Origin of the sequence: Dokdonella koreensis DS-123 (genome assembly GCF_001632775.1) — a bacterium.
Taxonomy (GTDB): Bacteria; Pseudomonadota; Gammaproteobacteria; order Xanthomonadales; family Rhodanobacteraceae; genus Dokdonella; species Dokdonella koreensis.
This window is the reverse complement of the sequence record NZ_CP015249.1, coordinates 2467627-2525297: the sequence shown is the minus strand read 5'-3', so window position 1 is coordinate 2525297 and position 57671 is coordinate 2467627. Positions and strand designations below refer to the sequence as shown.

The following is a 57671-nucleotide window of genomic DNA, read 5'->3' as shown; positions in this document are numbered from 1 at the left end:
GGGGCGGCGTCCTGCCGGGTTTCGCTCCGCCAGCAGACTTTCCGCGCAGTCGACGATGGTCTGCACGGCCGGTCGTGGCGGGGAGTCGAGCATCCGTTGCGCCTGGTCCGACCGGTAGACGTGCCTGCGCCCCAGCATCGGTGCCAGTTGCTTCATTTCGGGGAGTACATTCACCGCCGGCCTCACCCGCCGGCTGGACAGCGTGCGGGCCGGAACCTTCGCGGTGCGATCGCCCAGGCGCGTGCGCAGCGTTTGGGCCACCTCGCGCATCCCCATGAACTCGCCCGCGGCGATGAAGCGCTCCCCGGCAGTCCGGGGTGAGGTCATGGCGTTCACCCAGGTTGGCATGGGCAGGAAACGGATCGGTAACGGCGAGTGCGGGACGCCTGGCCAGGCCCCGAAGTGTGATCTGATCCGTAGCCGGGCGACCTGCCGCGGCTCGGCCTGTTCATCGGGGCGGCAGCCAGCACGCCTGGGCCTTGCCGGTGACCACGGCCCGTCGAACGCGGCTGCGGGAATGTGATCGAACGCTCCTCAACAGAACCCACCGGGATCGACATGCCATCCGACACACCTGCGATCGCGCTCAAGAAGCCCGGGTTGATCGCCGCGGCCCTCATGCTGGGCATCGCCGTCCCTGCGCAGGCCAACCAGTGGCTGGTCTACACCGGCGGCGAGCGGCCGAATCGTACGTTCACCGTGGTCGATGAGGACTACATCAGCCCCGAATTCAATAGCGACACCCGCTTCAAGGTGGAGGCCGCGACGGTCTACGAGGCGCCGTCGCAACCCGACTGGACGACCGCCAACTACCATGTCGATTGTCAGCGCAAGACGCTGCGTATCGATCTGGTGCAGATCAGCCCGCGGAACGGTGCCTTGCGTCGCGGGCCGGACGTCTCCGACCACCCGCCCGCCGATGTCACCGAGCAGCAGATCATGACCTTCGCCTGCGACAAGGGCCAGAAGAGTCAGGCGCGGCGCGCAGAGGAGCGCGAGGCCAACAACGATCCGCGCAACTTCATCTACATGGGGCCGATCAGCCTGCCCAAGGTGGTCGATGCGGCGTGGGAGAAGTTGTGGACCGACGGCAAGCGGCCTGCCTACAGCAGCGACGTGCCGATCGCCGAGCAGAATGACCGTGTCGAGCAGATCATGAAGGAGAAGGAGAAGCTGGTCGCACAGGCGGGCGGGATCGCCGCGCAGAGCCAGCGCGATGCCGATGCGCTGGCCGCGTTGCAGAAACGCCGCAAGGACCGGCTGAAGCGCGAGAAGGAGGTCGCGCCCGCGCTCGAAGACTGGATCGGGCGCACCGAAGCCGAACTGACCGACGCCTGGGGCCAGCCCGCGACCAGCAGCGACCGCGGGCCGGTCAGGACCCTCGTCTATCGCCGCACCCACAGCGAGTTCTATGACGCCCAGGTCGGCCAGGCCGGCAACGTCGCGCATTTCGAGAAGCGCGAGAATCAGTTCCACTGCGACCTGACACTGGCGTTCCGCAGCGGTGTGCTCGAGGACTACTTCACCGCCGGCGATCGCTGCCAGATTCTCTGGGGGCCGAAGTGACGGTCATCTGCCCGAGCGGCGTTGCATTGGGCGTTAGCTCCGGAACCTGCCTCGGCAACCGTCGACAGCAGGCGAGTCACCGTCCGGCATCAGCTTCGTTCTCGGCGGTTCTGGACCGATCGGGTTGTGCTTCGTCGGGCGCAAAAGGAATAGGCCGAACATGCTCGGTCTTCGGCTGCTCGGCCTGTTCTGGATTGCATGCAGTCCCCGGGCGTCGTGGTCTTTCCTGGGCGGCGACGGGCCACGACGACAGCGCGACTTGCGCGGCGGTAGCCCGGTGGCAAGGCGGCATCCGGGGCGAGTCGGTGGGGTCGCCCCGTTGCGCGCGCGTTGGAAACCGGACAATGGCGAAGTGCCGGCGCTGCATTGCGGCGCCGGCACTTCCTCAGGGGCCGCTGCCCGGCTACGGCGTCTCGAAGCCGTCGGCGAAGATGTGATCCGCAGCGGTGACGGTGAACGTCACCGGGATCGTGACCTGGCTCTTGAACGGCGTGTTGTTGCCGACGCAGATGTTCGCGCGATAGGTGCCTGTGGCGAGGCCACTGGCATCGAGCGTGACCCGTACCGTGTCCGATTCCAGCGCGCCGATCGAGCCGGCGGCGCGGTCCAGCGCCAGCCACGGCACCCCGGCAGCATCGACGCAGGGGCCGCCAGGCTTGGCGATCGACATGGCCCGTAGACCGCTGCTGCCATCACCGATGGTGCCGACGAGGGTGGCCGCGCCGGTCGTCGTGTCGAGCGTGAACATCTGTGCGCCAACCGGCGAATTCTGTACCCAGGTCGCGTAGTACAGGATTCCGGTGGAGTGATCGAAGTCCACCGACTGTACGTCCCAGTACCCGACGTTCAGGCCGGTGAGTCCGACCGGCCGCGCGCGCCCGGTCACCTTGTCGACCGCGACGAGGGTGTCCGTGCCCATGTCGATCCCGTACATCTGGCCGTCGTTGTCGATCGCGATATCGGCCAGCGCGATGCCGGACGCGCCGACGTCTTCGAGGCGGGCGATGCGTGTCACCCAGCCGGTGACGGGATTGATGCTGTACACGTCCGTGTGGAACGGCGGCCGCGAGTTGATATCCACCCAGTTGCTCGCTACTCCGAACAGCGTCGCCGTGCTTGGATCCCAGCGCATTCCACGCCAGCGGTCACCGTCCATGGCAACCGTGCCGAATCCGCTCAAGACCGTGCGGTTGCCGGTGCTGGTCGATGGATCGAACCATTCCAGGGCCCCCTGCCAGGTGGCGTCGAAAGTCCGGCCGTAGTTCGTGATGAGGTAGAAGCGGCTGAAATCGTTGTTGACGAAGCTGCCGGCGTGCACTGGCCAGATGTTCACGCTGCCGCCGGCGGTTCGACCGAGCGACAGCGGGGCGGCGGCATCGAGCGACACCGATCGCGAATTGTCCCTGCCTCCCCAGGCATGCGCGATCGCCGGAACGGCGGCCGAGCCGGTGGGAGATGCGAACGCTGCCTGTGCTTCGCCGGGACGATCGCCGGGGGCCTGGGCTGCGTCCCATTGCAGCGCTACGTTGCCCAGGTTGCCGAGCGTCAGTGTCGCCGTCGCCGTTCCGTCGACGGCCGTGCTGGCGTGCACCGCCGTCGGCTCCACGTCGATCTCCGGCTTCAGGACGGTGATGTGCACGCTGCCGCTTGCCAGTGCCGTAAAGGGCTGTGGTGACGGCTGCCAGCGAATCGCCTTGCCATTCGTCAGCGTGGCGCCCTGCGGGTAGAGGTAGCGCAGTCGATCGTATTCCAGTGCGAGGCCGGCACGGGCGCCGCTGCCGTTCCCGGCGTTGGGATCTGCGCTGGCCATCGACAGGTACTGGTACGTGATGGCGCTGGTGGCTTCGTCGATCAGCGCCTGGAAGGTGACGCCGGCACTACCGTTGCTGCCGACGATGCGCTTGCTGTGCCATTGGACGACGAAGCGGCGGTTCGGCGCCGTGCCGACGACGTCGGTATAGACCGTGCCGCCTTCATAGCCTTGCGCATAGTCCTCTGTCGGCCGCATGGCTACGGCGATCTCCATGTACCAGCTCCCGTTCGGGAACAGGTTGCACGTATCGTTTGCGGGAACCAGCGCGCCATCGTTGCTGATGCAAAGGACGTCGGTCGGGATGCCGTAGAAATTGAACGGGAACGGCATGCGCACGCTCTCGCTCGAGCCAGGGCGCGTCAGATGCAGGTCTCTCGCCGTCGGCGATACGGACAGGTCCAGTGCCGTGAACGGCGCGAGATCGTCATACGTGTACGTTGGGACGAGGACATTGTCCGACCCGCCTTGCACCGGCCCGGCGGAGGCACTCCACGACACCTGCAGGTCGCCGGACTCGCGCGGCGTGATCAGGCCGAAATCGGTGATGTCGTAGGACGCGCCCGACGCGATTCCATTGATCTGAATCAGCGAAGGACGGACGGCATTGGAATCGCCCGGCAGGGCGCTGCGTCGAACCGTCATCGGTCGCAGGAACTGCCCGGTGCCGTTGGTGAGCGTCGCGCAAAGGGCGATGTCCTGGCCGGCCGGCACCTCGATGGCCGAGGTGCCGCTCACGCAGGGGTTCTCGTTCGCGAGGGATGCCTTGACCGTCACCGAGGTTCCCGCCTCCGAGTAGGTCGAGAAGCCGGCCGTGACCGCGCAGTTCGCCGTCAACGGTGCGGTTGTATAGGTGCGGCCGGTCAACGTGCCGCCACAGCCGCTGACGACGGCGTTGTAGCCCGGATCGGGCGTGACCTCGAACGTCGCCGCTTCGCCATGGTTGCGCGTCTGCGACGCCGGGGAGATGCTGCCGTGGCCGCCGGTGGCGCTGGCGGTGACCGTGACGGTGGTGATTTGGAAGCGTGCCTCGACCGTGCAGTTCGCGGTGGCCGGCGAGGTCGTGAAGGTGGTGCCTGCGAGTGCGCCGCCGCAGGTGCCATCGATACTGGTGATCGCATGGCCCGGATCCGGAGTGACGGTGAATTGAACCGTCGTTCCTCCTGCCACGCTCTGTGCTATTCCGGGGCTGATGGAGCCGCCCGGCCCGGCACTGGGCGTGATCACGAAGCGTGTCGAGTCGGTAAAGCGTGCCTGCACGGTGCAGTCGGCCGTGATCGCGTTCGTGTTGAAGGTGGTTCCGTTCAGGTGACCGCCGCAACTGCCCTCGACCGCGAGGATCTGCTGCCCGGAATCGGGCGTGATCGTGAAGCTCGCGGTGGAACCGGTATCGATGTACTGCGGCGTGGCCGGCGAGATGGCGCCACCGGGTCCGGCGCCGGGCGTGACCCTCGCGATGAGCTGTCGCGTCGATTCGAGTACGGAGCCGCTGTAGCTCCCCGTGACGCCGCCTGCTCCTCCACTCATCCCGCCGGTGATGGAGAAGGCGCGCGCTCTCAGCCAGAACGTGCCAGCAGGAAGATTCAGATTGTCCAGTTCCCAGGCACCTTCGTTCCACTGCGCTCGGCCGAGCGGAGCCCAGTTCTGGCCGTTCGCCGAGGATTCGAATCTCACTTGGCTCAGCTCGGGTCCGCCGCCTCCACGTTGCCAGCGGACACTCTGGCGCGCGGCACCGAACGCGAATTGCTCGGTTGCGGGATCGGGAACCAGCAGTCGTGCCAGCAGGTGTCGCGGCACCTGATCGACCGCAGTGAACGCGCCGCTGATGATGATGCGCCCGTCGGCTTGAATCGCCAGGGACGTGACCTGTCCCGCGTCGATCCCGAGGCCGGCCGGATCGAAGCTGGCGTCGACAGTGCCATCGGCGTCGACGCGGCCGATGTGGCGGTGTCTTTGTCCGTTGATCGTCTCGAACCGGCCGGCAATCACGATCTTGCCATTCGGCTGGGCGAACACGTTGTAGATGGAGCCCACGTCACCCGAAGCGTCTTTGACGATCACGTCGAAGTCGGCATCGCGTGTGTCATCGGCATTCAAGCGAATGAGGCGTCGGTTCTGCGTAGTGTCGAACCCGGCAGCCAGCAGCTCGCCATTGGGCAGCGGATACAGGGTCGTTACCGCTTCGCTGAGCCCGGTGTTCGGCGTCAGGTCGGCGTCGAGCGAGCCGTCAGGATTCAGGCGTACCAATGTCGACCACGGATCGGGAAGCGGAAACTGCCCCGCGGCCAGGATCTTTCCGTCCGCACGCAACGCCAGCGCCTGCGGGCAGGTCTGTGGATCGATGAGGGAAAACGGACTGGTGAACGAAGGATCGATCGATCCGTCGGTGTTCAATCGCGCAATGCAATTGGCGATGGGCGCGCCTTGCCCGTCCGTGAAGTTCACACCGGTTATGAGCAACTTCCCGTCGGGCTGCAAGGCGAGGCCCCTGACGAGCCCGGAAACCTGCACCTGGGGAAAGGAGAAGCCGGCATCCAGCGAGCCGTCCGGGTTCAGGCGCGCAAGTCGTCGCACCGGCTGGTCGTTGAGGGTTACTGCGTTGCCGAGCAGAATCTTGCCGTCGGGTTGAAGGAGCATCCGCTCGATGCCGTAGTCGGCCCGCACCTTGATGAACGAGGCGTCTTCGGAGCCGTCTGCGTTGAGGCGGATGACTCGCGTGCCCTCGAGGTCGAAGATGCCTCCCAGGACGACTTTGCCGTCTGGCTGGAGAACCTGCGTGGCGACGCTCGCGTAGTTGACCCAGTTCATGTCGCTCGGCGGCACGAACGACGGATCGAGTATGCCCTGCGCCTGCAGCGGCGCCGCACCGGCACAGAGCGTGATTGCGATCGGCAGCAGGCGCGCGAGGGCGAGCCCTCGCCGGGGAGCGGGCGGGGTCGCCGGGCCGGGGCCGCTGCGGCCCGCTGAGCGATGACAGGCAGTTTCCTGCGGCAAACGTTTCACGGTGCAACTCTCCCCTCGATTCGAATGGATTCTCTCGGTCTTGTGCGGTGCCGGCCGGTCGCCGAGAGCAGGGTGCGGCAATGGGCGAGCGCTTGAGGGCCACCCCATGGCTTTTCGCTCCCGGTTGACGGGGCGCCCGCTCGGTGCGCTGGTCTCTCACCGCCCGCCGAACCGTAACGCGCGCCCATCGCCAAGCCCGTCGCCACACCGTCGCCGGCGCGTCGCAGAACGATCGTGCCTGCGAAGAATGTCGCGTCGCAACATCGAAAGAAATGCTAGACGTATGACGATTACGCAATCGATCGGGCATTCATGCTGCGATGCAGCGGGCGCGGCTGCGCGTGGGGCAGGGGGGCCGCCGTTGGCAGGCGATGCCGCGGCCGGGGCAGGGGTGGCCTCGGGTTGTGAATCGTTACGGTACCGGTGGCTGTGTCAGTTGGGCCGGCAAGGTCCGTTCTCCCGCCGTCGCGCCGGCTCGGTTCAGCGCCTCGCGCCAGGCGTCGGCCTGGCCGGCGGCATGGAAGATGGCGACCTGCAGTGCCGCGCTGTCGAAATCCCGCTCGGCCCAGGGCGTGATCCGGCCGGCCGTGGCACGCGCGTCGTCGGCGCGGCCGCGCGTGAGCAGCCAGCGCGCGTACGCATCCGCGGCGAGCACCGTCATCGCCGGCACGTCGCGCGTCTCGGCTGCCTTCATGGCCTCGCGGAAGCTGGCTTCCGCCTCGTCGAGGCGTTGCAGGTGGCTCTCACGCTCGGCGCGGGCGAGGAGCAGCGGTATCGGTATCGTCTCTCCCGCAGTCCCCGGCTGCCGTCCGGCGCCGGCGTCGTCGGGCGCCTGGCCGAGCGAGAGCGACGCACGCTGACGCAGCAGGATGGTGAGCAGGTCTTCGTCGTCGCTCATCTTCTCGGGCGGCAGGATCTTCCAGGCCTCGTCGATCGCGGCGATGGTCCGTCGCGCATCGCCGTGCGCCCAGGCCAGTTCCGCCCGTGCCTCGTGGAAGGCCACGGCGTAGGGCGACGCGCGCTCCGTGGGATGCGCGGCCTCGACGCGGTCCAGCAGGGCTTCCGCCTCGCGATGCCTGCCGGTCCGTACCAGAATGCGTGCGCGCAGCCCCGCTGCCGAGTACAGCGCGCCCGCGTCGTCGCCTCGCTCATGCAGCGCCCACAGCGCTTCACCGGCGTCCAGTGCTTCGGGCCAGCGCAGGAGTTCGCTGAGAGCGATGCACAGCAGGCTCAGGTCGCGCCGCGTGCCATCGACTGAGCCGAATGACTGATGCGTGGCACGCGCCGATTGCAGATAGGTCACCGCTTGCGCAGGGCGCCCACGGTAGAGTTCGATCGTGCCGAAATGGTTGTCGAGGTTGGCGCGGCCGAGCCGGTCTCCGGCGGCATCGAGCAGCGGGCCGGCGGCACTGAGATCCCGCACGGCCTCCTCGGGACGGCCGAGGCAGGCGCGCACCGAGCCGCGGACCGAAAGCACACTGCCGTAGCGACTGCCACGGCGATCTTCCAGCGCGAGCAGCGCCGCGTCGAAACGCCGTTCGGCCGCGGCGCAGTCGTTGCGGTTCAGTTCGAGGTAGCCGAGCGCGGTCAATGCGTCCGCGCGGGTTTCGGGAACGGCGCTCGCAGCCGGATCGTCGAGCAGCGCAAGCAGGGTCGCTTCCGCCTCGGCGCGCCGTCCGGCGCGTTGGTCGATCTGCGCCGCGAGCACACGCAGGCGGGGATCGCTGCGCTGCTCTTCCGGCGCGCCGGCGAGAATGGTGCGCGCTGCGTCGAGCTGATTGGCCAGCAGTGCTGCGCGCGCGCGCTGTATCAGCCGATCCAGGCCGTCGCGCTCGTGTTCGTCGCGCGGGGCCACTTCGCCGAGCGCGGCGAGCAGCAGGTCCGTCGCGTCACGTGCCGCCTCGATGGCATCCGCTCGCTCAGCCTGCGCCGTGTTGCGCTGGCCGCCGGCGGATACTGCTTGCAGGCTGAGCGTCCATCCGCCGGCCGATTTGACCGCGGTGCCCTGCACCAGGGTGGCGGCGCCGAGCGTATCGCGCAGCATCGCGAGGCCCTCGGGCGTATCCGGATCACCCGTCGCGTGAACGGCCGAGACGATGCTGTCGCTCGGCGGCACCGGCATGCCGATACTGCGCAGTCGCTGCGCGATCAGATCCATCGCGCCGAGCCGGATCCAGGCGGCATCGCTCGGCCCGGTCACCTTCAGCGGCAGCACGACGACCGCGCGTGCCATGCCGGGGCCGGCCGAGGTCTGCGCGGGCGCGGCCTGCTTCGTGCGGAGCGCGCCGTAGAAGGCCGCCGCGGCCAGAAGCAGCAGGCCGCCGAGGATGGCGAGCGCGCGAAGGCGTGCATGCGCACGGATCGACCTCACCGGCATGTCGCTGGCCGCCTGCGCGGTTACGGCTGGCGACGGCGCAGCGGCCTCGGCTACGCCAGGCGCATCCGGGTGATGTGATGGCGGTGGTGCGGAAACGTCGCGCGTGCCCTCCACCGGCGGCGGTGGACCGTCCGGCGACTCGGCGATCTCCACCGGCATGACCCACCGGTAGCCGCCACCGGGCACGGTGCGGATCGTCTGCTGGCTTTTCGCATCGTCGCCCACGGCTTGCCGCGCGCGCTGAATGAGCTGGCGGACCTGTTGATCGGCGACGTCGACCCTGCCCCAGACCGCTGACACGAGTTCGTCCCGGCCGACCACGCGCTGCCGTTGGTTCAGCAGGTAGACGAGGCAGTCGAAGACCAGCGGCGAGGCGGGATGGAGCGATCCTTCCATCCACAACTCCCGCGTGGCCGGATTCAGGCGGAATCGACCGAACCGGTACTCGAAGGTGGGCGCGGCAGTGCTGGGCGTGACGGGCATTGCGATGAAGGCGCTCACAGGCGACAAGCACTGGAGGCCGGATTGTAGGTCAAGGCGGCCGGCGCGCGTCGAGGCGCCCGTGCTCCCGGCGGTGAGGCCTTCCTCGAGCTTGCTGCCCCGTAGCCGGCCTCGGCGGACGCGCCGCTTGCTGGTGTGGGGTCAGGAAAGGGCTATTGGACACCCATATCCTGGTCTGTTCATCGATCGTGTTCCTCAGCAATACTTCTCACCAGTTGCGGTGTACTACTGAGGCTGAATGAAGACGTTGGTGCTGGGGGGCTACGGCAACTTCGGCGCGCGCATCTGCCGTTCCCTGGCAGCTGATCCGCATGTCGAGCTGCTGATAGCAGGGCGAGACATCGTGCAGGCGCAGCGACTCGCCGACGCTCTGGACGGGCCGGCCGCCGCTGTGGCGGTCGATTGCAGCGCTCCGGATCTGGGCCAGACGCTGCGCGCCTTGGGCGTCGGCTTGGTGATTCACGCAGCCGGTCCTTTTCAGAGGCAGTCGTACGGCGTGGCGGTCGCGGCGGCACGGGCCGGCGTGCACTATGTCGACCTGGCCGATGGTCGCCGCTTCGTCTGTGACTTTCCACGGGCACTGCACGAGGCGTTCCAACAGGCCGGGCGAGTAGGCATCAGTGGCGCGAGCACGGTACCGGCGCTGTCCTCGGCGGTCGTTGATCGCCTCTGTGCAGGCTGGCAGGCCGTGGATGCCGTGGACCTCTGCATCGCGCCCGCTCAGACGGCGCCGCGGGGCCGGGCCACGATGGAAGGCGTGCTGAGCTACTGCGGCGAGCGGATCGACGTCTGGTGTGGCGGGCGGTGGGTGCAGGCAATCGGCTGGGCTGCACCCGAGCGGGTCGAGTTCAAGCGGCTGCGGCCTCGCATTGGCGCGCTGTGCGACATCCCGGACCTGGAACTGTTTCCCGCACGCTACGATGTGCGCGATCGTGTGATGTTCCGCGCCGCGCTCGAGGTGGCTGCGACGCAGCGCGCCTTGGCGGCCATGGCGGCACTGCGCGGCAGAGGACTGCTGAAGCGCCCGGCGCGTTGGGCTGGTGTTCTGAACCGGGCTGCCGGTGTGTTCGACCGGTTGGGTACGTCGCTGGGCGGCATGGTAGTCCGCGTCGAAGGGCTCGATGCCGCCGGGCAGCCGGTGCGGCGTTCCTGGCACGTCGCGGCGGACCACGACCACGGCCCTGAGATTCCGTGCATGGCCGCGATCGTCTTGGCGCGAAGGCTGGCAGCCGGTGAGGCGATGCTGTCCGGCGCGTTCACGGCGGCAGGTCGGGTGTCGTTGGGCGAGTTCGAGCCGGAGTTTGCGAGGTGGGATATGGCCACCGATGTGGTCGAAGAATCGCTCCCGTTGGCGCAGACTTGATCGTTACGTCACTTGCCTGCAATACCGCGATGAATGCCGGGAACGCCACTGTTCTGCGTATCAGTCTGGTCATCGTCTGGCTGGCAAAGGCGGCAGTCAGCCTGTGGGAGATCAACGGCCAGAGTACCGACCTTTTGGTGGGGGCCGGCATCGGTGACCGCCACGTCCGCATCGTACTGATCGCAGCGGGTGCGGGCACCGATCTGCTGATCGGCCTCGCAATGGCGCTGTGGCCATCGCGACGCATCTACCTGCTGGCGTTGGCGCTGATGCTGTGCATGACGGTGATCGCCACCGTGCTCGATCCCTCGTTGTGGCTGCATCCGTTGGGACCATTGACGAAGAACGTCCCGATTGCTGCGATCCTGTGGTTCCTGATCCGGGCAGGGAAATGACGGCCTATCTGCTGCTGAAGTGGATACATGTGCTGTCCAGCGTCGTGCTGGTGGGCACCGGCTTCGGCACGGCGTTCTATCTGTTCTTCGCCAACCGCAGCGGAAAGCTGGAGGCGCAGGCGGTCGTGTCGCGGCTGGTGGTCCGCGCGGACTGGTGGTTCACCACGCCAGCAGTCGTGATCCAGCCCGCCAGCGGCCTGCTCATGGCGCACCTGGCGGGCTGGCCGCTCACGACACCGTGGCTGGCGCTGTCGATCGGGCTGTTCCTGGTGACAGGCATGCTGTGGTTGCCCGTGGTATGGCTGCAGATGCGCATGGCCGCGATGGCGTCCGCGGCAGCCGAGGGCTCCGGCGTGCTTCCGGACGCGTACTGGCGCTACGCCCGCTGGTGGGAAACGCTGGGTTGCCCCGCCTTCATCGCGATGCTGGCGGTGTTCTACCTGATGGTGGCCAAGCCGGGATCCTGGGCGGAAATGCTGCCGTTCTGAGTCCATGCGCGGCACATGCACGACGGGCGGGTTTTCACCCTCGGGGAACCCGTCCGGCCCCGGCGCGTGCGCTGCGTGGGCGATGGCCGCCTTCCGATCGGCCACGCAGGGCGAGAAGCCTTTCGCCGGCCCGTGCGGTCAATCTGCGGGTGCGCGCAAGCCGCGTCGAGCGCTCGCACGGCACACGGTCGATCAGTCGCGTTGTGTTGCGCGCAGCGCATGGGCCATCGCGCTCAGCCGTACGGGCGGATGGCGCAGTGCCGCGATCGCATCGAGTGCCTGTGCGGTCAAGCCGGGTGCCGCTTCGTGCTCGCCACCCAGCTGCGCGGCGCGCGCGCGAAGCAACTGGATCTCGATGTCGAGTTCGACGTCCTTGTCGGCCGATGCGCGGAGTGTGGCGGCGGCGTGCTCGAGCAGTCCGAACGCTGCCGGACTCTTGCCCTGCAGGATCAGGGCATGGGCGCGCAAGGCGGCTGTGCGTCCGTCCCAGTAGGGCTTCGGCTTCGCCATGCCGGCGAGCAGGCGGTCGATTTCCGCGATGGCGGGCAATGCCGTCGCCGGCTCGCCGCGGTCGAGCCTGAGCCGTGCCAGGCATTCCCAGATCAGGGCCTGCTCGTGTGGGTCCGGCTTCGGGCCCGCTTCGAGGGTAGCCAGCGCGCGATGCATCTCGGACTCGGCGGATTCGGCGTCGCCGACGCCGGCGAGGGCTTCGCCGTAGGTGCCCCGCGCGATCCCGACCTGGATGTGATTGGGATCCTTCGCGGCTTCGAGCACGTCGAGCGATTCGCGCAGCGGCGCCATCGCACCCTGGAAGTCGCCGAGGCGCAGGCGCAGCGTGCCGATATTGAGGAGATCGTTGGCGACGTAGGGGTGTTCATCGCCCAGGGCCAGCCGATTGATGCGCAGGCCCTCGGCGAGGGCATCCAGCGCGAGCGCGAACTCGCGCTGCTGGCGCAGGATCATGACCTTGGCATTCAAATGAAGCGCCCTGCGCCAGTCGTCCGGTGGCAGCACGGCGTCGTCGATGTCGAGCGCGGCCTGGATGTGCCGCTCGGCGGCAGGAAGGTTGCCCGCACGCCGGTATATCCGCGACAGATTGACGTGTGCGGTGGACACGCTGACGTGGCGCGTGCCGACGCGCGCCTGCGTCAACGCCAGCGATTCCTCGCTCGCCGTCGCCGCAGCCTGGGCGTCGCCGTCCAGGAACAGTGCCTGGCCGTAGGCGTTCAAGGCGTTCGAAAGCAGCTGGGAATCACCCAGGCTGCGGGCGAGTGCCACGGCCTCCTGGCCCTCACGGGCCGCGCGCTCGAACTGGCGCTCACGCGCCGCGATCGCCGATGACATGACCAGCGTCTCGCTGCGGAGACCGGTCTCGCCCGGCGGAAGCCGCGCCAGCAGATCATCGGCGAAACCGCGCACGCGGTCGTCGTAGTCGTTGGTCAGCGCCAGCGCGCGCAACAGTTCGAGGCCTGCAGCCAGCGTCAAACGATCGTTGGCGCCCAGGTCGCGCTGGCTCTGTTCGTAGTTCCACTGCAGGATGTCCCGTGCGGCGTCGAGACGGCCTTGGGCGCGCAGCACGGCACCGAGCTCGCCGAGCAGTTCGGTGCGTACCCCGGGATGCATCGTCGTCTCGGCGCGCGCGCGGGCGGCGGCGGCCTCGACCACTTCGGTAATGCGCGGCGGACCTGCGCGCGGGGAGCCCGGTTCCGCCTCACGGAAGGACGACACCATGAAGTCGCGCATCGCACCGGCCCGCCTCGCCTCGGCTCTGGCCACATGCGCCTGCCAGACGGCGACGCCGAGCGCCGCGAGAATCGCCGCCACGAACGCCGCGGTGGTGAGCACGCCGCCCTGATGGCGCGCGACGAACTTGCGCGCGCGGTACCAGCGCGAAGGCGGGTGGGCCGCGACCGGCGCGTGGGCCAGGTGGCGCTCGATGTCGTCGGCAAGCGCGCCCGCGCTCGCGTATCGCCGCTCCGGTTCCTCGGCCGTGGCCTGCAGCACGATGTTGTCGAGATCGCCGCGCAGCAGCCGGCGCATCCTGGCGGGCGGCGCCGGCAGCAGGCCCGGCGCGGTGGTGTCGCCGATCTGTGACGACGGCGTGTGCGTATCGCCCACCGACCGGCGTTGGCCGGTGACCAGTTCGCAGAGCAGGATGCCAAGGGCGTACACGTCGGTGGCGGTCGTGATCTGGCCACCCCGGAGCTGCTCGGGAGCGGCGTAGGCCGGCGTCATCGCACGCTGGTGCGTGTGCGTCGCCTCGTCGCCGTTCTCGCGGTGGAGCAGCTTGGCGATGCCGAAGTCGAGCAGCTTGACCTCGCCGTCGGCACCGACGAGCACGTTCGATGGCTTGAGGTCGCGATGCACGATCAGGGCACGGTGCGCCGCTTCGACCGCCCGGCACACGTCGACGAAGAGGCGCAGGCGCCCGCCGATGTCGAGGCAGTGCCGGTGCGCATGAGCCATCAGGGTCTCGCCCTGGACCAGCTCCAGCGCGATGTACGGCGTTCCAGCGTCGGTGATGCCGCCCTCGATCAGGCGTGCGATGCCGGCATGACGCAGCTGGCCGAGCGCACGGCGTTCGTCGCGGAAGCGGCGTCGCTCGTCGTGCGTGTACAGGTGGTGGCGCAGCACCTTGAGCGCGACCTGCTGGACGACGTCGTCCTGGGTGCGTTGCGCACGAAACACGATCGAGGAGCCGCCCTCGCCGAGTCTTTCCAGCAGCACGAACGGACCGATCCGCGTGCCGATCGGCGGATCGTCCCCGCTGTCGTCGCCGATGCGGTCGAGCAGTATCTCGAATGACCGGTCGATCGTCTGCCCGGCATGGCGCGCGTCGGCCTCGAGCATGCGCTCGATCGTGCGACGTCGGCCGGCATTCGTGCAGTGGGCGTCGAGCCAGGCCGCGCGCGCATCGGGATCGCAACGCAGGACGGCCTCGAAACACTCCCGGAGGTCCGACGGACTCCCCATTTCGGGGCCGGCGGCGGAGGCGTTTCCGCCCGCCGGTGCCGGCGGCACGTTCACTGGATCGCCGCCAGCAGGAAGGCGCGTGCATAACGCCAGTCACGATCGATGGTTCGTCGCGTGACGCCCACCAGTTCGGCGATCTCGTCGGCACCGAGGCCAGCGAAGTAGCGCAGTTCGAATACGCGGGCCGCGCGCGGCTCCGACGCTTCCATCTGTGCCAGCGCCTCTTCGATCGCGAATGCCTTGTCGGCGCCTTCCACCGCGAGGGCGGCTTCGGCGGCATCGCCGAGCGTGACGCGCACCCAGTCGCCGCCGGCCTTCAGGCGTTTGCGATCGCGCGCCCGGTTGATCAGCAGGTGACGCATGGCGCGCGCCGCGTAGAAATAGAACTGCGCGGAACGCTCGAAGCGCCTGTCCGCGTCGCCCATGCGCAGGTAGAGCTCGTGGACGAGCGCCGTCGTGTCGAGCGTCCCGCGTGCGCCGCGCCCGAGCTGGCGGTGCGCCAGCTTCTTGAGCCGGTCGTAGACGGCCTCGAATGACAGCGGCGGTGCGTCGTCGGATGTCGGATCGGACATGGCTCCCTCGCGGCCCCGCCAGTGTAGCGGGATCGCGAGGGCGTGCCAGTTCGCCGGTGTACCTGACGCGGGGGGCGGTACGAAAGGCCGGGGGACGGCGCTCATTTCAGAGCGCTTCGAAACCATTCTTGAAGATCGTGTCGGTGCCGTCGTCGAGGTCGAGCGTTATGCCGTCGAACCAGCCGGTAGGCGGCGTTTGATTACCGGCCGTGTCGAGCTTGATCGTCAGCGAGGTGTTGCGTGCCCATACCGCTTCGGGCACCTCGATGACCGCGCCATTGGCCGGGCGGCTCCAGGTGTTCGAGCCGGCGAGAATGTGCGTGCCGGTGGCGTCGTAGGGGCCGTTCTCGCAGCTGGCCGGGCCGCCGTTGTGGCGCAGCTCCCAGCGCAGCATCACGCTGTTGATCTCGAACATGGTGCCGCTGACCTTGCCCCAGCCGTTGAGGCGATAGCGTCCCGGGCCGGGCAGATGCACGCATTGCGAGCGGCCGATGACGCTCGGTGATCCGGCGTTCTCGGGATCTCCGACCGGGGGAATGCGAACCGAGCCGGAGCCGGTCGATCCCGAGGCGTTCGTCGTGCCGTCCCAGAACGACTCGGACAGTCCGGTCCAGAAACCGAGGTCCGTATTGAAGTCGCTGTTGAGCACCAACGGTTGCAGGGCGGGGCGCTCGTAGGCGCCGGCGTCCGCGGTGCGGCCCGTGATTCCGCCAATGGGCATGTCGGTCGTGTGCGGCCGGCCCTCCAGGTCGCTGCCGCCCTCCAGCGGCGCGAAGTCCACGGCGGTCGACCCTGCGCGCAGGTGGTAGTCGCCGGTGGTGGGGTCGACGAAACGCGGGTCGGCCAGGAAGAACGCGCCCGCCATGTTGCTCGGATCGTTGGTCAGCACGTACTGGATGTCGCGCTCTCCGGAGCTGGCGGGCAGCGTCACCTTGCCCGGTTGCGCGACGAGGCTGCGATCGAAGGAGAAGCCATGGTCGACGAAAAGGACGTGCGGCGCGCCGATGGCATTGCCGGTGATCGTGACGTGGCTCAACGTGAGTGAGATTCCGTCCTCGTCGGCGGATCGGATCAGTTCCTGCGCAACGTTGTTGCCGGCGATCAGGCTGTTTCTGATCCAGGAGTACGGCCTATCGGTGGCGTAGAGCAGGCGTCCGCCTTCGTTGCCGCGTATTTCCACGCGATCCAGTTCTACATGGCCATTGGCGGTGCGCAGGACCGCGCCGGTGGAGTTGCCGGTGAAGTTGCCGATGATCTGGTTCTGCGGGGTGCCGAGCGGGGCGGAGGGGGCGCCGGAGAACGTCGTGACGATGACCGAACCGGTCCCTTCGGCATGGATCGCCGCGCCATCGGGTGCCGTGTTGTCGTTGACGGCTGTGCGCCAGAGGCGGGCGATGGGGCTGTTGAACCCGACGTCTATTTCCCGCACGTACACGCCGCCGCCGGCGACGCTGGCCCGATTGGCGTGGATGCGCACGGGCTGCTGCGGATCGGTGCTATGGATTCGGGCCTCCGCGTCGCTGTCGGAACCGCCACCGACCAGCACCGCGATGCCGCCGCCGTACTTCGCTTCGTTCGCGTAGAGCACGCCGAGACCGCCGACACCGTTCGAGGTCACATAGGCGTAGGACGGCAGCTGGTCGCTGACGACGACGAGGCCGCCGCCGTAGCCGCCGCCGTCCTGGCCGAGCGCCTCGTTGAAGATCAGTGTCGTGCCGGGGCCGACGATGCTGGTCTCCAGGCTGCGGGAGACCATGCCGCCGCCGCTGTTGCGCGCGATATTGCTGCTGATCGTGACGTTGGCGCCCAGGACCACTTCGGCGGTGGTGGTGGTGCCGGTTGCATGGATGCCGCCCCCGTCATTCGCCGTATTGGCGGTGACCAGCGTCTCCGCGATGTCGAGAATGCCGCCGCCCTCGTAGAAGATCCCGCCGCCGTTGTCGTCGCCGGCCTGGTCGCCGTCGCGGATCGTCAGGTTGCGCAGGTAGACGAAGCCGTTGCCGCGGACCGTCAGCACGGGTCGTGCGTCGCCGCCGGCACCGCTGAGCACGGTCTTGGTGCCGTCCGGCGTGGCCGACGTGCAGGTGGCGTAGCCGCCGGTGAGGTGGAGCTCCTGGTCCGTGTTGATCGTGATCTGCTGGGCCGTCCAGGTGGCGCTGCGGGCAATGCGGACCTCGTCGGCCCCCGGGGAGCCGTTGGCGGCATTGACCGCCGCTTGTACGAGGGTGTGGTTGCAGCCGCTGCCGGGTGCGCCAACGGTCAGGATGGCGGCATCGGCGCGCTGGGAGAAGCCCGTCAGCGTCGTGACCGCGAGGGACAGGTGGACGGCAACGCGCGCCATCCGCCGTGGCGCGCGGGCGAGGCAGTGCCCATGAGGTGAAGGAGCTCGCATGCGGGTTCTCCGATCGACGGCCATGCGCCGCCCGACCGAGATGAACACCGTTGCGAGGACGATGTGGACATGGGCTTCGGTGCATCCACGTCGATCGCGTCCCGGATGCCTGCCGGGGCTCGGCGAACCGGCCCCTGCCGGCGCACCTCCCGAGCGGATCGAGGTGCGCATGGGACCGCGTTGAAGGGAGCGCCGGTGCGGCGCGTCCGGGCTTCGGTCCAGGAAAAGCGATCGACGGAGTGGCCGTCCCGCGGGATGAACGGGAACGGCCACCACCCTGGTCGTCGTTCAAGCGCTGGTAATAAAAGGAATCGTTTCGGGAGTCCCGGAGCGGGCGATCACGCTGAGCGATACCGGGGCGTGCGCCTGGCCGTTCCCGCCATTCCGACTACTTCTTCAGTTCGACCACGGGCTCGAAGCCGCCGAAGATCATGCGCTTGCCGTCGAACGGCATCGGGTCGTTGCCGGGATTGGCCGGGTCCATGCGCGGATCTTCCATCATCTTCTTCATGCCCGCATCGCGGGTGGCCTTGTCGGGCCATTCCACCCACGAGAACGCCACCGTCTCCTCGGCGGTCGCCTTCACCGCCTTGCGGAAATCGGTCACCTTGCCGTCGGGGACATCGTCGCCCCAGCCCTCGATGACACGGGTGGCGCCGTACTCCAGGAACACGGTATCGAACGTGCGGGCGTGGGCGATGAACTTCTGCTTGTTGGCGGTCGGAACCGCGATCACGAAGCCGTCGATGTAGGACATGCGAATCTCCTTGATGGGATGGGGAGAAGGCCGGCTCCGTCCAAGCGCCGATGGGCCGGGGTGAAGGCGGCCTTCATCCAGGCGACGATCCTGCGGGGCGGAAATCGACAAGCGCGCAGCGGATCGGTTCAGCGGCCTGCCAGGTGGCCGCCGGCCCGAATGGGCAGATCCGGCCCTGCCTGCTGCTCGAGTGCACGCAGCGGAGCTCCTGACGAGGTTCCTAGGGTGATCGGCGATCCGATCTGCAAGAGCGACGAGCGGCCAGGTCCGGAATCGGCATCGTCCATGGAACCCGGGCCGTAGCCCGGCTGGCGCGAGGCGGCTGGCAACGGCAAAGCCCGTCGATGCGGGGACAGCTGCCTATCGCCGCAGGCACCGCTGATAACGCTCGTTCACGCGTGTGGCGAACCAGGCGGTGGTCAGTTCGCGGGTGATCTTGGGGCTTTCCAGCTTGATGCCCGGAATCATCGCGCGAGGCAGCGGCTTGCGTTCGCGGGCTTCGGCCAGGGCGAAGACCTTCGCGTAGAGAGCGGTGTCGTCGAAGTCCAGCCGGTCGCCGCGTTCCAGCGCCTTGCGGATCGCCCGTTCGTCCAGGCCGAGGGGACCGCTCAGTGTGCGCACCGCCAGCTCGGTCTTGCCCGGGTTGTCCAGCCGTGCTCCGGGCTGCAGCAGGTCGCCGTCGAGCGCAAGCGCAATGCCCGAGGCCAGGCTGACCGCGTTCTGGAACGCCGCATTGCGGCTCGCGTACCAGCCCGCGTTGTAGTCGGCGAAACGATGCAGCTTGCGCGTGTAGGGCGTCTGGTACCCCAGCAGATGGGCGATGCCGAAGTACAGGCCGCCGCGCCGGCTGAAGGCTTCATCGCGGATCGAGCCGTCGATGGGGTAGGGATAGCCGCTGGCATGGGATTCGGCGAAGGCAATGCTCACTTGCATCGGCCCGGCTGTCTGCACCGGATTCATGCCGGCAAACAGGCGCTTGCCCAGCGGCACGCGGCCGATCATGTCCTCGTAGATGTCGCTCAACTGGCGTTCGGTGCGGGCGCCTTGCAGGCGCTGCGCATAGGACCTGCCGTCCGACGACTTGATGGCCAGTGCAGCGTCGACGAGCAGCTTCGGGATGTGCTTGGATGCCGCGCGGCGATCGATTTCCGCGCGCGCGATCCTCGACAGGCCCGCCACGGCCGGGTCGGCCTGATAGCCCGATTCCTGTTCGACCACCGCCAGCACCGCGCAGATGTTCTCGCTGTTGGATTCGATGCGCTGTGCGAAGAGCGCGGTCTGGATATCCGCCGCCCAGCCGGTGCGGTCGATGTTCGCCGGTATCCTTCGCGCAATCTCGGCGCGTACGTCGGCGGGATTTCGCTCGGGCAACGGCGGCCCTTGGGTGGCACAGGCGGTGAGCAGCAGAGGCAGCAGCACGCGTACGCAGCCTGGTGCAAGCGACCACCTCGCGTACCGAGGAAGGGCATCCGCAGGCGCGGCGGGTGGGCGGTGTCGCGTCGTCAGGCGGTGCTCGTTCATGCGGCCAGCATACGGGCGGCATCGCATCGGCTCCAGTCGCCGTCCGATCGTGCGTGCGGCCTCAGTCCAACCCGGAATCCCGGTTTGCACCCGTCTGCGGCGGCGCCCGTGATTCCGTCGGCCCCCAATGGCAGCGTTGCGCCCTTCCGCGGACTGTTTCCACGGGCGGGTCGGCGTTGGGTGGAGACTCCGCCGTCCAGGGAACGACGCTGGCGGGGGGCGGGACCAACGCTCGATAGCAGGTGAAGCCACAGCGATGTCGTCGCCGCGGTTCCGGCCGAGTGCCTGCGTCCTGGGGCGTGCGTGGGAGCGCCGACCTCCATTTACTCATCGACGGCCGGAAAGCCGGCCCTGGCCCAATCCCGGGTGCGATCGGCGCGGCAGGTCGCGCAGTGCGGTCGGATCGGTGAAGAACGCGAAGGGGGCGGAGTATCTCCGACCCCATCCTGACCCTTCTTCCCGCCCGTTGGAGAGAAGAAGGGGTGGGTCATCGACGGTCCGCGGTCAGCGCTGCGGCACGTCGAACCCGTCGGTGAACAGGGCGTCGGGCCGTGACAGGACCGTGATGGTCGCCGTGCTGGCGTTGTTGCCGGGCACCGGGTCGGTCAGGGCCGAGCTCGACGGCAGCGACACGCTCGCGGTGTTGTCGAACGGCGTGAAGTCGTTCGCCGGATCGGTCGCCGGAATCACCACGCCGAACAGCTCGAACTGCAGGCTGGCGTCTCGCGGCAGTGTCGGAATCACCACATCGAGATTGCCGGTACCCGAGCCGGGCGGGGGGCAACTGGTTCCGACGGCTTCCATGCACTGCCACACCACGGTGGCCGGATCCAGGCGGGTCGGGACCAGGTCGACTACGCGCACGTTGGCGGCATGGGCCGGCCCCAGATTGCCGAGGTTGATCGAGTAGCCCACCGTGTCGCCGATGACTGCCGTGGCCTTCCATGCGGATGTCTCGATCCACAGATCAGCCTCGGTCGGCGTCACCAGCGTGACCTGCACCGTCACCTGGGCGGCGGCGCTGTAGTTGCCGTTGCCGGCCTGGTCGGCGGCGATCGTGCAGGTGCCTTCGGCCACCATCGTCACGTTCGTGCCGCTCACGGTGCAGACGCCTGCGCTGAGCGAGGAGTAGACGATCGATGCGCCCGAATGGGGTTCGGCGCTGCTGGCCAGGGGCGCGATCGCGAAAGTGCTGCCCGCCTTGAACCAACGCGTCGTGACGGCCTGCGCGGGGAAGGTCAGCGTCTGGCCGGCCGGGGCGATGACCAGGGATTGCGTCACTTGCTGCGCCGGATTCCAGGCAGTGTCGCCGGCCTGGTCGGCGGTGAGCGTACAGGTACCGGCAGACACGATCGAAACGGTGGTTCCGTTGACCGTGCAGATACCGGCGGTCGTCGACCCATAGGTCACCGCCAAGCCCGAACTGGCGACCGCCAGCGGATCGATCGGGAACGTCCCGTCCAGGCCGTAGGTCTGTCCCGACTGCGCGCCGAACGTGATGGTCTGCTCGCCCATCGGGATGACGCTGGTGCTGGCGGCGGAAGCGGCGCCGGTGCCGGCGACGTTGGTCGCCGCCACCGAGCAGGTGTAGGCCGTGCCGTTGGCGAGGCCGGTCACGATGGCGGGCGGCGCGTTCACCGTCTCGCTGTGGTTGCTCGTGCCGTCGGTGCAGGTTGCGGTGTAGTTCTCGATGACGGCGCCGCCATCGGTCGCGGGCGGCGCCCAGCTCACGCTGGCCTGCGCATCGCCCGCGGTGGCACTGACGTCCATGGGGGCGCCGGGGAAGGCGGGGACGATCGTGATCGCGAAGCTCCGCGAACCGCTGCAACCGCTCGCGTCGTTCGCCGTCACGGTGAAATCGAACGTCCCGGTGAGGGTGGGCGTGCCGGAGAGGATGCCGCCAGCCGACAGTGTCAGGCCTTGCGGCAGGTTGCCGGCAGTCACCGCATAGCTGGGGGCACCCAGCGCGCCGGTCTGCGACAGCGTGGCGCTGTAGGCCTGGCCCCAGGTGCCGTTGCCCGGCGTGCCCGACACGGTGACCGCCGGACAGACATAGGGCGTATACACCGCGTTGTCGATACCGATGTAGTCGGAGCTGCTACCGGTCGGCCCGCCGTTGGTCACGAAGTAGCGGAACGCGAGGCGGCCCGATGTCGGCGCGGGAAGCCCGGATATCGTGATGGTGTACTGCGTCCAGTTGAACGGGTAGCCGCCGGCCACCAGGGAGGGATTGATCGATAGCAGCAGGGCCGTGAAATCGCCCATGCCCGCGCCGCCGGTGCCCACGTTCGTGCTTGCGCCGTTCGTGCTCAGGCGCACCTCGAGGCGGTCGGGATAGTCGATACCACCCGCCGGCGTCACCGGCTTGCGGGTGTAGAACGTGAAGACGTCGCCGTTGCGGAGCGTCCGGTTCGGCGTTACCAGCCAGTTGCTGATCGTGCCGGTTCCGCCGGTCGTGTTGTTGAAGTTGGCGCCGATGTAGGCATTGGCCGCGCCGTTGTAGGCATCGAACGGGCCGCCATTCGCGACGTTGTTCCCTTGGAACCAGCTGGTCGCGCCCAGTGGGGTGCTGTTGTTCTGAAGGAACCAGCCGTTGCCCGCGAGCAAGCCGATGTCGTCGAAGTTTTCCGTGAATGCTTGCGCACCGGCCGAGCCGGACAGTGACGCAAGCAGAATCGTCGCCGCGAGGCGAATCCGTGTCTTGTTCATTCCTTGCCTCTTGATTGTCAGCAGTCGTGACGCGGCGCGGGTCTACCCAGCGCGCGAGCGCGGCACGGCCGTTCCCCCTGTGGTCGCGGCCGCGTCAGTATGCGTCAATCGCCCGGTGCGATGAAATAACTTTTGATGCAAAGTGCACTTGTGTGCATGACGGCGGCGAGTCACGCGTTTGGATAGCGGGGCAGGGATATCGGAGGAAGAATCGTCTTTCCCTTGCACTGTGATCGCTCATGCCCCCCTCTGCTTAGGCGCCTGCCACGGGCGCGCCGAGCTGGCGCACGCGCGTCTGCCACTGCAGGACGCGAGGATGATCGGGGCCCAGTGCTGCCTGCATCCGCGCCACGGCGCGGTCGAGGTTGGCGCGTGCCAGCGGGCGGTCCTTGCCACCCTGCCAGTCGATGAAGGCAGCGACGGCGTCGCAGACACCCAGTTGCCAGCTCTCGGGATCGACGGAGCTCCCGAAGATCTCCCGCGCCTCTGCGACTTTCTTTCCGGCCAGGTCGGCTTGGCCGAGATCCAGTGCGGTCTCCGCGGTACCCAGCATGATCCGGGCCAATGCCAGCTTCGATCCGCTGCCCATGGCGAGCAGTTCCTCCTCCGCGTGTTCGAATCGAGAGAAGGCCTCCTGTGGACTGGCCGCTTTGGCGATGGTTGCGCCGGCTATTTCCGCTTCCCGTAGCGCGACCCGCAGCCGCGATCCCGGCGGCACCTTGAGGTCGTCGAGCGCCGTGTGCATCTCGGTGATCTTCGCTGCCCGCAAGGGCTCGTCGCCGGAAAGCGCCGCGATACGGGCACCGAGAGCGGCCCATTGGATGCGGAAGCGCGACATCTGATCGGGTGCGAAGTCGCGGACCATGGCCTGCGACCGCTCCAGCACGGCCGCCGCTTCTTGAGGGCGCGCCAGGTCCACCGCGATCTGCGCCTGGCCATACAACATCATGGCGATATCACCGGTGGGGCCGGTGGCCTTCAGGTTGAGCTCGATGCTGCGCTGCATTTCGCCCAGCGCCTGGACCACCAAGCCGACGCGGGCGGTGAGGTACGCCATCTGGCCGAGCGTGGCCAGTGCATCGGCACTGTTCTCGCGTCCGAGGCGGGTATACATGTCGATCGCCTTGCGGAACTGGGCGCGCGCTTCAACCAGGTCGTCGTCCATGCTGAGCTTCACCGCGTAGGTGCCGAGGAACAGCGCATTCTTGCGCGTGTCGGGCGGTGGGCTTCCCAATGCAACCACCGCCTCGCGATAGAACTTCAACGTCTGGTCGAGCTTGCCCGACAACAACTCGGACTCGGCCAGTATGCGCCGGCAGCTTGCCTGGATATCGCGAGCCTGCTCCGGCGCAAGGGCGGCGGCCTGTCGCAGGCCCGTCTCCGCCCAATGGCGTGCTTCGTCCCACTTGTGAATGCTCCATTGCAGATCGGCAAGTGTGCAGGAAAGCTCGGCGGTGACGGAAAGCGGCAGGTTCTTCTTCGGATCGGTCAGCAGCGACAGCAGGAGCGGTTCGAGCGCGCGCCCGCCGCCGCGTTGCCCGTAGGCTTGCATGAGCGTGTCGAAAAGCTGGGGATAGAGTTCGGGGCGGTTCTCTGCAGCCTGTGTGACACGCTGCGCCGCCAGCGCCAGCAGGTCGTCGATCTTGACCGCCGCGTTGTCGGGTGCGGCCGATCCGAGCACCGAGAGCAGGAAGTCGACGGTCAGGTCCGAACGCACGGCTTGTGCCTGCGCATTGGCCCGCTCGGTTTCCGCGCTCGCGCGTGCCGCTTGCGCGGCGTCGCGCTGTTCGGAAGCCAGGTGCGCCTGCCAAAGAGCCAGCACCATTCCCACCGCCAGGCTCAGCCCGATGGCCGCGGAGACGGCGAGGGCCACTCCGTTACGGCGGACGAAGCGCCGGGCGCGATACAGGCGGCCGTCGAGCTTGCGCGCTTCGATGGGGAGGTGGGCGAAAGCGTTGCCGAGATCCTGCAGAAAGCCGTCGACATTGGCGTACCGGTCCTCCGGTGACTTCGCCAGTGCTTTCAGCGCGATCGCATCGAGATCGTCGGCCAACTCGCGCGGCAGGCCCGGGACCGCGTCCGCCGCGCTCGGTCGTGACGGCGTTTCTTCACCGATCCGCTTCAGGCACGCGGCGATCGACAGGTTGTGGAAGTCGAATGGGGGTTTCCTCGCGATGAGGAAGTAGAGCAACGCGCCGAGACCGTAGATGTCCGTGCGCACGCCGGCCTTGCCGCTGCGGACCTGCTCGGGAGCGGCGTACTCGAGCGTCAACGGCAGCAAGGTGTCGGCCCTGCGTTCCTCGTCGAGCAATCGCGCGACGCCGAAATCGAGCAGGTAGGCGTGGCCGTCGCGGTCGACCAGGACGTTGTTCGGCTTGATGTCGCGATGCACGACCGAGTTGTCGTGCGCATGCGCCACGGCGGCGGCGATCTGGCGAAAGATTCGGATACGCGTGTCGAAGTCCGCCGCCGGATGAATGAGGCACCATTTGTCCAGCGGCATGCCCTCGACGAAGTCCGTGACGAGATACGGCTGCCCGCCCGTCGTCACGCCGCCGTCGATGAGCCGAGGAATATTGGGGTGTTGCAACTGTGCGAGCAGATGACGCTCCATCTCCAGCCGCACGCGCAATTGCGGCGTGTCGCCGTACAGGAACTTGATCGCGACGCGCTTTTCATAGGTGCCGTCGTTGCGCTCGGCCATCCAGACGTCGCCCATGCCGCCGCGACCCAGCCGGTGCAGGGCCCGCCAGGGGCCGACGCGCTCGCCATCGTGGGTCTGCGCCAGCGGATCCCGCTCCGCCTGCTCGATATCCGCCAGCCATTGGCGCAGCGCGTGGGCATGGGCGGGATTGTGCCGGTCGAGTTCGCCCAGGCGTACCACGCGCTGGCCCGGCGGCAGATCCAGGAGCACATCGAGTTGCTTTTCAATCGATTGCCAGTCGGCGGTTGAATTGGGGGTCGACATGATCGGAACCGGCGGCCTGTTCGGGACGGATGAAGGAGAATCGGAATTCGATGCGAAAGACGGGCATCGGCCATCGGTGAAAAGATGGCCGGTCCGCGGGCCTGCTCGTCCGTGACGGCGCTTGTCCTTCCCGGTTCCGGCCGGGATGCCTTGCGTAACAATGCTCTGGTGCTTCCGCCACGCGTGCGTGGCGTGGCCCGTTCCGCCGATGCGGTCGGTGGCCTCCAAGGCCCCGGCGCATGCCGCACTGCGTTCCGGCACGCCGATCCGACGGCTCGTGCAAGCCGACTTTTCCTGCTCCTCGACGAGGCCTTGGTGCCGGTCTCACGATCGGCAGATCCCCCTGGACTTGCCGCTCGCACCCGATGCCGGCATTCATGACACCCGGTACGGCGATCTGGCGTCAGTCGGCTTCCCGCAAGCGGCCGATCATCCAGCCCCTGGCCTTGATCCAGTCCCGGCGCACGGTCCGTTCGTCGATACCCAGGGCGGCGCCGATTTCCGCATCGCCCAGTCCCACGTAGAACCTCAACGAGACGATCTGGGCCATGCGCGGAAAGATCTGTCCGAGCTGATCGATGACTTCGTTGATTTCAAGCACCTGCTCGGCGTGGCGCCCATCGGTGTCCAGGCCGGCATGCTCGTCCAGGGTTTCCGTGGGTACGGCATTGCCACGCTTCCGCGCCAGCTTCCTGCGCGCATGATCGGTCAGCACGAAGCGCATCGCGCGCGTAGCCAGATAGTAGAAGTGGTTGATATCCGAGACCGCCAGGTCCGGTGATTCCTGCAACTTGAGGTAGACCTCGTGCACCAGCGCCGTCGTCGATAGCGTCGGGCTCGCGCCGAAGGTATTGCGCTGCACATGCGCCACGCGCAACAGATTCCGATATGCCTCCGTCATCATCGACGCCAAAGTGTGAGTTGGATCACACATTGCACTGCCCAATGTTTCCTGTAACCGATCGATGACGACGTCATCGGCTGAATTAGCGGCTCGGGGCATGCAGCGTTCCAAAGTTTCACTTCTGAGCATTGTAGTGATTCGCCGCAGCCACGGACCAACCAGGGTCCCGCCGACAAAATTTTTTTCTCGTCGCCGCCGGTAGCCGTGTCCGGATCCGGTGCGCTTTTGCGAAATATGCACAACTGTTCAGCGGGGAAGGGGCAAGCGAACCACGGAGTTGGCGCACCGCTCAAAGCGGCAAGGCCTACGGGTGGAACTTGGCTGCCCGGAACGAGAGGCCATGGAAGCACATGCCTTCCGCACGACTCGACCGTCCCGGAGCACGTTGGCTTCTCTACAAGAGATCGAAATGATTTTCCATGCGCCATTGAAGTCAGATGACGCTCACAGGGCGAAGGAGGGGTTGTGCGCTTGAAACTTTCAGGAAACGCGTCCTACCGGCAACGGGTTCGATTCCACGGGGGCCTTTCGCTTGCGATCGTCTGCCTGGCGGCCCTCGTTGCAGGTCCGGCGCGTGCCACGACGCCCGGCACGCCCGGCACGCCTCAATCGGCCACTCCGATCTTCGTCGAGAATTTCCAGAACGCCGACCCGTCGACCTGGGTACGGTTGACGACGTACGCGCCGGACATTCCCGGTACCGGCAGCACGCCGAACCTTCCGCCCAAGCCCGCCGGCGAAAGCTACCTTGCCGACCCGCCGTGGCTGACGGCGTGCAACGGCATGGTCCTGTCGTTCAACTCCGGCGGCGCCACGCCCGCCGAGTGCGGGACCAGCGGCTGGGCCTATGTGCGCCAGCTGGCGCAGGCACTCGGCCAGGTCGATGGAATGACGCAGGCGCAGGCGCGGCAGAACCTCGCCGTGGCCGCGTTCACGCAAGCCAACCCGGGTGCGAATCTGACGCAGTTTCGAACCGCGGTGGACATACCCTTCTCGGCACCGTCGACGCGTTTCGTCACCTTCAGCGTCGACGCCGCCGCGGTCAGCTGCTTCGCTTCCCATCCGGCGTTCCAGTTCGCCATCTTCAGCGGCGCCGGCGCGCCGATTCCGGTCGGTAGCACCCTGAATCCGTGCGCGGCGGGCACGCCGAGTCACCCGGTCGAGGCGATCGGCGGAAACGGCGCGGACACCATCAACGCGGCGCGCTTCACCACCGACCAGTCCTACCCGTTCACGGGCACTTCGCTCGGCGTCCTGATGCGCAATGCGCAGGGAAGCGGCGGCGGCAACGATGCCGCGTTCGACAACATCCGCATCTACGACGCGACACCGCAGCTGGACAAGACGTTCACGCCGTCGGTCATCGCCGTCGGCGACACGACGATGTTGACCCTGACGGTCACCAATACCGACGAGCTCGCCGCCAAGAGCGGGTTCTCCTTCACCGACGCACTGCCGGCGGGCCTGACGGTTGCCGCCACGCCGGCGCCGAGCAACAGCTGTGGTGGCACGCTGACGGCCGCGGCCGGCAGCACCAGTGTCACCCTGGCCGGCGGATCGCTGGCCGCGGGTGCGGCCTCCTGCGTCGTCACCGTTCCGGTGACCGCCGGCGCGCTCGGTCTGTACACCAACGGCCCGGCCAACATCACCTCGTCGACCGGCCTCAACCCGCCGGCGAACGCGACCCTCGTCGTGATGTCGACGGTGGGAGCCGGTTGCCGGAAAGTGCCGATCTACACGAACACCGGCGAAGCCCCGTTGATGCTGCAGGTCTGGGATCCGACCGACGGCAACGAGCTGGGCTCGGTGCCCCTCAGCGAGTCGTACGGCGACATCGCCATCACCGGCGACGGCAGCATCGTCTACGGTGCACATTTCACCCAGGCCCTGCCGGAGGGTCGGACGATCGACCGCGTCGACCCGAGCACCGGTGCGGTGACCGGCAGCTTCGTGGTCACCGGTGACATGGCCACCGACGACGTCACCGCCATCAACGGATTGACCGTGCGCGGCGACGGCATGCTGCTGGCTGGTTCGTTCGAGTCCAGCAACATCTACATCATCGACCCGGCGACGGGAGCGAGCATCCGGCTCGGCGTCGGCTTCCCGCCGGACGTCGTGTCCGCCGGCGATTTCGTGACGCTGCCGGACGGAGACATCCTGGCCCTCGGCACCCAGCTCGACGGTTCGGTCGCGGTGTACCGGATACCGCCCGATCTCTCGATCTTCCAGGTCGGCACGGTCGGCTCCACGTTCGGTGCCGCCCTGTCCGGCGGCGATCTCTATCTGATCGGCGCGGCGGGCGAGCTGTACCGGGTGGAATCCATTCCCACCACGGCCTCGACCGACCTGCTGCCGGCCACGCTCGTCGTCAACACGGGACTGCCGTTCTACGGCGCGACCTCCATCCAGGACGCGGGCGACAGCGTGTGCCACCCGGTCGTGCTGACGCTGCAGAAGACCTGGGTGGGTGCCCGGATCGGCGACGCCGTCTCGGTGCAGGCCAGCATCGGCGGCAACCTCATCGACAGCCTGGACTCGGTCGTCGCGACCTCGAACCAGACGACGACCGACGCCACGCCGATCACCGTCTACGGCGGCGACGTGATCGATTTCTCCGAGACGTTCACCGCAGGCACCGCCGCCGACTACAGCAGCGCGCTGGCCTGTACAGGAAACGCCAACCCGCTCGTCGGCGATACGCTGACCATCGGTGCTGCCGACGCCTCGATCGTGTGCACCTACACGAACGCCGGCCTCAGCACGGATCTGACGATCACCAAGACCGACGGCAGCACGACCTACATTGCCGGCAGCCCGATCACGTACACGATCGTGGCGAGCAATGCCGGTCCGGCCGACGCGATCGGCGCGACCGTCGTCGACACGATTCCGCCGAGCATCGTGAATCCGACCTGGACCTGCACCGGAGCCGGCGGCGCGAGCTGCCCGGCCTCCGGCGTCGGTGACATCAACGCGAGCGTGAACCTTCCCGTCGGCGGCACGGCGACGTTCGTCGTCACCGGCACGGTCAGCGCCACCGCGAGCGGCGATCTCGTCAATACCGCGACGGTCGCGGTACCGGGCGGCATGAGCGACCCGGTGCCCGGCAACAATTCGGCGACGGACACCGATACCCCTGCGGGTTCACCCTTCGTCTGCGACGTTTCGACGATCTTCGTCGGTCAGGGCAGCCCCACCCAGCTGAATGCGGCAGTCTACGGCCCCGGCGGCACCGCCACGTTCAATCCGATCGGGCCCGCATCCGACTGGATCTACAACGCCGTGGCCTACCGCGACGCCGATCGCTTCATCTATGCGATCACCCAGGCCCAGAACGCCGCGAACCCGGCCGGGCATCTGCTGCGCATCGACCCGACCACCGGCCTGGCCGTGGATCTGGGCACGATCACCGGTCCCCTGGCGACCAGCGGCGCCAACATCGGAACGTTCGATGCGTCCGACAATTACTGGATCGCCACCAGCGCCGGCACCGCCGTTCACCGCCTCGATCTCACGACCCGTGTGACGACACCGGTCAATCTGGTGCCGTCGCAAGCGATCAACGTCAGCGACTTCACCTACGCCGACGGCTTCCTGTGGGGCGTGACCAACAGCGCACAGTCGCTGGTGCGCATCGATCCGGCCACCGGCGATATCGCACGATTCCCCGTGCCGTTCATTCCGGCGGGTACGTATGGCGCCATCTGGGCCTTCGGCAACGGCAACCTGGGCATCAGCAACAACGTCAGCGGTGTGATCTACCAGATCGCCGTGACCAATCCATCGGGCACGCCGACCCTGACGCTGGTGTCCGCCTCGCCGGGTCCCTCGTCGAGCAACAACGACGGAACCGCCTGCGTCGCAGCGCCCGTGGACCTCGGCATCGTCAAGACCGGACCTGCCACGGCGGCGCCTGGAGGCGCGCTGTCGTGGAGTCTGGTCGTCACCAACCACGGTCCCGGTGCGAGTTCCGGCTTCACGGTGAGCGACGTCGTGCCGGCGGGTGTCACGGGTGTCGCCTCGCCGACCCCCGGGTGCACCGTCGCGGGCAGTACGGTCACCTGCGTCGGCGGCGCCCTCGCCAGCGGCGGCACGTTCACGATCACGATCACCGGCAACGCACCCGCCCCGTTCACCGTCGCCGTCACCAATACCGCGACGGTCACGGGCAACGAACAGGATCCCAATCCTGCGAACGACACGGCCGACGCCACCGTCGTTCCCCAGCCGCCGCAGTTGGTCGTTTCCAAGACCGCGACGCCCAATCCGTTCGTCGTCGGGCAACCGGGCAGCTATGCGATTACCGTGCAGAACGCGGGTACGGGCCCGACCACGGCGCCGATCGTGGTTGCCGACACGCTGCCGTCGGGCGTCACCTTCGCCAGTGCATCGGGTGCCGGCTGGAGCTGCACCGGTGCGCCGGCACTGAGCTGCACCTTTGCGGGGACGCTCGCCGCCGGGGCCAGTACGACACTGACGATCGACGTCGCGGTCAATGCCGGTGCGACCAGTGCGGACAACAGTGCGACCGCGAGCGGCGGCGGCGATCCGGGCTGTCCGGCGGCCGTGCGCTGCACCGGCACGGTGGTCGTGCCCATTTCGTCGATCGCCGACCTCGGCATCACCAAGACCGACGGCAGCGCGATCTACACGCCCGGCAGCCCGATCACCTACACGATCGTGGTCAGCAACGCAGGACCGAGCATCGCGGTCGGCGCGACCGTGGTCGATGCGGTCCCGGCGGCGATCAGCGGCGCGACATGGACCGCGGTCTACTCGGCCGGCGCATCGGGTCCGCCGAGCGGCAGCGGCACCATCAATGCGACGGTGACGATCCCCGCGGGCGGCACGGCGACGTTCACGCTGACCGGCACGGTCGACGCGGACGCGACCGGTCCCTTGACCAACACGGCGACGGTGACGCCGCCGAGCGGCACGACCGATCCGGTACCCGGCAACAACAGCGCCACGGACACCGATACGCAGGGGCCGCAGCTGACCGTAGCCAAGAGCGCGACGCCCAATCCGTTCATGGTCGGTCAGCCGGCGAGCTACGCGATCACCGTGACCAACGCCGGCGGTACGCCGACCAGTGCACCCATCATCATTGCCGACACGCTGCCGGCCGGCATCACGCGGGTGGCGTCCAGCGGTGCGAACTGGACGTGCACCGGAACGACGGCGCTGAGCTGCACCTTCAGCGGCACGCTGGCGGCGGGCGCGAGCACGACCTTGACCTTGAGCGTCGACGTCGCCGCCAGCGCTGCGAACGGCGACAACACGGCGACCGCGAGCGGCGGCGGCGATCCGGGCTGCCCCGCGGCGGCGCGCTGTGTCGGCACCGTCGTGGTGCCCGTGACGCCGGTGGCCGACATCGCGGTCCTGAAGACGGTGGACAACGCGACGCCGAACGTCGGCGAGCAGGTCACCTTCACGATCACGGCCACCAACCTCGGACCCAGCGACGCGACGGGCGTGGCCATCACGGACAGCCTGCCGTTCGGGATGAGCCTGGTGTCGGCCACGCCGTCGGCCGGCACGTTCGATGCGGCCAGCGGGCTCTGGACCATCGGCAATCTGCCGAACGGCACCAGCCAGACACTGACCTTGACGGTGTCCATCGATATCGCCGGCCCGCTGACCAACCACGCGGTGGTCAGCGCCTCCGACCAGTTCGATCCCGACACCAGCAACAACAGCGCCGCGGCGGCCGTGAACGCGGAGCCCAGCGCGGACATCGGCATCCTGAAGACAGTCGACAACGCGGTGCCGAACGTCGGCAGCAACGTGACCTACACGCTGACGGTGACCAACCACGGCCCGAGCGATGCGACCGGCGTCGAGGTCACGGACAACCTGCCGGCGGGCGTGAGCTTCGTGAGCGCCGCACCGTCCCAGGGTTCGTACGACAGCGCCAGTGGCGTGTGGGTGGTCGGTGCACTCGCCAACGGCGCCAGCGTCACGCTGGCGATCACGGTCCAGGTCGATCAGCCGGGCCCGATCACCAACACCGCCACGGTCACGGCCCAGGACCAGTTCGATCCGAACCCGACCAACAACAGCTCCGGCACGACGATCAACGGCCAGTCGGCCGATCTGGGCGTGACCAAGACCGTCGACAACAGCGCACCGACCGTCGGCGACGACGTCGTGTTCACGATCACGATCCACAACAACGGTCCGTCGGATGCGACCGGTGTCGCGCTGACCGACCCGCTGCCGGCGAGCCTGTCGTTCGTGTCGGCTGCGCCGTCGCAGGGCAGCTACGACCCGGTCAGTGGCATATGGAGCGTCGGCACGCTGACCGCCGGCGGCCCGACCTCGACCGCCACGCTGACGATCACCGCGACCGTCGTCAGCGCCGGTGCGACCACCAACACGGCCACGGTGACCGGGGCCGACCAGCCCGATCCCAACCCTGGCAACAACAGCGACAGCGCATCGTTGAACGGCAACCCGCTGGCCGACCTCGTCGTGACCAAGAGCGGTCCGGCCACGGTGACGCCGGGCGACGCCGTCGTCTACACGATCGTGGTCACCAACCAGGGCCCGAGCGAGGCGACCAATGTCGTCGTCGCCGACGCGACACCGGCGGGGCTGGTCTTCGTGAGCAATGCGGGTGCCTGTACCACGACCTATCCGTGTTCGCTCGGTACGCTGGCGAGCGGCGCCAGCAGGACGATCACGACCACCTACACCGTGCCGGCGGACTACAGCGGCGCGAATCCGATCGTGAACACGGCCATCGGCAGTAGCGATACCCCCGATCCGAACCCGGGCAACAACCAGGGTTCGGCGCAGACCGGCGTGGGACCGGGCAATGCCGACCTGGCGATCACCAAGACCGGCCCTGCCGCGGTGGCTTCCGGCGGCGCGATCAGCTACACGCTGCTGATCGTCAACAACGGTCCGAGTCCGGCCAACGGCGCGAGCTACAGCGACACCGTGCCCGCCGGCATCAGCGGCATCACCGCGACGTGCGCCGGCGAGCAGGGCGGCGCCGCCTGCGTGACGCAGCCGACCGTCACCGGTAGCACGGTATCCGGCACCATCGGCACGCTGCCGTCGAGCGGCAGCGTCGTCGTCACGATCCATGGCACGGCGCCGCAAGGGCCGCTGACGCTCAGCAACACGGCGACGGTGACGCCGCCGTCCGGTGTCAACGATCCGAACCCCGGCAACAACGAGGACGACGTCGGCACCGTGGTCGGTGCACCGACGGCGGACCTGGCGGTGGTGAAGACCGGACCGGCGGTCGTCGGCACCGGTGGCGCGATCAGCTACACGGTCGCCGTCACCAATGCCGGCCCCGACGCCGCCAACGGCGCTTTGTTCAGCGATCCGGTTCCGGCCGGCATCACCGGGGTGACCGCGACGTGCGGCACGCCCACCGGAGGCGCCGTCTGCGGTCCGGTCGACGTCACCGGCAACCTGGTGACGAGCACGATCACGACGCTGCCTGCCGGTGGGTCGGTGACCTTCACCCTCGGCGGCACGGCGCCAGCGAACCCCATCCGCCTGACCAACACGGCCGGCGTACAGCCGCCGCCGGGCACGCTGGATCCGGATCCCAGCGACAACGAAGACTCGGCCGAGACCGACGTCGTCGAGATCGCGACGGTCGCCGACCTTGCCGTGGTCAAGACCGGACCGGCCAGCGCCGCCGTGGGAAGCAACGCGGTCTACACGATCGTCGTGACCAACAACGGCCCCGATCCGGCCGCCAACGTGGTGGTGAGCGACCCGACGCCGAACGGGCTGGTGTTCCTGTCGAACGCCGGCGCCTGCACGACGGCGTATCCGTGCGCGATCGGTACGCTCGCCAGCGGTGCCAGTGCGACGATCACGACGACGTTCGCCGTGCCGGCGGGCTACGGCGGTCCGAATCCGATCGTGAACACGGCCAGCGCGGGCAGCGACACGCCGGATCCGAATCCGTCCGACAACAGCGACACGGTGGCGACCCCGCTGCCCGGCGCGCCGACAGCGGACCTGGTCGTGACCAAGACCGGTCCGGCCAGCGCGAGTGCCGGTCAGACGATCAGCTACACGGTCCAGGTCGTAAACCGCGGTCCCGACGCCGTGCCCGACGCCGTGCTCGAAGATCCGACTCCCGCGGGCCTGGTGTACGTCTCGTCCACCGCCCCGTGCGCCGGCGGGTTCCCGTGCGCGCTGCCGCCGCTGGCGAACGGTGCGAGCGTGAGCGTCACGGTCACCTACATCGTGCAGCCGGGCTACAGCGGCACGATCGCCAATATCGCCACTGCGCAGTCGCCGACGGTGCCCGACCCGGCGCCCGAGAACAATTCGAGCACGGTGTCGACGCCGATCGGCAGCCCTTCGCAAGTGATCCCGGTACCGGTCGACGCACGCTGGATGCTGATGCTGATGGGCGTGCTGCTGATGCTGGCCGGCGCTCCGTACGTGCGCCGGCGGCGCTAGCCGGTTGTTTGGAACGAGTTTGCCTGTGCGGTCCAGGGAAGGACCGCTCCTTCCGAGTCGATCTCGTCAGCGATCGATCCAGCGAGGATCGGCTGGCCATCGGTAGGTCCGCTTGCATGCGCCCGCGTGCTGCACGGGTAAGGTCGCATGACGTCGCGCTGACCTGCAGGCGTCGTCCAGATCTCCTAGTCGCCTTGCATCATGCGTTCATGCGGCGTTGGTAGGGGCGTGGTCGTAGCAGGGCGGGAAGGATTGGGGAGGGGGGCAGCCTCGTCGGTGTTCTTGCGAGTGTGTCACTGGGGTCTACCGCCGCAGCGCGCAGCTCGCCAGTGGCCGGTCCGCGATGCTCGATGACGGCCTTGGATTCAGCCGGGTCCCATGAAGCCGGTGATCGCGCGGCGGTTGGGGGACGCGCTTGCCGCGATGGTGCGCGCAGCAGCTGTGGTGTCCTGGGAAATCGGACGGCAGCGGGGGATTTCGGTCCGAACGCCAGAGGGGAGATGTTTTGCCCAGCGGCCTGCGTTCATGCCCGCCCGTGCATGGCTGGCGCTTCGCACAACGCGCGGTTCAAGGGATCGCGTGTACCGGCGCCCATTCGCGATCTCGCGGCACTGCTAGACTGAATCGCCTTGACCATCGACCGGGAGGCGAGAGTGTTACGATCTTTTGCGGTGTTCCTGTTCTTGAATGCGGGCGCTGCCGTCGCCGCCAGTCCGGTATTCGACGTGCATGTCCATCTGCGCGAAGGTGAGAAATCGCTTCTGGCCTACGAGGCCGATGTCCAGGCCGCTGGTCTGGAGCTGGTCGGACTTGGGGCGATGTGGTTCGGCGGGCCGCACCAGGCGCGACAGGGCGAGTTGGACAAGGTGCGCGTCGGCAACGACAGCGTGATCGCGCTGGCGGCCAAGCACCAGCGTGTACTGCCCATCGCCACCGTCCACCCGTACGATGGCGAGGCGGCGCTGCAGGAACTGCGGCGGGTAGCGGCGGCTGGCGTGAAGGTGTTGAAGCTCCATGCGCACACGCAGCGCTTTGATGTCTCCGACCCGCAGGTGGAGGCACTGGTGCGCAGTGCAGGGGCGTTGGGCGTGATGGTCCTCATGGACAACGCCAACATCCTGCCTGGTGACAGCGAGAAGCTGTTCAATCTAGTCGCGCGCGTGCCGGGGACGACGTTCATTCTTGCGCACATCGGCGGGATGAACTTCCGGTTCTGGAACATCCTGGCGCTGGCCCGAACCGCAGACGGCTTCGCGATGGACAATCTCTACTTCGACATTTCCGGGCCCGTGCTGCTGGCGGCCGATTCGCCGCTGGAGGCGGAATTCGTCTGGACCTTGCGCAACGTGGGCATCGATCGTGTGCTACTCGGATCGGACTACCCGCAGATGGGGCTCGGCAAGGCCGCCGACGCGCTGGATCGCCTGGACCTGACGGATGAGGAGCGGTCGAAGATCCGATCGGGCAATGCGCGCAAGCTGTTCGGGCGCTAGTTGCGGCCACCCTTGTCCGAGTGCCTGCCTGTCATTTGACTGGCTGCTTGCGTCCGATCTCGCCATTCTCTGGCAGGTGATGCGCGCTGCTCGGCATGTCGGCCCCCGTGACGGTAACTCTGATGACGGTCGCCAAGCTACCGTCAGGGTTACCGTCACGAGTCGCCAGATTTCAACCGATTCGGGTGTGCCGCGTCGGACAAGAAAAAGGCCGAAATCCAGCTGCTTATGCAGGATTTCGGCCTTCTTTGGACTGCCTTGGACCTGGCAAATGGTGGAGCGGAGGAGGATCGAACTCCCGACCTTCGCATTGCGAACGCGACGCTCTCCCAGCTGAGCTACCGCCCCGGTGTCTCGTTGTACGGGCCGGCGCCATGCGGCGGGCCCGTGCGGGGCGCGCATGATAGCGAGAAGCACCGGTGCCGCCAAGTAGCGGCGCGGGCGGCTATTGCAGCGCAGCGAAATTCCGGCTACGGTGCGCGGCATCCCGATTGCCTCCTGCCGAGCAGAGCCCGTGCGCGCCAGCGTTTTTGCCGCATCCAGCGACAGCCATCAGTCCAGCGCCCGCATGGCGTCGGGCATGACTTCGCGTGCGCGCCGAAACGGAACTGACATTCGCGCCGGGTAGGCTGTCGTACGCTGTTTGAGTTTCGACCAAAACCCGGCCTCGCGCCGGGTTTTTTCGTTCCCGCCGCCCGTTGCCCCTTCGACGCTACCAGGAATCGCCGATGACCCTGCGCCACTTTCTGACCACCCAGGACTGGAGCCGTGCCGAGCTGGACGGGCTGCTCGAGCAGGCCGCCGCGTTCAAGCGCTCCAGGGCGGGCCGCCAGTTGGAGGGCAAGGCGATCGCGCTGCTGTTCTTCAATCCGTCGATGCGCACGCGCACGAGTTTCGAGCTGGGCGCGCACCAGCTCGGCGGCAAGGCGATCGTGCTGGCGCCCGGCAAGGACGCCTGGCCGATCGAGTTCGAGGTCGGCACCGTGATGGACGGCGAGACCGAGGAGCACATCGCCGAGGTGGCGCGCGTGCTGAGCCGCTACGTGGACCTGATCGCGGTGCGGGCGTTCCCGAAGTTCCAGGACTGGTCGGTGGACCGCGAGGATCGCGTGATCCATGCGTTCGCGCGGCACGCGACGGTGCCGGTCATCAACATGGAGACGATCACCCATCCGTGCCAGGAGCTGGCCCATATCCAGGCGCTCCGGGAGCACCTGGGCGCGGACCTGACCGGGCGCAAGTACGTGCTGACCTGGACCTACCACCCCAAGCCGCTCAATACGGCGGTGGCCAACTCGGCGCTGCTGATCGCCACGCGCTTCGGCATGGACGTGACCTTGCTGTGCCCGGACGAGGACTACCTGCTCGACCCGCGCTACATGGACTTCGCGCGGCAGAACGTGGCCGAGAGCGGCGGCCGGCTGACGGTCAGCCACGACATCGAGAGCGCCTACCGCGGCGCGGACGTGGTCTACGCCAAGAGCTGGGGTGCGCTGCCGTACTTCGGCCGCTGGGACGCGGAGCGCCCGGTGCGCGAGGCGAGCAAGCACTTCATCGTCGACGAGGCGAAGATGGCGCTGACCAACAACGGCCTGTTCAGCCACTGCCTGCCGCTGCGCCGCAACGTCAAGGCGACCGATGCAGTGATGGACTCGCCGGCCTGCATCGCGATCGACGAGGCGGAGAACCGCCTGCACGTGCAGAAGGCGATCATGGCCACGCTGGCCGGGCAGGGCTGACGCGGCCGATGTACCAGCCCACCGCCTTCCGCGAGACCCGCCGCGAGGTCATCGACGACCTGCTGCGCGCCTATCCGTTCGCCGCCGTGACGGTGGCGACGGCGGACGGCCTCGCCGTCGACCACCTGCCGCTGATGCGCTGCGGCGACGTGCTGCGCGGACATGTCGCGCGCGGCAATGCGCTGGGCCGGCAGGGCGGCGCGCGGGCGCTGACGGTGTTCCAGGGGCCGCAGGGCTATGTCAGCCCCACCTGGTACCCGAGCAAGCACGAGACCGGCCGCGAGGTGCCGACCTGGAACTACGCGGTGGTCCACGTGCACGGCATGCTCTCGACCACGGACGACCCGCGCTGGCTGCGCGATTTCCTCGCGACGCTGACCGAGCGCCACGAGGCCGGCGAGCCGGTGCCGTGGTCGATCGACGACGCGCCGCCGGACCACACCGGGAAGCTGCTGGGTGCGATCGTCGGCATCGAGATCGCGATCGAGCGCGTCGAGTGCAAGCTCAAGTTGAGCCAGAACCACCCGCCGGCCAACCGCCGTGGCGTGATCGACGGCCTGCGCCGTCGCGCGCGCGGCGGCGATGCCGAGCTGGCGGCGTGGATGGCACGGATCGAGGAGGAACGCGCATGACCGCACATCGCTATACGGTGGACGTGGTGTGGACCGGCAACCGCGGCACCGGCACGAGCGGCTACCGGGGCTACGGCCGCGAGCACGAGATCCGCATCGACGGCAAGCCGCCGATCGCCGGTTCGTCCGATCCGGCCTTCCTCGGCGATCCGGGGCGGCACAACCCCGAGGACCTGCTGGTGGCCGCGCTGTCGAGCTGCCACATGCTCTGGTACCTGCACCTGGCCGCGGTGGCCGGCATCGTCGTGACGGCCTATGCGGATCGCGCCGGCGGCACGATGGCGACGGACGCCGACGGCGGCCGCTTCACCGACGTGCTGCTGCGCCCGCGTGTCGTCATCGCCGCCGGCGACGCCGCGCTGGCGGCGGCGCTGCACGAGGAGGCGCACCACGCCTGCTTCATCGCGCGCTCGGTCAATTTCCCGGTGCGCTGCGAGCCCGAGATCGTCATCGAACCCGTCTGACCCTTTCCCAGAGACCCTTCCCATGAGCCAAGACATCGTCCTCGCGTTTTCCGGCGGACTCGACACCAGCTTCTGCGTGCCCTACCTGAAGGAACGCGGTTATGCCGTGCACACGGTGTTCGCCGACACCGGCGGCGTCGACGCGGAGGAGCGCGCATTCATCGAGGCGCGCGCGGCGGAGCTGGGCGTGGCCTCGCACGTCACCGTCGACGGCGGCCCGGCGATCTGGGCCGGCTTCGTCACGCCGTTCGTGCGCGCCGGGGAGGGCTACCAGGGCCAGTACCCGCTGCTGGTGTCGGACCGCTACCTGATCGTCGAGGCTGCGCTGAAGCGCGCCGACGAGCTCGGCACGCGCTTCGTCGCGCACGGCTGCACCGGCATGGGCAACGACCAGGTGCGCTTCGACCTGGCGGTCAAGGCGCTCGGCGACTACACGATCGTCGCGCCGATCCGTGAGATCCAGAAGGAGCACACCCACACGCGTGCCTACGAACAGGCCTACCTGGAGGAGCGCGGCTTCGGCGTGCGCGCCAAGCAGAAGGCCTACACGATCAACGAGAACCTGCTCGGCGTGACGATGTCCGGCGGCGAGATCGACCGCTGGGAGGCGCCGGGCGAGGGCGCGCGCGGCTGGTGTGCGCCGCGCGCCGAATGGCCGGCCGCGCCGCTGCGCGTGCGCATCGGCTTCGTCGAGGGCGAGGCCGTCTCGCTCGACGGCGAAGCGGTGCCCGGCCACCAGCTGCTGGCGCGGCTCAACCGCCTGTTCGCGCCGTACGGCGTCGGCCGCGGCCTCTACACCGGCGACACCACGATCGGGCTCAAGGGCCGCATCATCTTCGAGGCGCCGGGTCTGATCTCGCTGCTCGCCGCGCATCGCGCGCTGGAAGAAGCCGTGCTTTCGAAGGCGCAGAACCGCTTCAAGCCGGCGGTCGCGCGGCAGTGGGTGGAACTGGTCTACGAGGGCTTCTACCACGACCCGCTCAAGGCCGACCTGGAAGCGTTCCTGGCGTCCAGCCAGCGCTGCGTCAACGGCGAGGTGGTGCTGGAGACGCACGGCGGCGGCGTGCAGGCGGTGGCTGTCGCCTCGCCGCATATCCTCAATGCCAAGGGCGCGACCTATGCGCAGTCGGCGGACTGGGGTGTCGAGGAGGCCGAAGGCTTCATCAAGCTGTTCGGCATGAGCTCCACGCTGTGGGCCGAGGTCAACCGCCATGCCGGCCGCTGACACGACGGCCGGGCAGGTGCCGGTCGGCGCGGTGACGCCGGCATGACGGGCCTGCTCGACCGGACCCTGGAGCATCTGCGCGCCCTGGTCGCCTTCGACACACGCAACCCGCCGCGGGCGATCGACGGCGGCGGCATCTTCGCGTACCTGCGCGAGCAGTTGCCGGGGTTCGACTGCACGATCACCGACCACGGCGCCGGCGCGGTCAGCTTCTACGCGGTGCGCGGAAAGCCGCGGCTGCTGTTCAACGTGCACCTGGACACCGTGCCCGATTCGCCGCATTGGACGGCGAGCCCGTTCGACCTGCGGGTCGGCGACGCGCGAGCGGTGGGCCTCGGTGCCTGCGACATCAAGGGCGCGGCGGCCGCACTGGTCGCCGCCGCCAACGCCAGCGACGGCGATGCGGCGTTCCTGTTCACTTCGGACGAGGAGGCCAACGACCCGCGCTGCATCGCGGCCTTCCTCGCGCGTGGCGTCCCGTACGAGGCGGTGCTGGTCGCCGAGCCGACCCGGGCCGAGGCGGTGCTCGCGCACCGTGGCATCAGCTCGGTGCGGATGGGCTTCGCCGGGCGTGCCGGCCATGCGTCCGGCAAGCAGTCGGCGAGCGACAGCGCGCTGCACCAGGCGATCGGCTGGGGCGCGCGCGCCCTGGCGCATGTCGAGTCGCTGGCGCACGAGCGCTTCGGCGGCCTGACCGGCCTGCGCTTCAACATCGGCCGCATCGAGGGCGGCATCAAGGCCAACATGATCGCGCCCGAAGCGGAGCTGCGCTTCGGCTTCCGGCCGTTGCCGTCGACCGACGTCGAAGACCTGCTGGTGCGCTTCCGCGACCTGGCGGACCCTGCGCCGGCGCTGTTCGAGGAAACCTTCCGCGGGCCGAGCCTGCCGTCCGGCGCGATCGCCGATGCGGAAAGCCGGCGCCTGGCCGCGCGTGACGTGGCCGATGCGCTGGGCCTGCCGATCGGCAACGCGGTGGATTTCTGGACCGAGGCCTCGCTGTTCTCGCAGGCCGGCTACACCGCACTGGTCTACGGCCCCGGCGACATCGCGCAGGCGCACACGGCCGACGAATGGGTCGCGCTGGACCAGCTGGACCACTACGCCAAGACCGTTCACGGGATCATCGACGATGCACGCGCATAAGCAGACCCGCCAGACCATCGTGCGCCTGCTCTCCAGCATGGCCAGCGCCAAGGAGATCAGCCAGTACCTGAAGCGCTTCTCGCAGTTGGACGCCAAGCGTTTCGCCGTCGTCAAGGTCGGCGGTGCGGTGCTGCGCGACGACCTGGAGGCGCTGACTTCGTCGCTGGCGTTCCTGCAGCAGGTGGGCCTGACGCCGATCGTCGTCCACGGCGCCGGCCCGCAGCTGGACGAGGAGCTGGCGTCGGCGGGCATCGAGAAGCGCACCGTCGACGGCCTGCGCGTGACCTCGCCCGAGGCGCTGGCGATCGTGCGGCGCGTGTTCCAGGCGCAGAACCTCAAGCTGGTCGAGGCGCTGCAGGAGACCGACGCGCGGGCGACCTCGGTGATCTCCGGCGTCTTCGAGGCCGAGTACCTCGATCGCGACCGGCTGGGCCTGGTGGGACGCGTCAGCAGCGTCAACCTGGCACCGATCGAGGCGAGCCTGCACGCCGGTTCCATCCCGGTGATCGCCAGCATGGGCGAGACCGCGGGCGGGCAGATCCTCAACGTCAACGCCGACTTCGCCGCCAACGAGCTGGTGCAGGTGCTGCAGCCGTACAAGATCATCTTCCTGACCGGCACCGGCGGCCTGCTCGATGCCGAGGGCCGCGTGATCGATTCGATCAACCTCTCGACCGAGTACGACCACCTGATCGCGCAGCCGTGGATCAACGGCGGCATGCGCGTGAAGATCGAGCAGATCAAGGACCTGCTCGACACCTTGCCGCTGACCACCTCGGTGTCGATCACCAAGCCGGCGGAGCTGGCCAAGGAGCTGTTCACGCACAAGGGCTCCGGGACGCTGGTCCGCCGCGGCGAGCGCGTGCTGCGCGTGACGGCGTGGAGCGAGCTGGACCTCGACCGCCTGCGCGGCCTGATCGAATCGAGCTTCGGCCGCACCCTGGTTGCCGACTACTTCGAGCGCACGCGGCTGTTCCGCGCCTACGTCAGCGAGAACTACCGCACTGCCCTGATCCTGACCGAGGAGGACGGCATCGCCTACCTCGACAAGTTCGCGGTGCTCGACGACGCGCAGGGCGAGGGCCTCGGCCGTGCGGTCTGGCAGGTCATGCGCGAGGAGAACCCGCGTCTGTTCTGGCGCTCGCGGCACGGCAACCTGGTCAACCACTTCTACTACGCCGAGTCGGACGGCTGCTACAAGCAGGAACGCTGGAAGGTGTTCTGGTACGGTCTGCCGGATTTCGAGACGATCCAGCGCTGCGTCGCGCACTGCGCCACGCGCCGACCGACCCTGGAGGGTTGAGGCGATGAACCGATTCCTGTCCCCGGTGGTGCTCGAAGGCCGGCATGTCCGGCTGGAACCGCTCGAGGCCGGCCACGTCGAAGGCCTTGCCGCCGCTGCCGCCGACGGCGAGCTGCACCGGCTCTGGTATACCAGCGTGCCGGCACCGGGCGCGGTGGCCGCCTATGTCGAAGACTTCCGCGAACGGCAGGCCCAAGGGGAAGCCCTGCCGTTTGCGGTGCGGCTGCGTGCGGACGGCGCCATCGTCGGCCATACCGCGATCTGCAACGCCGACGGCCGCCACCGGCGCCTCGAGATCGGCTACACCTGGTACGCCGGGCGCGCGCAGCGCAGCGCGGTGAACACGGAGACCAAGCTCCTGCTGCTGCGGCACGCGTTCGCGACGCTCGGCTGCGTCCGCGTCGAGTTCCGCACGCACTGGTTCAACCACCGCTCGCGCGAGGCGATCGCGAAGCTCGGCGCCAGGCAGGAAGGCGTGCTGCGCAGCCACCAGACGCTGGCCGACGGCAGCCTGCGCGATACCGTCGTATTCTCGATCATCGAACCGGAGTGGCCGGCGGTGCGGCGCCACCTGGAATTCCGGCTGGAGAGCCACGCATGACAGCACCGTACACCGTCGGCATCGTCGGCGCCCGCGGCCATACCGGCGCCGAGCTGATCGCGCTGATCGCCGGCCACCCGCGGCTGGCCTTGGGCTTCGTGTCCTCGCGCGAGCTGGCCGGCCAGCCGGTCGCCGGGCACGTCAAGGCCTACACCGGGGACCTGCGCTACGTGCAGCTGGACCCTGCCGCCGCGGCGGCCCAAGGCGTCGATGCCGTCGTGCTGGCGCTGCCCAACGGCAAGGCCGGCGATTGGGTGGCCGCGATCGACGCAGCCGCACCGCAGACGCGGGTCGTTGACCTGTCGGCCGACTACCGCTTCGACCCGGCCTGGTACTACGGCCTGCCCGAACTCACGCGCGCGGCGTACCGCGGCGAGCGGCGCATCGCCAATCCGGGCTGCTACGCGACCGCGATGCAGCTGGCGATCGCGCCGTTGCTGGACGTGCTGGCCGGACCGCCGCAGTGTTTCGGCGTCTCGGGCTACTCCGGTGCCGGCACGACGCCGTCGGACCGCAACGACCCGGACAAGCTGCGCGACAACCTGATGCCGTACGCGCTGACCGGGCACGTGCACGAGCGCGAGGTGTCGCAGCACCTGGGCGTGCCGGTCGAGTTCATGCCGCACGTGGCGCCGCATTTCCGCGGCATCACGATGACGGTCAACCTGTGGCTGCGCCAGCCGATGACCGCCGAGGCGATCCGCGCACGCTACACGGAGCGCTACGCCGGCGAGCCGCTGGTCCGCATCGTCGAGGAGGCGCCCTGGGTCAGCGCGATCGCCGGCCGCCACGGCGTGGAGATCGGCGGCTTCGCGGTCGCGCCGGGCGGGCGCCGCGTGGTGGTCGTCGCGACGCTGGACAACCTGCTCAAGGGGGCCGCGACCCAGGCGCTGCAGAACCTCAATCGCGCGCTCGGGCTCGACGAGTTCGAGGGCATCGCGCGCTGACCGGCGGCCGCGCCGCGCAGGCGGTGCATCGGCGCCATCGATGGCTGGAGAAGGAATGATGAGCGATTTGCTGTGGCAGAAGGCGGGCACGCGGACCGACGAGCGCATCATGCGCTTCCTGGCCGGCGACGACGTCGTGCTGGACCGGGAGTTCTTCCTGCAGGACATCGCCGCCAGCAAGGCGCATGTCGAAGGACTGGCGGCGATCGGCGTGGTGACGGCGGAGGAGTGCGCGGCGCTGCTGCGCGAGCTCGATACGCTGGCGGCGGATTTCCACGGCGGCGGCTTCGTGCTGGACGCGCGCTACGAGGACGGCCATTCGGCGATCGAGGCGCGCCTGACCGAGCGGCTCGGCGATGCCGGGCGCAAGGTCCACACCGGCCGCAGCCGCAACGACCAGATCCTGGTCGCGACGCGGCTGTGGCTCAAGCAGCGCCTGGCCGAGCTGGCGGCCTGCTGCCGCGAGGTGGCCGCGGTCTGCCTGCGCCGCGCGGCCGGCGAAGCATTGCCATTGCCGGGGTACACGCACGTCCAGCGGGCGGTGGTGTCGTCCACGGCGATGTGGTTCGCCGGCTTCGCCGAGGCCTTCATCGACGACGCCGAGCGCGCCCGCCAGACGCTGGCCTGGATCGACGCCAACCCGCTCGGCACCGCCGCCGGCTACGGCGTCAACCTGCCGCTGGACCGCGAGCTGACCACGCGCGTGCTCGGCTTCGCGCGGATGCAGGTCTCGCCCATCTACGCGCAGCTCTCGCGCGGCAAGTTCGAGATCGCCGCGCTCGATGCGCTGGGCAGTGCGCTGCTGGACCTGCGCCGGCTCGCGTGGGACCTGTCGCTGTTCACGACCGCCGAATTCGGCTTCGTCAGCCTGCCGGCCGAGTACACCACCGGCAGCTCGATCATGCCCAACAAGCGCAACCCCGACGTGGTGGAACTGATGCGCGCGAGCTATTCGGCGGTGGCCGCGGCGCGCGCGGAGATCGAGCAGCTGCTGTCGCTGCCGTCGGGCTACCAGCGCGATCTGCAGTTCAGCAAGGGCGCGCTGTTCCACGGCTTCTCGCGTGGCCTGCCGGCGCTGGCGCTGCTGCCGGACCTGCTGGCGCAGCTGGCCTGGAACCCGGAGCGAATGCGCGCGGCGATCGAGCCTTCGATGTACGCCACCGATGTCGCGATCGAACAGGCGGCGGCGGGCGTCCCGTTCCGCGATGCGTACCGGCGCGCGGCCGAGGCGGCGGCCGATCCGGCGCGCACGCCGGAAGCCAGCCTGGCGGCGCGGGTGTCGCCGGGTGCCGCCGCCGATCCGCGGCTGGACCTGCTGCGCGAGCGGCTGGCCGCCCTGGGCTGAGGCATGTCGATCGCCGCCGGCGACGAAGCTGCGGCGCCGGTCTTCGGCGCGGCCGATCGCCTGCTCGTCGTCGCGCCGCATCCGGACGACGAGACGCTGGCGACCGGCGGCCTGATCCAGCGCGCGCTGGCCGCCGGTGCGGCGGTGCAGGTCGTGTTCGTGACCGACGGCGACAACAACCCGTGGCCGCAGCGCTGGATCGAGCGACGCTGGCGCATCGACGCGTCGGCGCGCCGGCGCTGGGGGCAGCGCCGGCGCGGCGAGGCGCTAGTCGCGCTGGCCGTGCTCGGCGTCGCCACGCAATCGGTGCGTTTCCTCGGCCTGCCGGACCAGGGCCTGACCGACCTGCTGGTCGCCGGCGATGCGCTCGAGCGCACGCTGGGTGCGGCGATCGACGCGTTCGCGCCCACCCGCCTGGCCGGCCCTTCGCGGCATGACCGTCATCCGGACCACAGCGCGATCGCGGTCGCGCTCGAACGCATCGCGGTGGCGCCGCCGGTGCGGCGGCTGGCGGCGGTCGTGCACGGGCCGGCTGGTCCCGGTGCGGTGACGCTGGTGCTGGCGGCGGGCGAACTCGAACGCAAGCGTGCCGCGCTCGGTGCGCACCGGACCCAGCTCGCCCTCAGTCGCGGCCGGCTGGGCCGCCTGGCCGGCGCGGTCGAACGCTTCCGCGACGAGACCGGCGTGAACGAGGCCGGCGAGACCGGGGCCGGCGCTGCGGTGAAGCTGCCGCTTCCGGCGGTGCGGCGCTGGCTGCTGCGCCATGCAGTGCTGTTGATCGTCGAGCGGGCAGGGCAGGCGCCGGTCCGTTGCCGGCTGCCGCTGTCGCGGTGGCGCCGGCCGCTGGACGGGTCGCTGCCGGTCGATTCGCTGCGGATGACGGTGGGGACCGCGGGCGTGGATGTGGTGGCAGGACCGGACTGCCGCCTGCTGCACGCAAAGATCGAGCGGATCGGGCCGCGCTGGGTGGTCTTCGACGTCGACGGCTGGCATCGCCGATCGCCGCCGGGCTGAAATGCCTCAGCGGCGGCGCACGAGGATCACGGTGACGTTGTCCGAGCCGCCGCCTTCGAGTGCGGCGAGGATCAGGTGATCGACGCATTCCTGTGCGGACAGGTCCGAGCGCGCCAGGATCGCCGCGATCTGGTCGTCGGCGACTTCCTCGGTCAGGCCGTCGCTGCACAGCAGCAGCTGCATGCCGGTGTCGAGGCGGCCGCGCACGGACTCCACGCGCAGCGACTGCGGATCGGTCACGCCGAGGGCCTGCGTCACGACGTTGCGATGCGGGTGGCGGCGCGCCTGCTCGCTGGTGATCGCGCCCTGGTCGATCAGCTCCTGCACATAGGAATGGTCCTGCGAGACCTGGCGCAGGCCCTGGCTCCACAGATACACGCGGCTGTCGCCGACCCAGGCGACCTCGAAGTCGCTCTCACCGCCGAGCCGCAGCACGGCGACGGTGGTTCCCATCGGCAGCGCCTCGGAACGGCGCGTGGAATGGCGGATGATTTCCTCGTCGGCGATCTGGATCGCCCGGATCAGCGGCGTGCCCTGACCGATCTGCTGGACCAGGGTGTCACGCGCGATCGAACTGGCGACCTCGCCGTGCTCGTGGCCGCCCATGCCGTCGGCGACCAGCCAGAGCCCGAGGTCGGCGTCGGCGTAGTAGGTATCTTCGTTGTGTTCCCGGCGCAGGCCGACGTGGGTGCTGTGTCCGAACTCGATCATGCGCACGCCACGTCAAGATTCCGGGAGGAGCGGGTCGATGGCGGATCGAAGGCACGGGCCGCGCCCGCCGTTCGTCGCCGACGCCGGCGTTCCCACCGGCCGGCGAACCATAACATGAAATCCGTCGCGACTTTCCGGGCCTTGCTGCACGCTGCTGCGCGTTGATTCACCAATCCTCTCCCAGGTTCACGCAGCCGCGAATCCCGCCGCACGGACGCCCCGGCGGCCAACGCCGGGACGCGGTGTCTTCCCCGCTGAACACAGGCTGGTGGCTGGACCGGCCGGGTGCCGGCTCACTGGCGCGGGCACGGCAGGACCGGCGGCGGCCGGCCCTCACTCGCCAGCCGGCCGGCTCATGTCGACGACGTCGAACGCCACCTGCGGATCGACGTCGGCGTCGTAGTCGACGTCGCTGCGGCCGAAGCCGAACAGCTTCAGGAACGCCTGCTTGTAGCCGGCGTAGTCGGTGAGCTCGAACAGGTTCTCGGTGGTCACCTGCGGCCACAGGTCGCGGCACGCCTGCTGCACGTCCTCGCGCAGTTCGCGGTCGTCCAGGCGCAGGCGGCCGGCCTCGTCCAGCGGCGGCCGCTGCGGATCGTAGAGGTGTTCGCGGAACAGCCGCTCGGTCTGGTCGATCGGGTCCTCGTGCAAGTTGCGATCCTTCATGATGCGGAAGACCAGCGCGATGTAGAGCGGCATCACCGGGATGGCCGCGCTCGCCTGCGTGACGACCGACTTGAGCACGCCGACGCGCGCCTCGCCGCCGCCGGGCTTCAGGCGCGCGTCGATCGCGTGGGCAGCGCGGTCGAGGTCCTCCTTGGCCTTGCCGAGCGCGCCGTGCCAGTAGATCGGCCAGGTGATGTCGGTGCCGATGTAGCTGAAGGCGACGGTCTTGGCGTCCGCGGCCAGCACGCCGGCACGCGCCAGCGCGTCGATCCACAACTCCCAGTCCTCGCCGCCCATCACGCGGATCGTGTCGGCGACTTCCTCGGGCGTCGCCGGCTCGATCTCGGCTTCGATGATCTGGTCGCGGTTGGTGTCGACCGCGGTGGTGCGGTAGCGCGCGCCGATCGGCTTGAGCGCCGAGCGCTTGAGCTCGCCGGTGTCGGGCAGGCGGCGCACCGGCGAGGCGAGCGAGTAGATCACCAGGTCGATCGGGCCGCCCATCTCCTCGCGGATCAGCTCGATCGCCTTGGCGCGCACCTCGTCCGAATAGGCATCGCCGTTGATCGAGCGGCTGTAGAGGCCCGCTTCCTTGGCGTAGCGGTCGAACGCCGCGGCGTTGTACCAGCCGGCGGTGCCGGGCTTCTTGTCGGCGCCGGGCTTCTCGAAGAACACGCCGAGCGTGGCGGCACCGTAGCCGAATGCGGCGGTGATGCGCGCGGCCAGGCCGTAGCCGGTCGATGCGCCGACCACCAGCACGCGCTTGGGCCCGTCCTGGCGCGGGCCGTGCGCCTGGACCGCGCGGATCTGCTCGAGCACGTTCCTGGCGCAGCCTTCCGGATGGGTCGTCGTGCAGATGAAGCCGCGGATTCGGGGGTGTATGACCACGTGGGACCTCGGTTGTCGGTAGCGCGCGCCGCGGGTCGGCGCGCCGAGGGCGGCATTGTAGCGAGGCCGCGCCGCGGCCGTCTCAAGGCGCGTCCGCGGCCGTGACGGAAGACGGGCTGCCGCCGCCGATCGCCTTGCAGACGGCGACGTAGCCGACGCGCAGCCGGGCGTCGCTCTCGGCGAGTTCGCGCTGCGCATCGAGCGAGGTCCGCTGCGCGTCCAGCTCGACCAGGAAATCGACCAGGCCGCCGGCATAGCGTGCCTGCGCGAGCGCCAGTGCCTGATCGGCGCTGTGCCGTTTTTCCTGCAGGTCGCGGTTGCGCCGCTGCTCGGCGGCATAGGCGGTCAGGGCATCGTCGACGTCCTGCCAGGCGCCGCGCACGACCTGCGTGTAGGCGATGGCCGCTTCGCGCTGTTCGAGCGTGCGCAGCGCGACCGTCGCGCGGCGGCGGCCGCCGTCGAAGATCGGCAGGCTCAGGCTCGGCCCGATCGACCAGCGCCGGCTGCCCCAGTCGCCGAAACGGTCCGCGTCGAACGACTCGAAGCCGGCGCCGACGCCCAGCGTGATGCGCGGATACAGGTCGGCGACGGCCACGCCGATGCCGGCGGTGGCGGCGTGCAGGCGCGCTTCGGCGGCGCGGATGTCCGGCCGCCGCCGCGCCAGCTCGGACGGCAGGCCGAGCGCCAGGTCCGGCAACGGCGCGGCCGCGCCGTCCGCGCCGGCCAGGGCATCGTCCAGTTCGCCCGGGCGCAGGCCGAGCAGCAGGCCGAGCCGGTTGATCGTCACGGTCTCCTGCGCCTGCAACGGCGGCAGGCGCGCGCGCAGGTCCGCCAGCAGGGTCCGCTGCCGGGCGACATCGGTGTCGTCGACCAGGCCGCCGTCGGCACGGGCCTGGATCAGCGCCAAGGTATCGCTGCCGGTGTCGATGGCGCTCCGCGTCAACGCGATCTGCCGGCGCAGCGAGCGCAGCTCGAAGTAGCCGCGCGCCACGTCGGCGGCGATCGCTAGGCGCACGTCGTCGAGCGTGGCGGCAGCGGCGTCGACGGTGGCGTCGGCGGCCTCGACCGTGCGCCGCACGCGACCCCACAGGTCCAGTTCCCAGGCCGCGTCGAAGCCGGCCTGGTACAGCGTGAACGGCGCGCTCAGCACGTCGATCAGGGCATCGCGTTTGTCCGGCGACAGCGCATCGACCAGCCGCGTCCCGGCCCCGTATTCGCTCTGGCGCTGGCGGGTCGCGCTGGCGCCGGCCACGAGATCCGGGCCGGCCGCGGCGGAGGCGATGTCGCGCTGCAGGCGGCTGCGGGCCAGGCGCAAGGCCGCCGTCTGCAGGTCCGGGCCGGCGTCCGCGGCGTGCGTCTGCAGGCGGTCGAGCACCGGATCGCCGAAGACGGTCCACCAGGCTTCGGGCAGGTGCCGGCCCGTGTCCGTTGCGGCTTCGCCCGGCGCGGCGTCGCGCGCGGCGTCGCTGGCACTGCGCCAACGGATCCAGTCGGCCGGTGCCGGCGGCGGCTCGGCACGGTAGTCCGGGCCGACGGCGGCGCAGCCGGCCAGCGCCAGGACGGCCGATGCGAGAAACGGGTGCGGATGCCAAGCCATGCAAGCTCTCCGGTTCAGGCCAGACGGTGGCGGAACAGCCAGGCGGCCAGCGGCAGCGTGATCGCCGCGGTGATCGCCAGCGGCAGCAGGTCGAGCCACAGCGCGGACAGCGCCGCGCCTTCGAGGTAGACGCGCTGCACCAGGTCGATCGCGTGGCGCAGCGGATTGGCGAGCGTGGCCACCTGCAACGCGTCGGGCATGTTGCGGACCGGCGTGGCCAGGCCCGACAGCAGCATCAGCGGCATCATCAGGACGAAGGTGTAGAGCATCGCCTGCTGCATGGTGGCCGACAGCGCCGAGATCGACAGGCCGATGCCGACGCTGGCGACCGTGAACATCAGCAGGCCGGCGTAGAGCGTGAGCACCGAGCCGGCCATCGGGATGCCGAACCAGTACAGCGCCACCAGCAGGATCAGCGAGGACTGCACCAGGCCGATCAGGATCGGCGGGATCGCCTTGCCGACCATGATCTCCAGCGGCGTCAGCGGCGTCACCAGCAACTGGTCGAACGTGCCTTGCTCGCGCTCGCGCGCCACCGACAGCGCCGACAGCATCAGCGTCTGCAGCATCGAGAGCGCGGCGATCAGGCCCGGCAGGATGTTCCAGCGCGTCTCAAGGTTGGGGTTGTACCAGGCGCGCGCCTCGACGATCAGCGGCGGCCGGGCATGCCCGGCCAGGGCGGCGTTGTAGTCGGCGACGATCGCGCCCACATGGGCCGCGGCCTGGCCGGCGGTGGTCGAGTTGCGCCCGTCCAGGATCACCTGCAGCGGTGCCGCTTCGCCCAGCGCCAGGCGGCGTTCGAAGTCGGCGCCGAACTGCAGCACCAGCAAGGCCTCGCGGGCGTCGATGACGGCGGCGATCTGCGGCTGTGCGTGCAGGTCGGCCACGCGCCGGAACACGCCGGTGCCGTCCAGCCGCGCCAGCAGGCCGGTCGATGCGCCACCGCGGCTCTGGTCGAGGACCGCATACGGCACGTCGGTGAGGTCGTAGGTCGCCGCGTAGCCGAACAGCAGGCTCTGCACGATCACCGGGACGATCAGGATCACGCGGTTGGCCGGATCCTTGAGGATCGCCAGGAGCTCCTTGCGGCAGAGCGTGCCGAGGCGGCGCAGGAGGTCGACGAGGACGGTCATCGCGGTCAATCCAGCCGCTTGCGCGTGACGAAGCGCGCCAGACCCAGCAGGACGATCGCATAGCCGGCGAGGATCGCGCAGTTGCGCGCGATCAGCGGCCAGTGGTTGCCGGTCAGGAACAGCGACTTGATCAGCTCCATGAAGTAGGTCGCCGGCAGGACCGCGCCGACGGCGCGGACCAGGAACGGCACGTTGCGCAGGTCGAACAGGAAGCCCGACAGCATCAGCGCCGGCAGGAAGCTGGCGATCAGCGCGACCTGGCTGGCCAGGAACTGGTTGCGCGTGACCGAGGAGATCACCAGGCCGATGCCGAGCGCGACCAGCAGGTACAGCATCGAGGCGAGCAGCAGCACCAGGAGCGAGCCGTGCAGCGGGACGTCGAACAGCACGCGCGCCGCCACCAGGCACAGCGCCAGGCCGATCAGGCCGACCACGAAGTAGGGGACGATCTTCGCCAGCAGTATCTCGGTCGGCCGCACCGGCGTCACGAACAGGGCCTCCAGCGTGCCGCGCTCCCATTCGCGTGCCATCACCAATGCGGTCAGGAACGCGCCGACCAGGGTCATGATCAGCACGATCAGTCCCGGCACCAGGTACCAGGTGCTGGTATTGGCGGCGTTGAACCAGATGCGCTCGACCACCTCGACCGTGCCGGACGCGCCGTCCGCGGCGCCGGCGCGGTCGGCCTGCCGGCGTGCCCACTGGCCGAGCGCACCGGCGACGTAGCCGCGGACGATCGTGGCGCGGCTGGCGTCGGCCCCCTGCAGCAGCACCTGGACCTGGGCCTCGCCGGCGGCCAGGCGGCGCGAGAAATCGGCGGGCACGTGGACCAGGGCGTCGACCTCGCGATCGGCCATGCGCCGGCGCGCCTCGCGCAGCGTCGGCACGACCTGCGGCGACAGGTACGGTGACAGCGCCAGGCCGGCGAGGACGTCGTGCGCGGTCGGCGAGGTGTCGTCGAGCACGACCACGACCGGCGCGTTGCGGACGTCGAGCGAGAGCCCGTAGCCGAAGATCAGGATCAGCACGATCGGCAGGCCGATGCCGATCATCAGGTTGGCGCGGTCGCGCAGCAACTGGCGCGTCTCCTTGCGGACCAGCGAGGCGAGGCGGCGTGCGAAGCCGGCGGCGCTCACGACGGCGCGCTGCCCGGCGCGGCCTGCCGGCGGCCCTGCTCGACGATGCCGATGAAGGCCTGCTCCATGTCGAGCGGGTGCAGGTCGGTCTCGCCGGCCTGCCGCCGCACCGCCTGCGGCGTGCCCAGGGCGAGCAGCCGGCCGGCATCCTGGATCACGATGCGGTCGCAGTATTCGGCCTCTTCCATGAAGTGCGTGGTGACGACCACGGTGGTGCCGTCCGCGGCCAGCGCGGTGATGCGCCGCCAGAACGCGCGGCGCGCCAGCGGGTCGGCGCCGCTGGTCGGCTCGTCGAGGAACAGGATGTCCGGCTCGTGCAGCAGGCCGACCGCCATCGCCAGGCGCTGGCGGTAGCCGCCGGGCAGGCGGCCGCTCGGCGAGCGCGCCTCGCCTTCGAGGTCGAACTGCTGCGAGACCGCCGCGATGCGCGCGTCCAGGCGGCGCCCGTGCAGGCCGTATGCGCCGCCGAAGAAGCGCAGGTTCTCCAGCACCGAGAGGTTGCCGTACAGGGCGAATTTCTGCGCGACGTAGCCGATGCGGCGGCGCGCCTGCGCACGCGCATGGCGAAGGTCCACGCCGGCCACGCGCAGGCTGCCGCTGCTGGCCGGCAGCAGGCCGCAGAGCATGCGGAAGGTCGTGGTCTTGCCGGCGCCGTTCGGGCCGAGCAGGCCGAACACCTCGCCGCGCCGGACCGTGAAGCTGGTGCGGTCGACGGCGGTGAAGTCGCCGAAGCGGCGGACCAGGTCGTGGACCTCGATGATCGGCGCTGCCTCGTCCACGGCCGCGGTTGCGGCCGGCGCGGGCAGCGGCGGCGCGGCGGTTCGATCGGGAGCGGCGCCGCGCTCGGCCCGCAGCAGCACCATGAAGCCGTCTTCCAGACGCGCCGGCGCCGGCCGCACCGCGGCGCCGGCGAGCAGCGCGTCGACCTGGGCGGTCGTGGCGTCGGCCTGCACGACGAAGCGGACCTCGCCGCCCTGCGGCACGGCATCGACGATGAGATCGGCGGCATCGAGCAGGCGTGCCTGCAGGCGGCGCGCCGGTACGCCGGGCGGCGGCAGCGCGATGCGGCACAGGCCGCGCGCGCGCTCGCGGATCTGCGCTGGCGCGCCCTGCGCGAGCACGCGGCCCTCGTCGAGCAGGGTGACCTGGCTGCAGCGCTCGGCCTCGTCGAGGTAGGCGGTGCTGACCAGGACGGTCAGCCGCTCGACCTCGACCAGGCGCTCGACGATCCGCCACAGCTCGCGCCGCGACAGCGGATCGACGCCGACGGTCGGCTCGTCGAGCAGCAGCAGCTCGGGCAGGCGGACCAGGGTGCAAGCCAGCCCGAGCTTCTGCTTCATGCCGCCGGAGAGCTTGCCGGCCGGCCGCGCGGTGAACGCGGCCAGGTCGGTCATGGCCAGCAGCTGGCGGTAGCGCTCGGGCCGGTCGGCCGGCGGCACGCCGTGCAGGTCGGCGTAGAGGTCGAGGTTCTCGCGCACGCTCAGGTCCTCGTACAGCCCGAAGCGCTGCGGCATGTAGCCGATGCGGTCCTGCACCGCCTGCGGCCGGGCCGCCACGTCGATGCCGAGCACGTGGAGGCTGCCGGCATCGACCCGCAACAGGCCGGCGGCCAGGCGCAGGAACGTCGTCTTGCCGGCGCCGTCGGGGCCGACCAGGGCGGCCAGCGAACCGGGAGCCAGCGCCAGCGAGACGCCGGCGAGCGCCTGCGCGCCGTGTGCGCCGTCCTTGTCCGCGAAGCGCTTGCGCAGGTCGCGGGCGGCCAGGGCCGGGGCGGGCGCGTCCATCAGCGGTCCGCCGTGGCGCCGTCCGGGGTGGCGATGCGCACGGTCGCCGGCATGCCCAGGCGCAGACGGTCCTGGGGATCCTGCACGCGGACGCGGACCTCGTAGACCAGGCTGGTGCGCAGTTCCTCGGTCTGCACGCTCTTGGGCGTGAACTCGGCGACCGAGGCGATGTAGCCGACGCGGCCCTCGATCGGCGTCTGCGGATCGCTGTCGGTCGTCACCTGGGCGGCCTGGCCCGGCCGCACGCGGCCCAGCTGCGGTTCGCTGACGTAGGTGCGGATCCACTTGGGTTCCGTGATCGCCAGCGTGTAGGCCGGGCGCTGCGGCGAGGCCATGTCGCCCGGCTCGAGCAGGCGCGCGCGCACCACGGCGGCCAGCGGCGCCTTGAGCTCGGCCTGGGCCAGGCGGTGCTCGAGCAGGGCCAGTTCGGCGCGCGCCACGTCGAGCTGCGCCTGGGCCTGGCCGATGTCCTCGCTGCGCGGTCCTTCCTGCGCAAGCCGCAGCGCCTGGCGCGCGGCATCGCGCTGCGCCTGCGCGACCTTCAGCCGCGCCGCGGCGTTGTCCAGGTCCTGCCGGCTGACCGCGCGTCCGGCGGTCGTGGCGGCGATGCCCTGCAGCCGCTCGAGCTGGCGCGCGGCCAGGTCGGCATCGGCCTGGGCGGCGGCGAGCTGCGCTTTGGCCTGGTCGATCTCCTCCGGCCGGCTGCCGTTGCGCAGGCGCAGCAGCGCCTGCTCGCGGGCACCGGCCTGCGCGCGGGCCTGGTCGGCCTGCAGGGCCAGCGTGCGCGTGTCGAGCACCGCCAGCACCTGGCCTTCGGTGACGCGGTCGCCTTCTTCCACGCGCATCTGGGCGACGCGCTCGCTGCCTTCGAAGGCCAGCGAGACCTGCCGGATGTCCACGTTCCCGTACAGCACCAGGGCGTCGTCGGATGCGTGGGGGCGCATGAAGAACCAGGCGGCGGCAGCGAGGATCAGCAGCGCGCCGGCGGCAGCGAGCGTGGTCTTCATCGGCGCGGTTCTCCAGGTGGGCGGCCGGCGCATTATATAACTCAAATTTGAATTTGATATATGCTGCGGCCGCACTGTCGACCGCGATCCGTTCATGACGTCCTCTTCTTCCGCCAAGGCGCCCTCCGCCAAGGCATCGGCGCCCCCGGGGCGCCGTCCCGCCCGCCGCGCGCCACGGACCGACGGCGAGGCGACGCGGCTGCGCATCCTGGAGACGGCCGGCCGGCTGTTCGCCGAGCGCGGCTATGCCGACACGACCAGCAAGGCGATCTGCCAGGCGGCGCGTACCAACATGGCGGCGGTCAACTACCACTTCGGCAGCCGCGACGGGCTCTACGCCGCGGTGCTGCGCGAGACGCACCGGCGGCTGGTGAGCCTGGACGACCTGGCGCGCCTGGCCGACGGCCCGCTGCCGCCGCGCGAGAAGCTGGCGCGGCTGATCGAGGGACTGGTCGCGAACGTCGTCGATGCGGAAGGCTGGCACGCGCGGCTGTGGGCACGCGAGGTGCTGGCGCCGTCGCCGCTGCTGGCGGACGTGGTGCAGGCCGAGGCGCTGCCGAAGTTCGAGCTGATCGCCGGCGTGCTCGGCCGGATCACCGGGCTGCCGGCCGACGACCCGGCGCTGCCGCGCTGCATGATCAGCCTGATGGCGCCGTGCGTGATGCTGCTGGTGGCCAACCGTGTGCTGCCCGGTCCGGTCCAGGCCGTGCTCAAGCGCCCGGCGCAGGAGCTGGCCGAGCACATGAAGCAGTTCGTGTTCGCCGGCCTCGACGCGGTGGCGGCGGCGCGGCGGGCGGCGGGCGGCGCCTAGCGCCGGTTCGCGCGGGCAGGGCGGCCAAGCGGCGGCGGAAAACGAAACGCCCCGCGCGGGGCGGGGCGTTCGGAGGTGGTGCCCGAGGTCGGACTCGAACCGACAAGCCTTGCGGCGGAGGATTTTCTTCCCACTTCGGCTTTCGCCGCCGGCATTCCGCGGAATGCCGTTCGTGGTCTGGAGCACGCCTTCACCCTAGCCTTGCAGCCTTAGGTGCCCGCCGTCTGCTCTCTACACCTTCCCCGGGGCCTTGCGGCGGGTGGGGCTTGGCTCGGCACCAGCGCGGACGACGCATCGTCCAGGGCCTCCGCCGAGTTTGACGGGCTTCACCTCAGGGGTTTCCCCCGGAGGGCTCAAATTGGTCTGAGTCCTCTGCGTCTACCAATTCCACCACTCGGGCATTGAACGAAACGCCGGCGGCACGGGGCCGCGCGACGGCGGCGCGAGTATACGGTAAACCCGCCGGTCAATGCGTCCGGTCGAGCGCCAGCTGGCGCTGGTCGCGCTCGCACCAGCCGTCGGCGACCGGGCGGAAGACCGAGCAGGAGGTCATCGCGCCGCGGTAGATGTGCACGCTGACCGCGATCGAGTCGCTGCTGGGATTGCGGATCATGTGGTACTCGTGCGGCGGGATCAGGCTGCCGGCCGAGCCGGGGCCGGCGTTCATCGTGCCGCGCGGCTCGAAGCGGTAGCGGCCGTCACGCTGCTCGACCAGCTCGTACGGGGTGATCTCGATCGTGCCGTACCAGACGCCTTCGACGCACCACATGCCCGAATGGTCGTGGATCGGCGTGCCCTGGCCGGGGCCCCAGGTCATCGCGATGACGCTGTAGCCGTGCTGGTCGCTGCGGTACAGCTCGCGCCGCGCGTAGTGGTCCGAGGCGGACTGGAACACGCAGTCGGGCAGGCGGATGTCCGGGTCGTGGATGATCCGGCAGAGGCTGTCGCGGAGCTGGTCGGTGATGTCGGTCGTACGTTCGTGCCGTACCGCCGCGTCCATCGCCTCGACGAAGCGGCGGGCGCCCGGGAACTCGAGAGCAAGCATCGAAGGCTCCGTTATATGGATATAACGCTAGTTTACATGCGCCCGAGAAAAGCCGCGATCGCCGCGCCGAAGCGCGGGATGTCCACCAGGAACGCATCGTGCCCCTGCGGGCTGTCGAGCGCGACCAGCTCGACCTCGGCGCCGGCCGCCTGCAGGCCGTCGGCGATCTCCTGCTGCTGGGTCAGCGGGAACAGGATGTCGGTTTCCACGCCGATCACCAGCGCGCGCTCCACCGCGATGCGCGCC

Annotated in this window: 37 protein-coding genes and 1 tRNA gene (2 of these 38 only partly in view); 17 read left to right on the top strand and 21 right to left on the bottom strand. The window is 69.3% G+C overall.

The genetic code is table 11. The features are described 5' to 3' along the window. Positions 1–327, bottom strand: partial view of an alpha/beta hydrolase gene (locus I596_RS18085; RefSeq protein WP_190278893.1) — the start only. 822 nt of this gene lie to the left of the window's left edge; only the first 327 of its 1149 coding nucleotides appear in the window; its start codon is at positions 325–327; its stop codon lies off the left edge, out of view. 192 nt (positions 328–519) lie between these two features. Between I596_RS18085 and I596_RS10245 the strand changes: the two genes are divergently transcribed. Further along, positions 520–1566, top strand: a complete 1047-nt coding sequence (locus I596_RS10245) for a hypothetical protein (RefSeq protein ID WP_150132102.1) — start codon at positions 520–522, stop codon at positions 1564–1566. 403 nt (positions 1567–1969) lie between these two features. Here the strand turns inward: I596_RS10245 and I596_RS10240 are convergent, their stop codons facing one another. Both I596_RS10240 and I596_RS10235 read right to left on the bottom strand, forming a co-directional pair. After that, positions 1970–6379: an InlB B-repeat-containing protein gene (locus I596_RS10240; protein ID WP_190278892.1), complete on the bottom strand. Its 4410-nt coding sequence runs from the start codon at positions 6377–6379 to the stop codon at positions 1970–1972. A 412-nt stretch (positions 6380–6791) separates the two neighbouring features. Then, positions 6792–9257 (bottom strand): winged helix-turn-helix domain-containing protein, encoded by a 2466-nt coding sequence (locus I596_RS10235; protein ID WP_067647318.1) that lies wholly within the window; start codon positions 9255–9257, stop codon positions 6792–6794. A 238-nt stretch (positions 9258–9495) separates the two neighbouring features. On the opposite strand from I596_RS10235, the gene I596_RS10230 reads away from it, so the two are divergent. From I596_RS10230 to I596_RS10220, 3 genes are read left to right on the top strand one after another with little or no spacing between them, the layout of a single operon-like run. Continuing rightward, positions 9496–10620, top strand: a complete 1125-nt coding sequence (locus I596_RS10230; RefSeq protein WP_067647315.1) for a saccharopine dehydrogenase family protein — start codon at positions 9496–9498, stop codon at positions 10618–10620. 29 nt (positions 10621–10649) lie between these two features. Beyond that, on the top strand, positions 10650–11015 hold the full coding sequence (locus I596_RS10225) for a DoxX-like family protein (RefSeq protein ID WP_067647312.1): 366 nt from the start codon (positions 10650–10652) through the stop codon (positions 11013–11015). Then, positions 11012–11503 (top strand): DUF2269 family protein, encoded by a 492-nt coding sequence (locus I596_RS10220; protein ID WP_067647309.1) that lies wholly within the window; start codon positions 11012–11014, stop codon positions 11501–11503. Before I596_RS10225 ends, I596_RS10220 begins: the two co-directional genes overlap by 4 nt. Before the next feature lie 192 nt (positions 11504–11695). Here I596_RS10220 and I596_RS10215 read toward each other — a convergent pair whose 3' ends face one another. From I596_RS10215 to I596_RS10180, 8 genes are all read right to left on the bottom strand, one after another. Further along, positions 11696–14353, bottom strand: a complete 2658-nt coding sequence (locus tag I596_RS10215) for a serine/threonine-protein kinase (protein WP_223303810.1) — start codon at positions 14351–14353, stop codon at positions 11696–11698. 173 nt (positions 14354–14526) lie between these two features. Next, positions 14527–15153 (bottom strand): ECF-type sigma factor, encoded by a 627-nt coding sequence (locus I596_RS10210; RefSeq protein ID WP_190278891.1) that lies wholly within the window; start codon positions 15151–15153, stop codon positions 14527–14529. A 1-nt stretch (position 15154) separates the two neighbouring features. Beyond that, positions 15155–17716: an autotransporter outer membrane beta-barrel domain-containing protein gene (locus I596_RS10205; RefSeq protein WP_223303809.1), complete on the bottom strand. Its 2562-nt coding sequence runs from the start codon at positions 17714–17716 to the stop codon at positions 15155–15157. Positions 17717–17828: 112 nt separating this feature from the next. Further along, positions 17829–18197, bottom strand: a complete 369-nt coding sequence (locus I596_RS10200) for a DUF1428 domain-containing protein (protein WP_067647297.1) — start codon at positions 18195–18197, stop codon at positions 17829–17831. Positions 18198–18557: 360 nt separating this feature from the next. Then, complete coding sequence (locus I596_RS10195; RefSeq protein WP_067647294.1) at positions 18558–19616, bottom strand: DUF1615 domain-containing protein; 1059 nt, start codon at positions 19614–19616, stop codon at positions 18558–18560. 606 nt (positions 19617–20222) lie between these two features. Next, the gene (locus I596_RS10190; protein WP_067647292.1) at positions 20223–22427 is read right to left on the bottom strand and encodes a choice-of-anchor J domain-containing protein; all 2205 of its coding nucleotides are present in this window, start codon (positions 22425–22427) and stop codon (positions 20223–20225) included. Positions 22428–22680: 253 nt separating this feature from the next. Continuing rightward, the gene (locus I596_RS10185; RefSeq protein WP_083965497.1) at positions 22681–25395 is read right to left on the bottom strand and encodes a serine/threonine protein kinase; all 2715 of its coding nucleotides are present in this window, start codon (positions 25393–25395) and stop codon (positions 22681–22683) included. A 403-nt stretch (positions 25396–25798) separates the two neighbouring features. Further along, positions 25799–26398, bottom strand: coding sequence for an ECF-type sigma factor (locus tag I596_RS10180; RefSeq protein ID WP_190278890.1), 600 nt, complete (start codon positions 26396–26398; stop codon positions 25799–25801). Between the two features lie 372 nt (positions 26399–26770). On the opposite strand from I596_RS10180, the gene I596_RS10175 reads away from it, so the two are divergent. Together I596_RS10175 and I596_RS10170 are read left to right on the top strand one after the other, a co-directional pair. Further along, positions 26771–34744: a DUF6923 family protein gene (locus I596_RS10175; protein ID WP_150132100.1), complete on the top strand. Its 7974-nt coding sequence runs from the start codon at positions 26771–26773 to the stop codon at positions 34742–34744. Positions 34745–35415: 671 nt separating this feature from the next. Beyond that, a complete protein-coding gene (locus I596_RS10170; protein WP_223303808.1) occupies positions 35416–36237 on the top strand; it encodes an amidohydrolase family protein in 822 nt (273 codons plus the stop codon). Between the two features lie 272 nt (positions 36238–36509). On the opposite strand, the gene I596_RS10165 is transcribed toward I596_RS10170, so the two are convergent. Further along, positions 36510–36585, bottom strand: a tRNA-Ala gene (locus I596_RS10165). Between the two features lie 380 nt (positions 36586–36965). On the opposite strand from I596_RS10165, the gene I596_RS10160 reads away from it, so the two are divergent. The 10 genes from I596_RS10160 to I596_RS10115 are packed head-to-tail and all read left to right on the top strand — an operon-like array spanning position 36966 to position 46650. After that, entirely contained in the window at positions 36966–37976 is a 1011-nt protein-coding gene (locus tag I596_RS10160) for an N-acetylornithine carbamoyltransferase (protein WP_067647280.1), read from the top strand. A gap of 8 nt (positions 37977–37984) precedes the next feature. Then, complete coding sequence (locus I596_RS10155) at positions 37985–38608, top strand: FMN-binding negative transcriptional regulator (protein ID WP_067647277.1); 624 nt, start codon at positions 37985–37987, stop codon at positions 38606–38608. Further along, positions 38605–39072: an OsmC family protein gene (locus I596_RS10150; protein ID WP_067647274.1), complete on the top strand. Its 468-nt coding sequence runs from the start codon at positions 38605–38607 to the stop codon at positions 39070–39072. The genes I596_RS10155 and I596_RS10150 overlap by 4 nt, the downstream gene beginning before the upstream one ends. A 22-nt stretch (positions 39073–39094) precedes the next feature. Further along, complete coding sequence (locus I596_RS10145; RefSeq protein ID WP_067647271.1) at positions 39095–40297, top strand: argininosuccinate synthase; 1203 nt, start codon at positions 39095–39097, stop codon at positions 40295–40297. A gap of 42 nt (positions 40298–40339) precedes the next feature. Beyond that, a complete protein-coding gene (locus tag I596_RS10140; protein WP_067647268.1) occupies positions 40340–41440 on the top strand; it encodes an acetylornithine deacetylase in 1101 nt (366 codons plus the stop codon). After that, entirely contained in the window at positions 41427–42743 is a 1317-nt protein-coding gene (locus I596_RS10135) for an acetylglutamate kinase (RefSeq protein ID WP_067647265.1), read from the top strand. Before I596_RS10140 ends, I596_RS10135 begins: the two co-directional genes overlap by 14 nt. 4 nt (positions 42744–42747) lie before the next feature. After that, complete coding sequence (locus I596_RS10130) at positions 42748–43344, top strand: GNAT family N-acetyltransferase (RefSeq protein ID WP_067647262.1); 597 nt, start codon at positions 42748–42750, stop codon at positions 43342–43344. Continuing rightward, entirely contained in the window at positions 43341–44291 is a 951-nt protein-coding gene (argC, locus tag I596_RS10125) for an N-acetyl-gamma-glutamyl-phosphate reductase (protein WP_067647259.1), read from the top strand. Before I596_RS10130 ends, argC begins: the two co-directional genes overlap by 4 nt. A gap of 58 nt (positions 44292–44349) precedes the next feature. Next, on the top strand, positions 44350–45636 hold the full coding sequence (gene argH / locus I596_RS10120; RefSeq protein WP_067651730.1) for an argininosuccinate lyase: 1287 nt from the start codon (positions 44350–44352) through the stop codon (positions 45634–45636). Positions 45637–45639: 3 nt separating this feature from the next. Beyond that, complete coding sequence (locus I596_RS10115) at positions 45640–46650, top strand: PIG-L deacetylase family protein (RefSeq protein WP_067647256.1); 1011 nt, start codon at positions 45640–45642, stop codon at positions 46648–46650. Between the two features lie 6 nt (positions 46651–46656). Here the strand turns inward: I596_RS10115 and I596_RS10110 are convergent, their stop codons facing one another. The 7 genes from I596_RS10110 to I596_RS10080 form a co-directional block, all read right to left on the bottom strand. Beyond that, positions 46657–47361 carry a PP2C family protein-serine/threonine phosphatase gene (locus tag I596_RS10110; protein WP_067647254.1) on the bottom strand — a complete coding sequence of 235 codons (705 nt, stop codon included), beginning with the start codon at positions 47359–47361 and terminating at the stop codon, positions 46657–46659. A gap of 333 nt (positions 47362–47694) precedes the next feature. Next, positions 47695–48912, bottom strand: a complete 1218-nt coding sequence (gene fabV, locus I596_RS10105; protein ID WP_067647252.1) for an enoyl-ACP reductase FabV — start codon at positions 48910–48912, stop codon at positions 47695–47697. Between the two features lie 82 nt (positions 48913–48994). Continuing rightward, positions 48995–50509 (bottom strand): efflux transporter outer membrane subunit, encoded by a 1515-nt coding sequence (locus I596_RS10100; RefSeq protein WP_067647250.1) that lies wholly within the window; start codon positions 50507–50509, stop codon positions 48995–48997. A gap of 14 nt (positions 50510–50523) precedes the next feature. Continuing rightward, on the bottom strand, positions 50524–51642 hold the full coding sequence (locus I596_RS10095) for an ABC transporter permease (RefSeq protein ID WP_067647248.1): 1119 nt from the start codon (positions 51640–51642) through the stop codon (positions 50524–50526). A gap of 5 nt (positions 51643–51647) precedes the next feature. Further along, entirely contained in the window at positions 51648–52778 is a 1131-nt protein-coding gene (locus tag I596_RS10090) for an ABC transporter permease (protein WP_067647245.1), read from the bottom strand. After that, positions 52775–54562, bottom strand: a complete 1788-nt coding sequence (locus I596_RS10085; protein WP_067647241.1) for an ATP-binding cassette domain-containing protein — start codon at positions 54560–54562, stop codon at positions 52775–52777. Before I596_RS10085 ends, I596_RS10090 begins: the two co-directional genes overlap by 4 nt. Then, complete coding sequence (locus tag I596_RS10080; RefSeq protein ID WP_067647238.1) at positions 54562–55569, bottom strand: HlyD family secretion protein; 1008 nt, start codon at positions 55567–55569, stop codon at positions 54562–54564. The genes I596_RS10085 and I596_RS10080 overlap by 1 nt, the downstream gene beginning before the upstream one ends. A 94-nt stretch (positions 55570–55663) precedes the next feature. On the opposite strand from I596_RS10080, the gene I596_RS10075 reads away from it, so the two are divergent. Then, the gene (locus tag I596_RS10075) at positions 55664–56380 is read left to right on the top strand and encodes a TetR/AcrR family transcriptional regulator (RefSeq protein WP_067647235.1); all 717 of its coding nucleotides are present in this window, start codon (positions 55664–55666) and stop codon (positions 56378–56380) included. 466 nt (positions 56381–56846) lie between these two features. On the opposite strand, the gene I596_RS10070 is transcribed toward I596_RS10075, so the two are convergent. Beyond that, positions 56847–57425 carry a cysteine dioxygenase family protein gene (locus tag I596_RS10070; protein WP_067647232.1) on the bottom strand — a complete coding sequence of 193 codons (579 nt, stop codon included), beginning with the start codon at positions 57423–57425 and terminating at the stop codon, positions 56847–56849. Positions 57426–57457: 32 nt separating this feature from the next. Beyond that, a protein-coding gene (metX, locus tag I596_RS10065; protein WP_067647229.1) for a homoserine O-acetyltransferase MetX crosses the window boundary here: on the bottom strand, positions 57458–57671 show its 3' portion. It continues 887 nt past the right edge of the window; 214 of the gene's 1101 nt are visible here — the last part of the coding sequence; its start codon lies off the right edge, out of view — the gene reads right to left on this strand; the stop codon is at positions 57458–57460.

Excerpts from the sequence above, each read along its gene's own strand:
- I596_RS10115 (WP_067647256.1), top strand. The coding sequence starts at position 45,640 with ATGTCGATCGCCGCCGGCGACGAAGCTGCGGCGCCGGTCTTCGGCGCG.
- I596_RS10070 (WP_067647232.1), bottom strand. The coding sequence starts at position 57,425 with ATGCTTGCTCTCGAGTTCCCGGGCGCCCGCCGCTTCGTCGAGGCGATG.
- I596_RS10230 (WP_067647315.1), top strand. The coding sequence starts at position 9,496 with ATGAAGACGTTGGTGCTGGGGGGCTACGGCAACTTCGGCGCGCGCATC.
- I596_RS10210 (WP_190278891.1), bottom strand. The coding sequence starts at position 15,153 with ATGAGCGCCGTCCCCCGGCCTTTCGTACCGCCCCCCGCGTCAGGTACA.
- I596_RS10185 (WP_083965497.1), bottom strand. The coding sequence starts at position 25,395 with ATGTCGACCCCCAATTCAACCGCCGACTGGCAATCGATTGAAAAGCAA.
- I596_RS10100 (WP_067647250.1), bottom strand. The coding sequence starts at position 50,509 with ATGGCTTGGCATCCGCACCCGTTTCTCGCATCGGCCGTCCTGGCGCTG.
- I596_RS10200 (WP_067647297.1), bottom strand. The coding sequence starts at position 18,197 with ATGTCCTACATCGACGGCTTCGTGATCGCGGTTCCGACCGCCAACAAG.
- I596_RS10155 (WP_067647277.1), top strand. The coding sequence starts at position 37,985 with ATGTACCAGCCCACCGCCTTCCGCGAGACCCGCCGCGAGGTCATCGAC.
- I596_RS10145 (WP_067647271.1), top strand. The coding sequence starts at position 39,095 with ATGAGCCAAGACATCGTCCTCGCGTTTTCCGGCGGACTCGACACCAGC.
- argH (WP_067651730.1), top strand. The coding sequence starts at position 44,350 with ATGAGCGATTTGCTGTGGCAGAAGGCGGGCACGCGGACCGACGAGCGC.
- I596_RS10130 (WP_067647262.1), top strand. The coding sequence starts at position 42,748 with ATGAACCGATTCCTGTCCCCGGTGGTGCTCGAAGGCCGGCATGTCCGG.
- I596_RS10220 (WP_067647309.1), top strand. The coding sequence starts at position 11,012 with ATGACGGCCTATCTGCTGCTGAAGTGGATACATGTGCTGTCCAGCGTC.
- I596_RS10095 (WP_067647248.1), bottom strand. The coding sequence starts at position 51,642 with ATGACCGTCCTCGTCGACCTCCTGCGCCGCCTCGGCACGCTCTGCCGC.
- argC (WP_067647259.1), top strand. The coding sequence starts at position 43,341 with ATGACAGCACCGTACACCGTCGGCATCGTCGGCGCCCGCGGCCATACC.
- I596_RS10180 (WP_190278890.1), bottom strand. The coding sequence starts at position 26,398 with ATGCCCCGAGCCGCTAATTCAGCCGATGACGTCGTCATCGATCGGTTA.
- I596_RS10075 (WP_067647235.1), top strand. The coding sequence starts at position 55,664 with ATGACGTCCTCTTCTTCCGCCAAGGCGCCCTCCGCCAAGGCATCGGCG.
- I596_RS10150 (WP_067647274.1), top strand. The coding sequence starts at position 38,605 with ATGACCGCACATCGCTATACGGTGGACGTGGTGTGGACCGGCAACCGC.
- I596_RS10135 (WP_067647265.1), top strand. The coding sequence starts at position 41,427 with ATGCACGCGCATAAGCAGACCCGCCAGACCATCGTGCGCCTGCTCTCC.
- I596_RS10215 (WP_223303810.1), bottom strand. The coding sequence starts at position 14,353 with ATGCTCGAGGCCGACGCGCGCCATGCCGGGCAGACGATCGACCGGTCA.
- I596_RS10080 (WP_067647238.1), bottom strand. The coding sequence starts at position 55,569 with ATGAAGACCACGCTCGCTGCCGCCGGCGCGCTGCTGATCCTCGCTGCC.
- I596_RS10160 (WP_067647280.1), top strand. The coding sequence starts at position 36,966 with ATGACCCTGCGCCACTTTCTGACCACCCAGGACTGGAGCCGTGCCGAG.
- I596_RS10110 (WP_067647254.1), bottom strand. The coding sequence starts at position 47,361 with ATGATCGAGTTCGGACACAGCACCCACGTCGGCCTGCGCCGGGAACAC.
- I596_RS10190 (WP_067647292.1), bottom strand. The coding sequence starts at position 22,427 with ATGAACAAGACACGGATTCGCCTCGCGGCGACGATTCTGCTTGCGTCA.
- I596_RS10085 (WP_067647241.1), bottom strand. The coding sequence starts at position 54,562 with ATGGACGCGCCCGCCCCGGCCCTGGCCGCCCGCGACCTGCGCAAGCGC.
- I596_RS10225 (WP_067647312.1), top strand. The coding sequence starts at position 10,650 with ATGAATGCCGGGAACGCCACTGTTCTGCGTATCAGTCTGGTCATCGTC.
- I596_RS10140 (WP_067647268.1), top strand. The coding sequence starts at position 40,340 with ATGACGGGCCTGCTCGACCGGACCCTGGAGCATCTGCGCGCCCTGGTC.